This window comes from Agrobacterium sp. 6Ca8 (assembly GCF_055382765.1).
In genome coordinates this window covers 452,066-507,123 of record NZ_AP026433.1, presented here as the reverse complement: position 1 = coordinate 507,123, position 55,058 = coordinate 452,066, and the positions used below count along the sequence as shown (strand labels likewise).

Annotated in this window: 57 protein-coding genes and 1 pseudogene (2 of these 58 running past the window's edge); 31 read left to right on the top strand and 27 right to left on the bottom strand. The window is 59.7% G+C overall.

Features of this window, described 5'->3' with window-relative positions:
• Positions 1-885 carry the start of a pyruvate, phosphate dikinase gene (gene ppdK, locus ACZ5A6_RS02510; RefSeq protein WP_003511838.1) on the bottom strand. The gene continues 1,842 nt to the left of window position 1, outside the view, so only the first 885 of its 2,727 coding nucleotides appear in the window; it begins with the start codon at positions 883-885; its stop codon lies off the left edge, out of view.
• Positions 886-1,113: 228 nt separating this feature from the next.
• Between ppdK and ACZ5A6_RS02505 the strand changes: the two genes are divergently transcribed.
• Positions 1,114-2,091: a VOC family protein gene (locus ACZ5A6_RS02505; protein ID WP_038490112.1), complete on the top strand. Its 978-nt coding sequence runs from the start codon at positions 1,114-1,116 to the stop codon at positions 2,089-2,091.
• A gap of 271 nt (positions 2,092-2,362) precedes the next feature.
• On the opposite strand, the gene ACZ5A6_RS02500 is transcribed toward ACZ5A6_RS02505, so the two are convergent.
• From ACZ5A6_RS02500 to ACZ5A6_RS02490, 3 genes are all read right to left on the bottom strand, one after another.
• The gene (locus ACZ5A6_RS02500; protein ID WP_003511835.1) at positions 2,363-5,830 is read right to left on the bottom strand and encodes a chromosome segregation SMC family protein; all 3,468 of its coding nucleotides are present in this window, start codon (positions 5,828-5,830) and stop codon (positions 2,363-2,365) included.
• A gap of 84 nt (positions 5,831-5,914) precedes the next feature.
• Complete coding sequence (locus tag ACZ5A6_RS02495; protein ID WP_003511833.1) at positions 5,915-6,595, bottom strand: DsbA family protein; 681 nt, start codon at positions 6,593-6,595, stop codon at positions 5,915-5,917.
• Positions 6,596-6,723: 128 nt separating this feature from the next.
• A complete protein-coding gene (locus ACZ5A6_RS02490) occupies positions 6,724-7,236 on the bottom strand; it encodes a DUF721 domain-containing protein (RefSeq protein ID WP_003511832.1) in 513 nt (170 codons plus the stop codon).
• A gap of 97 nt (positions 7,237-7,333) precedes the next feature.
• Between ACZ5A6_RS02490 and mutY the strand changes: the two genes are divergently transcribed.
• The gene (gene mutY, locus ACZ5A6_RS02485; protein ID WP_065658247.1) at positions 7,334-8,437 is read left to right on the top strand and encodes an A/G-specific adenine glycosylase; all 1,104 of its coding nucleotides are present in this window, start codon (positions 7,334-7,336) and stop codon (positions 8,435-8,437) included.
• Positions 8,434-9,045, top strand: coding sequence for an HAD family hydrolase (locus ACZ5A6_RS02480; protein WP_003511829.1), 612 nt, complete (start codon positions 8,434-8,436; stop codon positions 9,043-9,045). Before mutY ends, ACZ5A6_RS02480 begins: the two co-directional genes overlap by 4 nt.
• A 336-nt stretch (positions 9,046-9,381) precedes the next feature.
• Here the strand turns inward: ACZ5A6_RS02480 and ACZ5A6_RS02475 are convergent, their stop codons facing one another.
• Positions 9,382-10,524: a site-specific DNA-methyltransferase gene (locus ACZ5A6_RS02475; protein WP_003511827.1), complete on the bottom strand. Its 1,143-nt coding sequence runs from the start codon at positions 10,522-10,524 to the stop codon at positions 9,382-9,384.
• A 232-nt stretch (positions 10,525-10,756) separates the two neighbouring features.
• Here ACZ5A6_RS02475 and ACZ5A6_RS02470 point away from each other — a divergent pair, with 232 nt between their 5' ends.
• Positions 10,757-11,857, top strand: coding sequence for a hypothetical protein (locus ACZ5A6_RS02470; protein WP_065661290.1), 1,101 nt, complete (start codon positions 10,757-10,759; stop codon positions 11,855-11,857).
• On the opposite strand, the gene ACZ5A6_RS02465 is transcribed toward ACZ5A6_RS02470, so the two are convergent.
• Together ACZ5A6_RS02465 and ACZ5A6_RS02460 are read right to left on the bottom strand one after the other, a co-directional pair.
• Positions 11,817-12,278, bottom strand: coding sequence for a DUF1284 domain-containing protein (locus ACZ5A6_RS02465; protein WP_041694521.1), 462 nt, complete (start codon positions 12,276-12,278; stop codon positions 11,817-11,819). The two genes, ACZ5A6_RS02470 and ACZ5A6_RS02465, sit on opposite strands and share 41 nt — an antisense overlap.
• A gap of 215 nt (positions 12,279-12,493) precedes the next feature.
• Entirely contained in the window at positions 12,494-13,174 is a 681-nt protein-coding gene (locus tag ACZ5A6_RS02460) for a GntR family transcriptional regulator (protein ID WP_013635630.1), read from the bottom strand.
• 191 nt (positions 13,175-13,365) lie between these two features.
• On the opposite strand from ACZ5A6_RS02460, the gene ACZ5A6_RS02455 reads away from it, so the two are divergent.
• Positions 13,366-14,055: an HAD family hydrolase gene (locus ACZ5A6_RS02455; protein ID WP_013635629.1), complete on the top strand. Its 690-nt coding sequence runs from the start codon at positions 13,366-13,368 to the stop codon at positions 14,053-14,055.
• 196 nt (positions 14,056-14,251) lie between these two features.
• Here ACZ5A6_RS02455 and ACZ5A6_RS02450 read toward each other — a convergent pair whose 3' ends face one another.
• Positions 14,252-14,791 carry a hypothetical protein gene (locus tag ACZ5A6_RS02450; RefSeq protein WP_003511819.1) on the bottom strand — a complete coding sequence of 180 codons (540 nt, stop codon included), beginning with the start codon at positions 14,789-14,791 and terminating at the stop codon, positions 14,252-14,254.
• A 276-nt stretch (positions 14,792-15,067) separates the two neighbouring features.
• On the opposite strand from ACZ5A6_RS02450, the gene thrC reads away from it, so the two are divergent.
• From thrC to ACZ5A6_RS02430, 4 genes are read left to right on the top strand one after another with little or no spacing between them, the layout of a single operon-like run.
• Entirely contained in the window at positions 15,068-16,465 is a 1,398-nt protein-coding gene (gene thrC, locus ACZ5A6_RS02445) for a threonine synthase (protein WP_003511817.1), read from the top strand.
• A 19-nt stretch (positions 16,466-16,484) separates the two neighbouring features.
• Positions 16,485-17,792, top strand: a complete 1,308-nt coding sequence (locus ACZ5A6_RS02440) for a M16 family metallopeptidase (RefSeq protein WP_174061570.1) — start codon at positions 16,485-16,487, stop codon at positions 17,790-17,792.
• Between the two features lie 33 nt (positions 17,793-17,825).
• The gene (locus tag ACZ5A6_RS02435) at positions 17,826-18,425 is read left to right on the top strand and encodes a GNAT family N-acetyltransferase (protein WP_003511814.1); all 600 of its coding nucleotides are present in this window, start codon (positions 17,826-17,828) and stop codon (positions 18,423-18,425) included.
• On the top strand, positions 18,422-21,337 hold the full coding sequence (locus ACZ5A6_RS02430; protein ID WP_003511812.1) for an EAL domain-containing protein: 2,916 nt from the start codon (positions 18,422-18,424) through the stop codon (positions 21,335-21,337). Before ACZ5A6_RS02435 ends, ACZ5A6_RS02430 begins: the two co-directional genes overlap by 4 nt.
• Positions 21,338-21,460: 123 nt before the next feature.
• Here ACZ5A6_RS02430 and ACZ5A6_RS02425 read toward each other — a convergent pair whose 3' ends face one another.
• From ACZ5A6_RS02425 to ACZ5A6_RS02415, 3 genes are all read right to left on the bottom strand, one after another.
• A complete protein-coding gene (locus ACZ5A6_RS02425) occupies positions 21,461-22,567 on the bottom strand; it encodes a zinc-binding metallopeptidase family protein (protein WP_003511810.1) in 1,107 nt (368 codons plus the stop codon).
• A gap of 167 nt (positions 22,568-22,734) precedes the next feature.
• Positions 22,735-22,926, bottom strand: coding sequence for a CsbD family protein (locus tag ACZ5A6_RS02420; RefSeq protein ID WP_003511808.1), 192 nt, complete (start codon positions 22,924-22,926; stop codon positions 22,735-22,737).
• A 107-nt stretch (positions 22,927-23,033) separates the two neighbouring features.
• Complete coding sequence (locus ACZ5A6_RS02415) at positions 23,034-23,639, bottom strand: YqgE/AlgH family protein (protein WP_003511807.1); 606 nt, start codon at positions 23,637-23,639, stop codon at positions 23,034-23,036.
• Positions 23,640-23,801: 162 nt separating this feature from the next.
• Here ACZ5A6_RS02415 and ACZ5A6_RS02410 point away from each other — a divergent pair, with 162 nt between their 5' ends.
• Both ACZ5A6_RS02410 and ACZ5A6_RS02405 read left to right on the top strand, forming a co-directional pair.
• The gene (locus ACZ5A6_RS02410) at positions 23,802-24,650 is read left to right on the top strand and encodes a protein-disulfide reductase DsbD domain-containing protein (protein ID WP_464111038.1); all 849 of its coding nucleotides are present in this window, start codon (positions 23,802-23,804) and stop codon (positions 24,648-24,650) included.
• A 122-nt stretch (positions 24,651-24,772) separates the two neighbouring features.
• Complete coding sequence (locus ACZ5A6_RS02405; RefSeq protein WP_003511803.1) at positions 24,773-25,258, top strand: peroxiredoxin; 486 nt, start codon at positions 24,773-24,775, stop codon at positions 25,256-25,258.
• A gap of 67 nt (positions 25,259-25,325) precedes the next feature.
• On the opposite strand, the gene ACZ5A6_RS02400 is transcribed toward ACZ5A6_RS02405, so the two are convergent.
• From ACZ5A6_RS02400 to coxB, 12 genes are all read right to left on the bottom strand, one after another.
• Positions 25,326-25,634 carry a Dabb family protein gene (locus tag ACZ5A6_RS02400; RefSeq protein ID WP_013635620.1) on the bottom strand — a complete coding sequence of 103 codons (309 nt, stop codon included), beginning with the start codon at positions 25,632-25,634 and terminating at the stop codon, positions 25,326-25,328.
• A gap of 128 nt (positions 25,635-25,762) precedes the next feature.
• A complete protein-coding gene (gene rnhA, locus ACZ5A6_RS02395; RefSeq protein WP_003511799.1) occupies positions 25,763-26,203 on the bottom strand; it encodes a ribonuclease HI in 441 nt (146 codons plus the stop codon).
• A complete protein-coding gene (locus ACZ5A6_RS02390) occupies positions 26,200-27,168 on the bottom strand; it encodes a homoserine kinase (protein WP_003511797.1) in 969 nt (322 codons plus the stop codon). The genes rnhA and ACZ5A6_RS02390 overlap by 4 nt, the downstream gene beginning before the upstream one ends.
• 92 nt (positions 27,169-27,260) lie before the next feature.
• A complete protein-coding gene (gene ispH, locus ACZ5A6_RS02385) occupies positions 27,261-28,307 on the bottom strand; it encodes a 4-hydroxy-3-methylbut-2-enyl diphosphate reductase (RefSeq protein WP_019564182.1) in 1,047 nt (348 codons plus the stop codon).
• Between the two features lie 63 nt (positions 28,308-28,370).
• Positions 28,371-29,105, bottom strand: coding sequence for an SURF1 family protein (locus ACZ5A6_RS02380; RefSeq protein WP_013635617.1), 735 nt, complete (start codon positions 29,103-29,105; stop codon positions 28,371-28,373).
• A 10-nt stretch (positions 29,106-29,115) separates the two neighbouring features.
• Positions 29,116-29,502, bottom strand: a complete 387-nt coding sequence (locus tag ACZ5A6_RS02375; protein ID WP_019564184.1) for a DUF983 domain-containing protein — start codon at positions 29,500-29,502, stop codon at positions 29,116-29,118.
• A gap of 100 nt (positions 29,503-29,602) precedes the next feature.
• A complete protein-coding gene (locus ACZ5A6_RS02370) occupies positions 29,603-30,478 on the bottom strand; it encodes a cytochrome c oxidase subunit 3 (protein WP_003511788.1) in 876 nt (291 codons plus the stop codon).
• Between the two features lie 63 nt (positions 30,479-30,541).
• Positions 30,542-31,171, bottom strand: a complete 630-nt coding sequence (locus tag ACZ5A6_RS02365; protein ID WP_003511786.1) for a cytochrome c oxidase assembly protein — start codon at positions 31,169-31,171, stop codon at positions 30,542-30,544.
• 42 nt (positions 31,172-31,213) lie between these two features.
• Positions 31,214-31,345, bottom strand: a complete 132-nt coding sequence (locus ACZ5A6_RS02360; RefSeq protein ID WP_013635615.1) for a hypothetical protein — start codon at positions 31,343-31,345, stop codon at positions 31,214-31,216.
• Positions 31,345-32,298, bottom strand: coding sequence for a heme o synthase (gene cyoE / locus ACZ5A6_RS02355; RefSeq protein ID WP_065688067.1), 954 nt, complete (start codon positions 32,296-32,298; stop codon positions 31,345-31,347). Before cyoE ends, ACZ5A6_RS02360 begins: the two co-directional genes overlap by 1 nt.
• Before the next feature lie 381 nt (positions 32,299-32,679).
• Positions 32,680-34,389, bottom strand: a complete 1,710-nt coding sequence (ctaD, locus tag ACZ5A6_RS02350) for a cytochrome c oxidase subunit I (RefSeq protein ID WP_003511781.1) — start codon at positions 34,387-34,389, stop codon at positions 32,680-32,682.
• Positions 34,390-34,406: 17 nt separating this feature from the next.
• Positions 34,407-35,270: a cytochrome c oxidase subunit II gene (coxB, locus tag ACZ5A6_RS02345; protein WP_019564187.1), complete on the bottom strand. Its 864-nt coding sequence runs from the start codon at positions 35,268-35,270 to the stop codon at positions 34,407-34,409.
• Positions 35,271-35,711: 441 nt separating this feature from the next.
• On the opposite strand from coxB, the gene ACZ5A6_RS02340 reads away from it, so the two are divergent.
• The 5 genes from ACZ5A6_RS02340 to ACZ5A6_RS02320 all read left to right on the top strand — a co-directional run bounded on the left by ACZ5A6_RS02340 (position 35,712) and on the right by ACZ5A6_RS02320 (position 39,503).
• Positions 35,712-36,236, top strand: a complete 525-nt coding sequence (locus ACZ5A6_RS02340) for an invasion associated locus B family protein (protein ID WP_003511775.1) — start codon at positions 35,712-35,714, stop codon at positions 36,234-36,236.
• Between the two features lie 69 nt (positions 36,237-36,305).
• Entirely contained in the window at positions 36,306-36,614 is a 309-nt protein-coding gene (locus ACZ5A6_RS02335) for a hypothetical protein (RefSeq protein ID WP_038490085.1), read from the top strand.
• A 79-nt stretch (positions 36,615-36,693) separates the two neighbouring features.
• Positions 36,694-38,109: a metalloprotease TldD gene (tldD, locus tag ACZ5A6_RS02330; protein ID WP_113292252.1), complete on the top strand. Its 1,416-nt coding sequence runs from the start codon at positions 36,694-36,696 to the stop codon at positions 38,107-38,109.
• Between the two features lie 275 nt (positions 38,110-38,384).
• Positions 38,385-38,822 (top strand): bleomycin resistance protein, encoded by a 438-nt coding sequence (locus tag ACZ5A6_RS02325; RefSeq protein ID WP_174061571.1) that lies wholly within the window; start codon positions 38,385-38,387, stop codon positions 38,820-38,822.
• Positions 38,823-38,828: 6 nt separating this feature from the next.
• Positions 38,829-39,503 carry an HAD family hydrolase gene (locus ACZ5A6_RS02320; RefSeq protein WP_003511772.1) on the top strand — a complete coding sequence of 225 codons (675 nt, stop codon included), beginning with the start codon at positions 38,829-38,831 and terminating at the stop codon, positions 39,501-39,503.
• 269 nt (positions 39,504-39,772) lie between these two features.
• Here ACZ5A6_RS02320 and ACZ5A6_RS02315 read toward each other — a convergent pair.
• Positions 39,773-40,072, bottom strand: a pseudogene (locus ACZ5A6_RS02315) (MazG nucleotide pyrophosphohydrolase domain-containing protein); the annotation flags it as partial.
• 150 nt (positions 40,073-40,222) lie between these two features.
• Between ACZ5A6_RS02315 and ACZ5A6_RS02310 the strand changes: the two are divergent.
• Positions 40,223-41,002, top strand: coding sequence for a TSUP family transporter (locus ACZ5A6_RS02310; RefSeq protein WP_162736256.1), 780 nt, complete (start codon positions 40,223-40,225; stop codon positions 41,000-41,002).
• A 31-nt stretch (positions 41,003-41,033) separates the two neighbouring features.
• Here ACZ5A6_RS02310 and pdxH read toward each other — a convergent pair whose 3' ends face one another.
• Entirely contained in the window at positions 41,034-41,654 is a 621-nt protein-coding gene (gene pdxH / locus ACZ5A6_RS02305) for a pyridoxamine 5'-phosphate oxidase (protein WP_003511768.1), read from the bottom strand.
• A 56-nt stretch (positions 41,655-41,710) separates the two neighbouring features.
• Here pdxH and ACZ5A6_RS02300 point away from each other — a divergent pair, with 56 nt between their 5' ends.
• From ACZ5A6_RS02300 to ACZ5A6_RS02285, 4 genes are all read left to right on the top strand, one after another.
• Positions 41,711-42,160, top strand: coding sequence for an RT0821/Lpp0805 family surface protein (locus tag ACZ5A6_RS02300; RefSeq protein ID WP_003511767.1), 450 nt, complete (start codon positions 41,711-41,713; stop codon positions 42,158-42,160).
• Positions 42,161-42,372: 212 nt separating this feature from the next.
• Positions 42,373-43,482, top strand: coding sequence for a DnaJ C-terminal domain-containing protein (locus ACZ5A6_RS02295; RefSeq protein ID WP_174061572.1), 1,110 nt, complete (start codon positions 42,373-42,375; stop codon positions 43,480-43,482).
• Positions 43,483-43,613: 131 nt separating this feature from the next.
• On the top strand, positions 43,614-44,432 hold the full coding sequence (gene fabI / locus ACZ5A6_RS02290) for an enoyl-ACP reductase FabI (protein WP_003511762.1): 819 nt from the start codon (positions 43,614-43,616) through the stop codon (positions 44,430-44,432).
• Positions 44,433-44,463: 31 nt separating this feature from the next.
• Positions 44,464-45,057, top strand: a complete 594-nt coding sequence (locus tag ACZ5A6_RS02285) for a histidine phosphatase family protein (protein WP_003511761.1) — start codon at positions 44,464-44,466, stop codon at positions 45,055-45,057.
• Positions 45,058-45,256: 199 nt separating this feature from the next.
• On the opposite strand, the gene ACZ5A6_RS02280 is transcribed toward ACZ5A6_RS02285, so the two are convergent.
• Entirely contained in the window at positions 45,257-45,517 is a 261-nt protein-coding gene (locus tag ACZ5A6_RS02280) for a DUF1344 domain-containing protein (protein ID WP_003511760.1), read from the bottom strand.
• Between the two features lie 40 nt (positions 45,518-45,557).
• On the opposite strand from ACZ5A6_RS02280, the gene ACZ5A6_RS02275 reads away from it, so the two are divergent.
• From ACZ5A6_RS02275 to ribB, 3 genes are all read left to right on the top strand, one after another.
• Positions 45,558-45,833, top strand: coding sequence for a hypothetical protein (locus ACZ5A6_RS02275; protein ID WP_162540190.1), 276 nt, complete (start codon positions 45,558-45,560; stop codon positions 45,831-45,833).
• A 137-nt stretch (positions 45,834-45,970) separates the two neighbouring features.
• Positions 45,971-47,068, top strand: coding sequence for a chorismate synthase (aroC, locus tag ACZ5A6_RS02270; protein WP_003511758.1), 1,098 nt, complete (start codon positions 45,971-45,973; stop codon positions 47,066-47,068).
• A gap of 12 nt (positions 47,069-47,080) precedes the next feature.
• The gene (gene ribB, locus ACZ5A6_RS02265) at positions 47,081-48,181 is read left to right on the top strand and encodes a 3,4-dihydroxy-2-butanone-4-phosphate synthase (RefSeq protein ID WP_003511757.1); all 1,101 of its coding nucleotides are present in this window, start codon (positions 47,081-47,083) and stop codon (positions 48,179-48,181) included.
• Between the two features lie 164 nt (positions 48,182-48,345).
• On the opposite strand, the gene ACZ5A6_RS02260 is transcribed toward ribB, so the two are convergent.
• The gene (locus ACZ5A6_RS02260; protein ID WP_035197937.1) at positions 48,346-49,539 is read right to left on the bottom strand and encodes a winged helix-turn-helix domain-containing protein; all 1,194 of its coding nucleotides are present in this window, start codon (positions 49,537-49,539) and stop codon (positions 48,346-48,348) included.
• Between the two features lie 115 nt (positions 49,540-49,654).
• Between ACZ5A6_RS02260 and ACZ5A6_RS02255 the strand changes: the two genes are divergently transcribed.
• The 7 genes from ACZ5A6_RS02255 to dxs all read left to right on the top strand — a co-directional run.
• On the top strand, positions 49,655-50,335 hold the full coding sequence (locus tag ACZ5A6_RS02255) for an energy-coupling factor ABC transporter ATP-binding protein (protein ID WP_013635602.1): 681 nt from the start codon (positions 49,655-49,657) through the stop codon (positions 50,333-50,335).
• Positions 50,332-50,937, top strand: a complete 606-nt coding sequence (locus tag ACZ5A6_RS02250; protein ID WP_013635601.1) for a CbiQ family ECF transporter T component — start codon at positions 50,332-50,334, stop codon at positions 50,935-50,937. Before ACZ5A6_RS02255 ends, ACZ5A6_RS02250 begins: the two co-directional genes overlap by 4 nt.
• Before the next feature lie 31 nt (positions 50,938-50,968).
• Complete coding sequence (locus ACZ5A6_RS02245) at positions 50,969-51,532, top strand: biotin transporter BioY (protein WP_003511752.1); 564 nt, start codon at positions 50,969-50,971, stop codon at positions 51,530-51,532.
• A 26-nt stretch (positions 51,533-51,558) separates the two neighbouring features.
• Positions 51,559-52,494, top strand: a complete 936-nt coding sequence (locus tag ACZ5A6_RS02240) for a histone deacetylase family protein (protein WP_003511750.1) — start codon at positions 51,559-51,561, stop codon at positions 52,492-52,494.
• A 2-nt stretch (positions 52,495-52,496) separates the two neighbouring features.
• On the top strand, positions 52,497-52,751 hold the full coding sequence (locus ACZ5A6_RS02235) for an exodeoxyribonuclease VII small subunit (protein WP_003503059.1): 255 nt from the start codon (positions 52,497-52,499) through the stop codon (positions 52,749-52,751).
• 102 nt (positions 52,752-52,853) lie between these two features.
• The gene (locus ACZ5A6_RS02230; protein WP_003511747.1) at positions 52,854-53,777 is read left to right on the top strand and encodes a pirin family protein; all 924 of its coding nucleotides are present in this window, start codon (positions 52,854-52,856) and stop codon (positions 53,775-53,777) included.
• Positions 53,778-53,875: 98 nt separating this feature from the next.
• Positions 53,876-55,058, top strand: the 5' portion of a protein-coding gene (gene dxs, locus ACZ5A6_RS02225; RefSeq protein ID WP_003511745.1) for a 1-deoxy-D-xylulose-5-phosphate synthase. It continues 737 nt past the right edge of the window; 1,183 of the gene's 1,920 nt are visible here — the first part of the coding sequence; it begins with the start codon at positions 53,876-53,878; the stop codon falls past the right edge of the window.

Sequence of the window (55,058 nt, the reverse complement as noted above, 5' to 3'; positions counted from 1 at the left end):
GGTGATGGATTGCGGCGTGCGGATGCCCGCCACCACATCTTCACCCTGGGCATTGACGAGGAACTCGCCGTAAAGCTCCGCCTCTCCGGTGGAGGGATTGCGGGTGAAGGCAACGCCGGTTGCCGATGACGAGCCGAGATTGCCAAAGACCATGGCCTGGACGTTGACCGCCGTGCCCCAATCGCCGGGAATATTGTGCAGGTGTCGATAGGTCACGGCGCGATGGTTCGTCCAGCTGGCAAAGACTGCACCGATCGCGCCCCAGAGCTGAACATGGCAATCCTGCGGGAAAGCCTCTCCCAACTCGTCCTCGATCAGTTGCTTGTAAAGCGCAACGACATGCTGCCACTCGACCGCCGACATATCGGTATCGTATTCATGGCCGAGCCGGCCTTTCTCGTCTTCGAGAATTTCCTCGAACAGCTCATGGTCGAGACCCATGACGACATCGGCATACATCTGGATGAAGCGGCGATAGCTGTCCCAGGCGAAACGGGCGTCGCCCGCATCGTGGCCCAGCGCCTGCACCGTGCGGTCGTTGAGGCCGAGATTGAGCACCGTGTCCATCATGCCCGGCATGGAGGCACGCGCGCCTGATCGGACCGACAACAGCAGCGGCGTCTGGCTGCCGCCGAATGTCTTGCCGGTCACGGCTTCCATGCCGTGAAGGCCGGCCATGACCTGCAGCTTCAGCTCTTCGGGGAGATCGCGGCCGTTCTTGTGATAAAGGGCGCAGGCATCGGTTATGATGGTGAGGCCGGGGGGAACGGGAAGGCCGAGACTTGCCATTTCGGCAAGGTTTGCACCCTTGCCGCCCAATATAGCAACGTCACCTGCCCGGCCTTCGGCAGCACCGTTGCCGAAGGTATAAACCCACTTTTTCATTCCACGCTCTCCACCCAGAAGCGTTGTCATTTTTCTATCATCTACAGCATTGGCAGCATGTTGGAAACGCCACAACGTCCAGTTTACATCGCAGTGCAGCATAATTGCGGCGAATTGCGCGCCAGAATTTCCGCAAAAGCAAAATAACAGCGTTACTGACGCATTCGTGTAGTGCGCAGAAACGGAGTGTTCCCTAAGCCATCCACATCGCCCAAAAAGAGATTATTCATGCAATTTACTCGCCGCCACACGTTGAAATTTGCCGGAATTTCTTGCGCCGCCACCGCCCTTGCCGGTGCTCTTAGAGCAGAAGGCGCCCCACCCGCAGCAAGTGCAGGCACCGCCCTTCCCTTTGCGCTGACCACGCCGATGCATGTCAGTCAGGCGGCGCTTCGGGTGCGCGATCTCGATCCGATGATCGATTATTACCGTTCCGTGCTCGGGTTGAATGAGGTTGCGCGCAACGCACGGGGCGTGACGCTCGGCGCCGGCACCGTTCCCCTGCTTGATCTCGTTCACAAGCCAACGGCGGATTATGAAAGCCCCACCTCAGCCGGCCTGTTCCACATCGCCTATCTGATGCCCAGCCGCGAGGATCTGGCGCGGTGGCTGGTACATGCGGCGTTAAGGCAGGTGCCGCTCACGGGCTTTGCCGACCATAATGTCAGTGAAGCGGTCTATCTCAACGATCCCGAAGGCAACGGCATCGAGGTTTACAGCGACCGGCCGAAGGACACATGGGTCTGGAGCGGCAGCGTGGTTAAGATGGGGACCGAACCGCTCGACGTCGATGATCTCGTAACGCTGACCGACACCAAAAAGAGCGATTACGAGGCCGCACCTTCCGGCATGCGCATCGGGCATATTCACCTGCGGGTCGGCGAGATTGCCACCGCACGCGCCTTTTACGAGGAAGCCGTTGGTCTCAAACCGACGCAGGATGCCCGTTCGGATGCCTCCTTCCTGTCATCGGGCGGATATCACCACCATCTGGCCGTCAACATATGGAACAGCCGAGGCGCGAAAGAGCGCAACGCCACCGAAACCGGCCTCGACTGGTTCTCTCTTGCCATCAAAAATCCCACGGACCTTGAAGCGCAGAAAACGCGGATGCGGGCGGCCGGTTATGTGCTGGTGGAGATGGAAAACAAGGTTGTGGAAGCGATTGATCCGTGGGGCACGCGGCTGCGGTTGGTGCCGGTGTAAGAGGGCGGCAAGTCGGCTGGTTTCCTGTGACTGTTACAGGAACGAGGGACGCGAGGCACAACACCAAAAAAAAGCCTTGCGAGGCCACGGCAGCGACCTCGCAAGGCTTTCCATCCGGTACAGGAAACCGGATGGGGGGTTTGGAAAGAGCCCAAATTCCTTTCAAAAAGACATAGCAAAATGCCGCGCATTGTCGCCCACCCGAATGGGTGATGCGGCCAGATAAATTCGCGATGGACAAGGCTTAAGGGGCAAGCCCGGAACGGGAAACTCAGACGGCTTCGCGCAGTTGCTCGGCAGTCTGCAAATCCACGGAAACCAGTTGCGACACGCCCTGTTCGGCCATGGTGACGCCGAAGAGGCGGTTCATGCGCGCCATGGTGATGGGATTGTGGGTGATGATGACGAAACGCGTTTCGGTGGAGGCAACCATTTCGTCCATCAGGTTGCAGTAACGCTCGACATTATGGTCGTCGAGCGGCGCGTCCACCTCGTCCAGCACGCAGATCGGTGCGGGATTGGTGAGGAAGACCGCAAAGATCAGCGCCATGGCCGTCAGCGCCTGTTCACCGCCGGAAAGCAGCGTCATGGTCTGTGGCTTCTTGCCAGGAGGACGGGCGAGAATTTCCAGGCCGGCTTCCAGCGGATCGTCGGATTCGATCAGCTGCAATTCCGCCGTGCCGCCACCAAACAGATGGGTGAAAAGCCGCTGGAACTGCGAATTGACCACATCGAAGGCCGCAATCAACCGTTCACGGCCTTCGCGGTTGAGGTTCTGGATACCGGCGCGCAGCTTGCGCACCGCGTCGATGATATCATCGCGTTCCTTGATGAGGGCCGCGAGCTTGGCGGAAAGCTCCGCCTGCTCTTCCTCGGCACGCAAGTTGACGGCGCCCAGCCTCTCACGCTCGATCTTCAGCCGGTCGAGATCGCGCTCGACATCGCGAATATCTGGCTTCGGCTGGTCGGGACCAAGGCCGGTCAGGCGCAACGCCATATGCGGCTCGGTATTCAGCGTTTCGCGGATGCGATGTTCGGTTTCCTGCCGCTTCTCGCGGGCGGAAACAAGCCGTTCTTCGGCGCGGCCGCGCTTTTCACGGGCTTCTGCCAGTTCGGAAAGGGCGGTGGTGGCAACGCGGTCGGCGGCGCGTTGCAGGTTTTCCGCCTCCGCCAGCCGGTCCGCGGCCAAGCGGCGGGCGTCTTCGGTTTTCTGAAGCTCGGTCAGGAGGTTGCGGCGTTTCTCGTCGAACTCTTCCGGCGCAATGTCCAGTTCGGCGATTTCCTCGCGCGCCTCTTCCTCACGCTCGCGCAGGGTGGCGATGTGATCGGCGGCACTGGCGGCCCGCGATGCCCAGGTGGAGCGCTCCTGCGCGATTGCCTGAAGCCGGCGCTGGCGGCTTTCCGCCTCGCGGCTCACGCCCTCGTGGCGGGCGCGCGCTTCCGCCAGCAGGCCACGGTCTGTGGCGACTTCCAGCTGGCTTTCACGCAGGCGCAGATCAAGGGCGGAAAGATCCGGCGCGTCTTCCATTTCGATGCGGGCGTTTTCTTCCTGAACGACGATCTCGTCGATCTGCGCGCCGATCTGGTTCAGCGCTTCCGAGACGATATCCCGGCGGCGCAGAAGATCGCCCGAGGCGCGTTCGGCTGATGTCAGCGCCTCTCGTGCCTCGGCAAGATGACGCGTCACCAGCCGGCTTCTGTCGCGCACTTCCGAAAGCCGCAACTCGGCGCTTTTGATGTCGTCGGTCCTGATGGAGAGCTGTTCTTCGGCCTCCTCCAGACTGAAACGGGCCTCTTCCAGTTCCGTCTCGATTTCGGCAAGCCGGTTCTTTTGTGCCAGACGAAGGGCGGCGGCTCCCGGCGCATCAGCGCTGGCGATGTGGCCATCCCAGCGAAACAGCGCGCCCTCGCGCGTCACCAGCCGCTGACCGGCCTTCAGCGACGGCATCAGGCGCAAGGCTTCCGCAGTGTCGGCTGCAACGCCGATCTGGGCGAGACCGCGCCTTAACGCGTCCGGCGCCTGCGCATAGTTCAGAAGCGGCTTGACGCCCTGCGGCAAAGCAGGATCGCCCGCACCATCGCCATTGCCGGCCCAATAGGCGGGAGCAGCGGGATCAAGGGCACTTTCGAGGTCGTCGCCAAGGGCTGCACCAAGCGCTGCCTCAAAACCACGTTCCACCGTCATTTCTTCCGCCACCGGCGTGAAGCTGCCATTGGCGGCAGCACTGGCCGCCAGGATTTTGGTGATGGTGCGCGCTTCCGTATCCAGAGCGTTCAGCCGGTTTCTCGCCGTTTCCAGTGGGCCGCGCGCCAGCGCTTCGGCGGACCGCGCCTCGGCAACGGCGGCTTCGGCTTCCTCCGCCACGATCAGAGCGTCTTCCACCGCGATCTCGGCTGCCTCGACCGCCTCGCGGCGCTCCGAAGGATCGGGAAGGCCGGAGAGTTTTTCATCGACGGCATCGATCTCGGAGGATGCCTCCTGCGACTGGCGTTCCAGCCGGAGTTTACGATCGGAAAGCTCGCGGATCGCCCGTTCCAGCTGCTGGCGCCCGGCGGCGGCCTCGGCGCGCTCGGCGGTGATGGCAGTGAAAACGGTTTCGCTTTCAGTCAGTTTAGCGGCGGCTGCCTCAAAGGCTTCGCGCATCTCTTCGGCATGACGACCGGAATCGGCGAGAATTTCGAGAAGGTCTGCCTCTTCCTCATCGAGCCGCGCAAGGATCTGGGCGTTATCAGAGACAAGCCGTTCTTCGCGAACGATGTCTTCGCCAAGCTGCGACAGACGGCGCGCCAGCTCATCACGGCGGCGCAGCAGGCGGTTCGCCTCGTCATCCAGCTGGGTGCGGGCAATCTGCAGACGTTGCAGGGCGGCAGCGACACGCGCTTCATCCTCGCGCAGTTCCGGCAGCTTCAGGCTGGCAATGCCCTGCTGTTTGGCCGCCTCCATCTGCGCCTGCGCCTTTTCGGCAACGATGTTCGTGGCCTGATTAAGCGCGCTTTCCGCTTCGCCTTCGGCTTCCTTGGCTTCTACCCAGCGGATATGCAGCAGGGTCGCCTCGCGGGCGCGGATATCCGCCGACAGCATCTTGAAACGGTTGGCCTGCCGCGCCTGGCGTTTCAGGCTTTCGATCTGGCTTTCAAGCTGGGCGGTCACATCCTCCAGCCGCTCCAGATTTGTTTCGGCAGCGCGCAGGCGAAGCTCCGCTTCATGGCGGCGGGAATGCAGGCCGGAAATGCCAGCCGCCTCTTCCAGAAGCTGGCGGCGGGCCTGCGGCTTGGCATTGATGAGTTCACCGATACGCCCCTGCCCCACCATCGAGGGCGAACGCGCGCCGGTGGAGGCATCGGCAAACAGAAGCTGCACATCCTTGGCGCGCGCTTCCTTGCCGTTGATGCGATAGACCGAGCCGTTTTCGCGCTCGATGCGGCGCGTCACCTGAATTTCATCGGCATCGTTGAAGGCGGCGGGCGCGGTGCGATCGGAATTGTCGAGATAAAGGCCGACCTCGGCGGTGTTGCGGGCCGGGCGATTGCCGGAACCGGAGAAGATGACGTCATCCATGCCGGATGCGCGCATGTTCTTGTAGGAGTTTTCGCCCATCACCCAGCGAAGCGCTTCGACCAGATTGGACTTGCCGCAACCATTGGGACCGACGACACCGGTCAGACCCGGCTCGATGATGAATTCCGAGGGTTCAACGAAGGATTTGAAACCGACGACGCGGAGCTTGTTGAACTTCATGCCGCTCCGCTCCGCCTGAAATAACGGCAATAAAAAACGGGCGAATGGAAATATCCGCCGCCCGTTCCTTTAAGGGTTCGGCGATCAGAGCAGCTTGTCGATGACAGCCGACATGGTTTCAACCGACATGTCTCCCGCGTATTTCTTGCCGTTGATGATGAAAGTCGGCGTGGAGTTGACGCCGAATTCCGTCGCACCGCGTTGCATCGTTGCGTTCACATCATCCAGAAGCTTCTGGTTCGTCAAGCAGGCCTCGAAAGACTCCTGTGAGAAACCGGCCATTTTCGACAATTGCAGCAGGGCCGCACGGGCATCCTGGGCTGTTGCCCAGCTCTGCTGCTGCTTGAACAGCATGGAAACGAACGGGAAATACTGTCCTTCCGGTGCGCAGCGCGCCAGCATGAAGGCAGCGGCGGCACGCGGATCGAACGGGAATTCGCGGATGACGAAATAGGCCTTGCCGGTATCGATGTATTTCTTCTTGATCTCGTCAAAGGTCTTGTTGTGGAAATTGGCGCAATGCGGGCAGGTCATCGACATATATTCGACGATCTTGACGGGAGCGTTCGCATCGCCGAGCGCCGCTTCCGGCAGCGGACCAGGCTTCAACACCGCAGCCATATCCACGTCACCGGTGGATTCAGGCAATTCCTGCGCCTGGGCAACGCCCGGCGTGAAGGCAAACGGCAGGGCCGTGGCAAGGGCAGCAAGTGCAACACCGCCGAGAAGGCTGCGACGGGAAATGGTCAGTTCGGAAAAATGCATGAAAGCACCTGTTGGTAATAGACTCTATTGTCTGTTGATTCCGATATAGCGACGGCCTGTTCATCACAAGCGGGGTTTTGAACTCTTCTTGTCAAAGAATTGTGACCAGTCAAGGACCGTGCGCGACATCAAATCGTCCCGCCCCGCGGCTTCTTCTTCTGCATCACCGCCGTGCCGAGCCTTTCCACTGCCTTGCGCAGCGCTTCGCTCTCGATGCCGTCCATCATGTCGTCGAGACGTTTTGCCGCATCACCGCGCAGCGGCGGCGGCTTTCGCCGGCGGGGAACGGGCTGCGATACCGGCTTCTGCACGATCCTGATCTGGCGTACCGCCGGAAAGCCAAAAAAACCGTTGATGCGGGCGATGAGCTCGCCCTGTGCATGGGTGAGGAACAGAGCGCGTGCGCCTTCGCAGGCAATCGTCAGCACGCCCGGCTGGTAACCGCCGCGATCCGGCCCCTCGTCGCGCCGCGGCCAGGTAATCTTTTCCGGCCGCGTGCAATCGGCGAAGTCATCGCCGGCGATCTCGTCCCACGAGCCGAGCAGCGCCGTGTTGATGCCCGCCCGTTTCGACAGGAGGGGATCCATGATGCCATTGGCTATTTCGGCAATCTGGATGACGCCTTTGCGTGGATATCGCATTTTTCACTCGGGTTTCAGGACCGGACAGTCCGGAGCTTCTTGATAGGTCGGTATGAATGGCCCAACTATAGGCCGAATCGAAGAGAAACGGCAAACCATGCTTCAAAAAACCGCCCCGTCATCGCACGCGCAGATGCTGCTCGCATGGTACGACCGCCACCATCGCGAGTTGCCTTGGCGCACCTCGCCGGCCATGGCGGCACAAGGAAAACGTGCCGATCCCTATCATGTCTGGCTTTCCGAAGTGATGTTGCAGCAGACGACGGTGCAGGCGGTGAAACCCTATTTCCTGAAGTTCCTCGCGACGTGGCCTCATGTCAGCGATCTGGCGGCGGCACCGGTTGAGGATGTGATGGCTGCATGGGCGGGACTTGGTTATTACGCCCGCGCCCGCAACCTGAAAAAATGTGCGGAAGCTGTGGCGAAAGAGCATGGCGGCGTCTTTCCCGATACCGAAGAGGGCCTGAAGAAGCTGCCCGGCATCGGCGACTATACATCTGCTGCCGTGGCGGCCATTGCGTTCAACCGGCAGGCGGCGGTGATGGACGGTAATGTGGAGCGCGTCATCTCCCGCCTTTTCGCGATAGATGCACCCCTGCCCGGTTCGAAACCCGCCATGAAGGCGAAGGTGGCGGAGCTTACGCCTTCCGACCGGCCGGGCGATTTTGCGCAGGCGATGATGGATCTCGGTGCGACGATCTGCACGCCGAAGCGCCCTGCCTGCGCGCTCTGTCCGTTCAATGGCGGCTGTCTGGCGCTTGCCCATGACGAGCCGGAGCGGTTTCCGGTCAAGGCCGCGAAAAAGGCAAAACCGGTGCGGCTGGGAGCCGCCTTCGTGGCGGTGAATGCAAGCGGCAAAATTCTGCTGCGACGGCGCATAGAAAGCGGCCTTCTCGGTGGCATGACGGAGGTGCCGACAACAGCATGGACCGCCCGCGTGGATGGCGGCACCGACACGAGCCACGCGCCTTTTGCCGCGTCTTGGCAAGCGGCGGGCGTCATTGTGCATGTCTTCACCCATTTCGAGCTGCGGCTCACCGTCTATCGGGCACAGGTACCGGATGGGCTTGAAACCGGCGCGGATGACGGATGGTGGGAGCCGGTTACAAATCTTGACGCGCAAGCCTTGCCGACGGTGATGAAAAAAGTCATCGCACAGGCTATTCCATCCGCATTCGATGAAAGCAGGAAGTTTCGATGACCAAGATTGAGCATATCGTATTCGACATCGGCAAGGTGCTGATCCACTACGATCCGCATATTCCCTATAGCCGCCTCATTCCCGATGCCGACGAGCGCAAATGGTTCTTCGAGAATGTCTGCACCCATGACTGGAACCTCGAACAGGATCGCGGACGCGGCTGGGAAGACGCCGAGGCGCTGCTGATGGAGCAGTTTCCCGAGCGGGAAGAGCATATCCGCGCCTTCCGCAAGTTCTGGCATGAGATGGTCTCGCATTCCTATGACGACAGCGTCGCGATCATGACCGGCCTGATCGATAACGGTCACGACGTGACGATGCTGACCAACTTCGCCTCCGATACCTTCCGCGAAGCGCAGAAGATGTTCCCCTTCCTCACCCTGCCGCGCGGCGTGACGGTTTCTGGCGACGTGAAGCTGCTGAAACCGGATGTGGCGATCTACGAACTGCACGCGAAGGAATTTGGCCTCGACCCTGCCGCAAGCATCTTCATTGACGATACGCTTGTGAATGTCGAAGGCGCCAAGGCCGCCGGCTGGCAGGCGGTGCATTTTACCGGAGCGGAAAAGCTGAAGCAGGATCTGCAATCCTACGGCGTGGATGTCTGACACACCATCAGATCCAAAAAGAAAATTGGCGCAGGCGGAAATGGCGGTCTCCTGCCTGCGCCAGTCCTGCCGCAAGCGGCATGGGACAGCAATGTTTTCGTGAACTTTCCGAACCGGATTTTCACAACCATTGCTTTGCGTAGGACACTATGACCGTTCTCTTGCGCGAAACTTGTCTGGCTAAATTTAGATATTCAAAAATACCAACGCCCGACACCGAAGTGCCGGGCGTTGGTCGTTCTCCATCCGGGACTGAAGGTACTAAACCGGACGGAGACGTATGCTGACAATGGCGGGCGGTGGATCGTTGCCTTCAGCCTTTTGGGCTTTAGACTGTCAGGCCTTTGCCAGTTCACTGCGGATGATTGTTCTCAGATCATCGATAGGCTTCAGCTGGTCGCCATCCTCGAAGTGCCAGAACGTCCATCCGTTGCATGCGTCGAGACCCTGCACCTTTGCACCAAGACGGTGAATGGAGCCGGCAGTCCCGCCGGATGCAATCGTACCATCGGCACGAATAATGGCGCTATAACGGCGCTTTGCATCGGTCAGCACCTGGCCGGGACGGACGAGACCGCTTTCCACCAGGGTGTTGAAGGCAACACGCGGTTCGGCCCTCTTGCCGGTCATAACGGTCAGCTCCGCCTTGCCGAGCGGCTCGACGGCGGCGATGCGGGCAGACGCCGCGTCGATGTAATCCTGTTCGCGTTCGATACCAACGAAGTGGCGGCCGAGACGTTTTGCAACCGCACCCGTGGTGCCGGAGCCGAAGAACGGGTCGAGCACGATGTCGCCAGGCTTGGTGGAGGCCATGATGATGCGTGCCAGCAATGCTTCCGGCTTCTGGGTCGGATGCACCTTCTTGCCGTCGTCACCTTTCAGCCGCTCATGGCCGCTGCAAATCGGGAACAGCCAGTCGGAGCGCATCTGAACGTCGTCGTTGGAGGCCTTCAGCGCTTCGTAGTTGAAGGTATAGCCCTTGGCTTTCGGATCGCGGCTCGCCCAGATCATGGTCTCATGGGCGTTCTGGAAACGGCGGCCCTTGAAGTTGGGCATGGGATTGGTCTTGCGCCAGACGATATCGTTCAGGATCCAGAAATCGAGGTTCTGGAGCATGGAGCCGACACGGAAGATGTTGTGGTAGGAGCCGATGACCCAGATGGTACCATTCGGCTTCAGCACGCGGCGGCAGGCCAGCAGCCAGGCGCGGGTGAAGGCATCATAGGCCTCGAAGGAGGAGAACTGGTCCCACTCGTCATCGACTGCATCAACCAGCGACTGATCTGGCCGGTGAAGCGTACCGCCAAGCTGGAGGTTGTAGGGCGGATCGGCGAAAATCGCATCCACCGACTGGCTCGGGAGGGCATCCAAGGCAGCGACACAATCACCTTTGATTATGCTGTCTTTCCAGGCGTCACTCTCGCCCGCACGATCAAAACCGGCACGCCGAAAATCGGCCAGCGGAAAAACTGCTGCCATTGGTACTCGCTCCATACGCTTACTCTCTACTGATGCTTATGGTTACCGAAGATGGTTATCAAAGCCTGAACAAGTCACGGAAAATGCGAAATAAATGGCTGTTGCGGCCGACACGCGCAATTTGCTGGCGCGGGCGGGGAACCCGAAGTGGCGCAAAAACGTTGTGCACAACGGGTTGTCCTGTTCCGCATGTCGGTGCTGGCAATACCGGCAACTCAGGGGGTAATCCGCAATGACGTCCGTAACGCGAGTGGCTTCTTTTTCAGTGCATGCCTTTTCCGCGGCTCTTCTTCTGGCGGCGCTGCCGTCAAGCTTGGGGGCGCAGGAGCCGGCACCGCTATACAACGTCGTCACCGACGCTGTGCTGTTCGATGGCGGCCCCTCGCTCGGCAACAGCGACAGGGTGCGGTGGGATTTCTACAAGGCCGACCGGGCCGGCGTGCGCAGCGACGTCAATGCCGGCGGCTCCTACGACGCCACCTTCGAAGCGAAGCTGCCGGCGGGCAAATATGTCGGCGTGGCAGCGCTGGGCAACATCCGTCGCGAAATACCCTTCGAGGTGAAGGAGGGAAGCCTAACGAGGCCAAAGGCGAATTTCGACGCGGCGGAACTGACGGTGGTGCCAAAACGCAGCCCCGGCGGCGATGTGGAAAGCCAGGCGAAAACCGAAATCACCAAGGACGATTTCAAAGACAGCGTCTACGGGCAGAACACGACCTTCGTGCCGGCGGGCGAACTCCTCCTCACCGGCAGCATCGGCCCTGCGCGTGCGCAGGAAACGCTTGCCATCAAGGCGGGCGAGACGATCAGCCACGATCTAGTCATCCCGAGCGGCGTGGTCGTTGCCAAGGCGGCCTATACGGACGGTGGCAAGGCTGTGGAAACGGACGATATCCGTTTCGAAGCGCTTTCAGCCAAGGAGACGCTTGATGGCACGCGCCAGACCATCAACGGCGTTTACGGCACCGGCAAAACCATGGAAATGCCTGCAGGCGATTTCGTGATGCGGGCGCGTCTGGGCAAGGTCACGGTGGAACAGCCCTTCACCGTAACTGCAGGAAAACGCACCGAGATCAACCTCAACCTCGATGCTGGTGTTCTGGCAATCACGGCACCGGGTGCGGAGCGGATCGACATCGTCGAAACGACCAAGGACCTTCAGGGTACGCAAAAGGAAATTTCCGGCCGTTACGGCAACCGGCATCAGGAGACCCTGCATCCCGGCGATTATTCGGTGAAGGTGAGCTACGACAAGAAATCCGGGCGCGAGCCGAAGGAGATCAAGGCGACGGTCAAGGCCGCCGAGAGAACCGAGACGAATGTGCCGGAGTAGCAGTAAGCCGCTGCCCGGCCGGGTGCGGCGGCGGCTCGCCAATCTTCACGCCGGTAAATCCTGATGCCGCGATGCGATCGCACAGCCTAATCCACTGGCAGCCGCGACAGGCCTGCCGGATATCTCCGGCGGCGAAGGCCAGACGCATTTTCTCCAGTAGCTCCGGCGTTGCCCGCAGCCGCTTTCCGGCGGTGATTGTCTCGTTCAAAAGCGTTGAAACCGAAAGCCGGGCCGCCTCGTCCCTCTGCACCACGCCCTCGTTGAAACAGTGGGCATGGCTTTCGCACAACAGGCCAACGCAGATATCGTCCGGCCCATCGACCAGCTCGATATCCTCTTCGCCGGCGTTCAGCCGAGCGGCGACACGGTCGTAGTTTTCGACAAAGCCGGAGGTATATCCCTTCCCCACATAGGTCAGCATACAGAGAAGGTGATGGGGGCGAAGGCGGACCGTCACAGGGCGCGTTTCCGATGAAGGAAACAGATCGGCGGACAGAGGAAAAATCCGCTCCGTGATTTCGCCGTATCAGCAGCCATCCATGCTCCCTTCACGCACCGCGGATCGTCATCGCGGGCGGATATCGATAACCGACTTTTCCGGCGGAGTCCAAACGAGCCCAGCCAATCGTTCCCGGCCTATCCGACGATGGCGAAGGCGTCGTGCACCGAGCCTGAAGGGGTGCGGATTGCCTTGCGGCCGATCCATTGCACGTGCCCGTCGAGAATTCGCACCGCCTCCTCGGCACGGCCGCCGCGCAATGCGTCGAGGATCGCGCGGTGATCGGTATCGGTGCGGCGCTCCCATCCTGCCCGCCAGGCGGAAAACAGGAACCGGGCGCTCGCGGCATGCAGGCCGTCGATCGCCTCCATCAGGCGCGGCATGTTGCAAGGCGCCGTGATGAGGCGGTGGAAGCGGCGATTGGCCTCTTCCCAATGCTGCACATCGACCGCGCTATCGCCTTCGAGCGTGGCGGCCTCCGCCTGGTCGAGAATGGCTGAAGTCATATTTGGAATGGCGTGGCGCAGTGCCAGAACCTCAAGCGCGGCGCGCATTTCCGCGACTTCGCGCACATCGGCGAGGCCGAAATCCGCGACCCGCACGCCGCGGCGCGGAATGCTGGCGGCCAAGCCCTGCGCCTCCAGCCTGCGGAACGCTTCGCGCACCGGCACATGCGATGCGCCGAATTCGGCGGCGATGTGATCCTGCCTCAGACGTTCACCCGGCGACAGCTCACCGCGCACGATGCGGTCAGCCAGTGTGCGGCTGATGCGTGCGGCAATGGTATCTTCGGGTCTGGTTTTCGCTGTCTTGGGCATAACATCCCATAACGCATCCGGCGCTGATCTGTGTAGCGGTTTTTGCACGCAGGAAACGCGCAAAGCCAAATCCCAGCTATGAGCCGGGCGCGACCGACCCTTGCGGGCCAGCCGGTTGAGCTTGACGCGGACTTGGTCTAAAAGCCCGGGCATCACTTTTTTCCAAGGCAAATCCGATACAGGGAGCGCCCATGAGCGGCTTCGACCTCATTATTTTCGACTGTGACGGCGTTCTGGTCGATTCCGAAATCATCGCCGCACAGGTGGAGTCCCGACTTCTGACCGAGGCCGGGTATCCGATCTCCGTCGAGGAAATGGGCGAGCGTTTCGCCGGCATGACCTGGAAGAACATCCTCCTGCAGGTGGAAAGCGAAGCCAGCATCCCGTTTTCCGCATCGCTGCTCGACAAGTCGGAAAAGCTGCTGGACGCGCGGCTGGAACGCGACGTGAAGATCATCGAGGGCGTCAAGTTCGCTCTGTCGCGCCTGACGACACCTCGTTGCATCTGCTCGAATTCCTCCAGCCACCGCCTCGACATGATGCTGACGAAGGTGGGCCTGAAGCCCTATTTCGCACCGCATATCTACTCCGCCAAGGATCTCGGAGCCGACCGCGTCAAGCCGAAGCCGGATATCTTCCTGCATGGCGCAGCCCAGTTCGGCGTTTCACCGGATCGCGCCGTGGTAATCGAGGATTCCGTGCACGGCGTGCATGGTGCAAAGGCAGCCGGCATGCGCGTCATCGGCTTCACCGGCGCATCCCACACCTATTCGAGCCATGCCGACCGGTTGACGGATGCGGGCGCGGAAACGGTGATTTCACGCATGCAGGACCTGCCCGCCGTTATTGCAGCGATGGCGGAATGGGAAGGCGCTTTTTAATCTCTGGCTTTGTCACAAACGCCACTTCGTCATGCTCGGGCCTGTCCCGAGCATCTGCAACGACTTGATTCCACGATACGTGTTCGGATCCTCGGGACAGGCCCGAGGATGACGTTGCGTATGAACCATGGTTTGTTTGCGATCTGCCCGAAAGCCCGCAGAAGCAGCCTCCGGTTTTTACATTTCGCCCGTCAAATCACCGGCGCTTGGTCTTGGCCTTTGCGCCCTGCTCGGCAAAACCGATATAGACACTGACCGACCTCGGTGCGCCGCCCGGTCCGTTGGGAATGGCGACATGATCGTTGTTGAAGATGAACTGCGTGCCGGCACCGCCTGCAGCAACGTCGATGGCAAAATTGGTCGTTTCGCCGTAAATCTCGCCGTCGCCGTCCTTAACGGTGACGCGGATCGGTACGGTCACGCGGCCGGGCTTCGACATCGGGCCGGGAACGAGACGGCCCTGGGCCAGCACGTTTACCGTCAGCGTGGTTTCGTTCGCGGTGCAAGAGCGCGTCGTGTCTGACAGCGAAACCTGATAGGCGAGTTTCTGCGGATCGTCCTTTGCGCCACCGGCATAGACGCGGTGGACGGCATTGGCATCGAGAACCGTGACCGTCGGGCAGTTGGCCTGCACCACCGGAGCAACGGCATTTGCCTGCGCCGCCGGAGGGTTGACGGCAAGCGAATCTGACGGATTGGAGGAATTGCATCCTGCAACAACGGCCAGAAGCGACATCGCGGCGGACAAACGCAAGAAATTCCCTGACACTCTTCTAATTCCCTCTCCATTGTCCCGGAACCGAACCGGAGACGCTGTTTATTGACCTTTCACGCAGGTTGGCGATGGTCTATAGCAGCGACGCCGGAAAAAATCGATTGGCATGTTTGGTTTTGCTTGAATTTTCAAAAAAGCCCTTCATTACCTCGCCAATCGCCTCATTCCGGCGGGATGCTGCTGATAAAGAGCCGGTAACGGCAACGGACAGACCGGTAAACGACAAGGGACTATCTCGTGAAATATGTATCGACCAGGGGTGCGGCCCCTTCGCTTGGTTTCTGCGACGCGCTTCTGGCGGGCCTTGGCCGTGATGGCGGGCTTTACGTGCCGCGCGAATGGCCCTCCATGTCGAAAAAGGAAATCCGCAACCTGCGCGGCAAGTCCTATCAGGACATCGCGTTTGAGGTTCTCTACCGTTTCACCGGCGGTGAAATTCCGGCCGACAAGTTCAGGGCGATGATCGACGACGCCTATGCGACGTTCCGCCATCCGGCCGTAGCACCCCTGACGCAGACCGGGCCGAACACCTTCGTGCTGGAGCTTTTCCACGGCACCACGCTTGCCTTCAAGGACGTGGCGATGCAGCTTCTCGCCCGCCTGATGGATTATACGCTGGCTGAGCGCGGCGAGCGCGCCACCATCGTCGGCGCCACCTCCGGCGACACGGGCGGCGCAGCCATCGACGCCTTTGCCGGGCGCGAGCGCACCGACATCTTCATCCTTTTCCCCAATGGCAAGGTCTCTCCGGTGCAGCAGCGCCAGATGACGACCTCCACCGCCTCCAACGTGCATGCGCTGGCGATCAACGGCAATTTCGACGATTGCCAGAACCTCGTCAAAGAAATGTTCAACGACGCGAAATTCCGCGACGGCGTCAAGCTTTCGGGCGTCAACTCCATCAACTGGGCGCGCATCATGGCGCAGGTGGTCTATTATTTCACGGCGTCCCTGTCGCTCGGCGGTCCCGACCGGAAGATTTCCTTCACCGTCCCAACGGGCAATTTCGGTGATATCTTCGCCGGTTACGTCGCCAAGAAGATGGGCCTGCCGATCGACAAGCTTGTCATCGCCACCAACGACAACGACATTCTGGCGCGCACGCTGAAGACCGGCCGTTACGAGATGCGCGGCGTCACGCCCACCACCTCGCCCTCGATGGACATCCAGATATCCTCGAATTTCGAGCGGCTGCTGTTTGAGGCCTATGGCCGCGATTCCGCTGCGGTAAAGGCATCGATGGATGGCCTCAAGCAATCCGGCGCGTTTGAAATCCCGCCGCATGCGCTGAAATTCATCAAGAAGGATTTCCGCGCCGGCCGCGCCACCGAAAAGCAGGTGGCGGCGACGATCCGCGATACGCTTGAGAAAACCGGTTACCTGATCGACCCGCATACGGCGACCGGCGTTTTTGTGGCGGAAAAACACGAAAAGGCATCAAGCCCGATGGTGGTCCTGTCCACTGCCCATCCGGCTAAATTCCCGGCCGCCGTAAAATCCGCTTGCGCAATCGACCCGGCGCTTCCAGTATGGCTAGCTGACATTATGAACCGGGAGGAGCGTTTCGACATTCTGGACGCAGAGCTGAAGACGGTGGAAACCTTCATCGGCAGCCACGCACGCGCCGGCAAATAGAGACGCGGAAAGACTTGATATGAGAGTTAATGTGACCCGGCTTTCGTCCGGGTTGACCGTTGTCACGGAAAGAATGCCGCATCTCGAAAGCGTTGCTCTTGGGGTGTGGATCAAATCCGGGTCCCGCAACGAGACGACTGCCGAGCACGGCATCGCCCATCTTCTCGAGCATATGGCCTTCAAGGGTACGGCGCGCCGTACCGCCCGGCAGATCGCCGAAGAGATCGAAAATGTCGGCGGCGAAGTCAACGCCGCGACATCGACGGAAACAACTTCATACTACGCCCGCGTCCTGAAAGACCACGTTCCGCTCGCCGTCGATATTCTTGCAGACATCCTGACGGAGTCGCTGTTCGACGAAGACGAGTTGGAGCGGGAGAAAAACGTCATCCTCCAGGAAATCGGTGCCGCCACCGATACGCCTGACGATGTGATTTTCGACAATTTTTCCGGCGTCGCCTATCGCGACCAGACCATCGGCCGCCCGATCCTCGGCACTCCGGAAACCGTGCAATCCTTCACCAGCGCCCAGATCAGGCATTATCTCGCCCGCAACTATACAACGGATCGCATCTTCGTCGTTGCAGCAGGTGCTGTCGACCACCAGAGCTTCGTGAAGCAGGTGGAAGAACGTTTTGCCTCGCTGCCGCAGCTGCCGGTCACCACGCCGGTTCTCGAAAAGGCGATCTATACCGGCGGGGAAATCCGCGAGACCCGTGACCTCATGGACGCGCAGGTGCTTCTCGGCTTCGAGGGCAAGGCCTATCACGCCCGCGATTTCTACTGTTCGCAAATTCTCGCCAATATTCTCGGTGGCGGCATGTCATCGCGCCTGTTCCAGGAAGTGCGAGAGTCCCGCGGCCTTTGTTATTCCGTTTATGCCTTCCATTGGGGTTTTTCCGACACCGGCATTTTCGGCGTGCACGCGGCGACCGGCGGCAACGACCTGCCGGAACTGATGCCCGTCATCGTCGACGAGTTGCGCAAGTCTTCCCAGACCATTCATCAGGAAGAAATCGACCGCGCCCGCGCACAAATCCGCGCGCAACTGCTGATGGGTCAGGAAAGCCCGGCAGCCCGTGCCGGCCAGATGGCACGGCAGATGATGCTTTACGGCCGGCCCATCCCCAATGAGGAGATGATGGAGCGCCTGAACGACATCACGCGGGAACGCCTGACCGATCTTGCAGGACGGCTGTTTTTCGATACAGTTCCGACATTGTCTGCAATTGGCCCGCTCGAACAGCTGCCGCCTCTTTCAGACATTACTGCCGCGCTTTCCGCGCAGCAGCCCGCAAGGATCGCAAGGATAAAGGCGAACGGCTGAGGGTTGCGGTTTCTTTCCGTACAGGGATGGTGAATGCTGCGTTTTCTTTCCCGACATAACGACACCCCGGAACTGCGCAGCGCCAACCATCTTCTCAGACTGCCGCGCTATGGCGATTTCAAGCAGTGGCACGTTCTGCGCTCGGAAAGCCGTCAGTTTCTACAGCCATGGGAACCCACCTGGCGCCCGGACGAACTGACGGAAGGCTCCTTCCGCACGCGTGTGGTGCGCAACGGCCAAGAGTTTTCCTCCGGCACCGCCGTGTCGTTTCTGCTGTTCGAGAAGGAGACGTTGCTCGTTGGAGGCATCACCATCGGTTATATCAGGAGGGGTGCTGCACAAAGCTGCATGATAGGATATTGGGTGGGCGAACGCTACGCCGCGCAAGGCCATATGTCTGCCGCATTAAAATTGGTAATACCCTATATCTTCAACGGACTTCAGTTGCACCGTATCGAGGCAGCCTGTATTCCGGAAAACTTCAAAAGCATCCGGCTTCTCGAAAATGCCGGGTTCCAGCGGGAAGGCCTCTTGCGGGAATACCTGAAAATCAATGGCCAATGGCGGGATCATACGATGTTTTCCCTTCTTGCCGACAAGCAAAGCTCCAGTGGAACGAAGTACGATACATGACTTACACTCACTCTGCGCCGTGCCTGTCGAAACGTCTGGCGGCAATTGCACTGGCTGCGCCGTTCTTCCTGTTTTTCCTGCTTTTTTCGTCTCTTTCCTACGCCTTCGAGCCGGTGAAGATTTCCCGTGACGATACGGCGCTCGATCTCACCGCGACAACCGATATCTATGCCAATCAGGGTGAAGCCTTTCAGGTCTCGACCGCGCCCGGTCCGGATGGCATCCGCCGCCGTATCGAGGTGCGTGCCAGCTCCACCGACCATCAGGGCGACTGGGCCGTCTTCGCGCTCGCCAACGTCTCGGAAGAGCAGCTGGAGCGCGTTATCGTCGCACCGCATTTCCGTCTGGTGAATTCCAAGCTGTTCTGGCCCGATCTCGGCTCGCAGCGCATCATCGCGATCACACCGAGCGAAGGCTTTGCGCTTGACCGGCAGCCAAGCCCGGATGCCGACGTCTTCCGCATCACGCTCAATCCCGGCTCCGTCATCACCTTCGTCGCCGAGCTGTCGACACCGCAATTGCCGCAGATCTATCTGTGGGAACCGGAAGCCTACAAGGATACGATCAACGCCTTCACGCTCTATCGCGGCATCGTTCTCGGCATTGCCGGCCTGCTGGCCGTGCTCCTGACCATCCTGTTCGTCGTCAAGGGAACCTCGGTTCTGCCGGCGTCGGCCGCGCTCGCCTGGGCGGTGCTCGCCTATATCTGCGTCGATTTCGGCTTCCTTGAAAAACTCATCACCGTCACATCCAGCGATCAGCGAATATGGAGGGCGGGCGCCGAAGTGGCTCTCGCCTCCAGCTTCGTGGTCTTCCTGTTCACCTATCTCAATCTAAACCGCTGGCACGCGCATCTGGGTTATGCGACCTTTGCCTGGGTGGTGGGTCTGGCGCTGCTGTTCGGCGTCGCGATTTACGATCCTTCGGTCGCCTCCGGTATCGCGCGCGTCTCCTTCGCGCTGACGGCGACGGCCGGCATCGCACTCATCATCTATCTTGGCTTCAACCGTTACGACCGGGCGATTTTGCTCGTTCCATCCTGGGCGCTCATCCTCGTCTGGCTGTTCGGCAGCTGGCTGACGGTGACCGGACAATTGGACAACGACATCGTTCAGCCGGCGCTTGGCGGCGGGCTGGTGCTGATCGTGCTTCTGATCGGCTTCACAGTCATCCAGCACGCCTTTGCCGGCAGCGCCTATCAGCAGGGCCTGTTTTCCGATCTCGAACGGCAATCTCTCGCACTGACGGGCAGCGGCGATACCGTGTGGGACTGGGACGTGACGCGCGACCGCATCGTCACCACACCTGACATTTCCAACCGTCTGGGGCTGGAGCCCGGCACGATGCATGGTGCTGCGCGCAACTGGCTGCCGCGCCTGCATCCTGACGATCGCGACCGGTTCAAGGCAACGCTCGACGTGCTGCTCGACCATCGCAAGGGCCGCCTCAATCACGAATTCCGCATTCGCGCTGAAGACGGACATTTCCATTGGCTGCAAATCCGCGCCCGCCCGGTTCTCGGCTCCAACGGCGAAATCATCCGCTGCGTCGGCACCATCACCGACATCACCGAGCAGAAGAACTCGGTGGAGCGGCTGTTGCAGGATGCGATGAATGACAATCTGACCGGGCTACCAAACCGGCAGGTCTTCCTCGACCGCCTGCAATCGATCCTCAACCTCTCTCCTGAAAGCGACGGCGTGCGCCCGACGGTGATGGCGATCGATATCGACCGTTACAAGCTGGTCAACGATACGCTCGGCATTGCTGCAGGCGACAATATCCTCATCGCGCTGACACGGCGTCTGCGCCGCCTGTTGAAACCGCAGGATACGCTGGCGCGTCTCGGCGGCGATGAATTCGGCCTGATCCTGACCTCGGAGCGCGATCCGCAGCGGGTGGCCGATTTCGCCGATGCGGTGAACAAGGCAATCATGGTGCCGATCAATTTCGCCAATCGCGAAATCATCCTCACCGCCTCCATCGGCCTCGTTTCATGGATCGACCAGCAGGAAAGTGCCGCAGGTCTCTTGAGCGATGCGGAACTGGCGATGTACCGCGCCAAGCGCGCTGGCGGAAACCGCGTCGAGCCGTTCCGTCCCGCTTTCCGCACGTCCGGCACCGACCGCCTGCAAATGGAAAGCGATCTTCGCCGCGCCATCGAGCGCAAGGAGCTGTCGCTCGCCTATCAGCCCATCGTCAAGCTTGACGATGGCGCGCTGGCCGGTTTCGAGGCGCTGATGCGGTGGGAACACCCCAAACGCGGCAACATTCCGCCGAGCGAATTCATCCCCATCGCGGAAGCCTCCGGCCTGATTGAACCGCTCGGCATGTTCGCGCTGGAAAGGGCAGCGACCGACCTGATGGACTGGCAGCATTCCATCGAGAAGATGCCGATCTTCATCTCCGTCAATATTTCCAGCGCGCAATTGCTGAATAACGAACTGTATAACGACGTGCGCGGCATGCTGACGCGAACGCGCTGTAATCCGCAGCAGCTGAAGCTGGAGCTGACGGAATCCGTGGTGATGGAAAACCCGGAACAGGCGCGGCTGGTGCTTTCCAAGCTGAAGGAAACGGGCATCAGCCTCGCCATGGACGATTTCGGCACCGGCTATTCGTCACTTGCCTATCTCACCCGCTTCCCCTTCGACACGATCAAGCTCGACAAGGCACTGGTGGCCAATACCAGCGACAAGCGAAACGTGCTGCTGCGCTCCGTTATCGCCATGGCGCGCGCGCTCGATATGCAGGTGGTTGCGGAAGGCATTGAAACGCCTGAGGATGCGGCGGAACTCTCACGCATGAACTGCCATTTCGGCCAGAGCTTCCTGTTTGGCACACCGGTTTCCGGGGATGCGGCGCTGAAACTTCTGCGTGAGCGGTTCCAGCCGACGAAGCGAGCTTCGTAAGAGGAACTGGAGTATGGGGTGGTAAATGGCTACTCCATCCACCGCCGTCACTCCGGCATTGAGCCGGAATGACGGGAGAAGGAAATGACGCGTTTCCTGACTATGACTTCTCGTGTCTCGTATTCACTGCGCCATCGAGAACTGCTGCATCTGCTGTTGAGGCATCGCGTCGATCCTGCCGTGTAGCAGGTCGTGGATGAATTCCATCTTGCTCACAACAGGCGGGGCCAGCACGAAGGGATAAAGGTCCGCCTCCCCCATGCTGCGCTGGATCGAGTTGATGGCGACGCTGAGCGGAATCCAGGCCTTGACCAGTTGTGCGGCGCTACGGGCATTATAGGGATCGAAAGTGACCTCCGCCGCCATTTCCTCATGTCCGTCGGGGTCTATCGCCACGCCAAAGGCGCGCGCGGTTTCCAGCGTATCGACGATGTGAAGATAATGCGCGAAACACTCGGCAAAATCCTCCCAGGGATGCACGGAGGCATAGGCGCTTATGAAGGTTTCCTGCCAGTTGGGGCGCGGCCCCTGCTCGTAGTTGCGCTGTAGCGCCGCGGCATAGTCTTCGCGCTCATCGCCGAATACCGCGCGGCAGGCCTCCAGTCGGTTCTCATCACGAACCAGCTTGTTCCAGATGAAATGCCCGACCTCATGGCGGAAATGGCCAAGCATGGTGCGATAGGGCTCGTTCATGTTGGCGCGCACCTGCTCGCGCGTCGCATCATCCACCTCTGCCGCGCGAATGGCGATCAGGCCCTCGTCGTGGCCGGTCATGGCGGGAATGACGGAACCGTCAGGCGCGACCTCATCAACCAGAAAGTCGAAGACTAGCCCGCCGACAGGATCGGCATCGCGGTTGGGATGCGGCAGGCCGAGACGCAATATCGAATAGAACAAATGCCGCTGTGCTTGGCTGATGCCGCGCCATTGTTCGATGCCCTTATCCGTCGCGATATTTGGCACGAGACGGTTATGGCTGCAGGCCGGGCAAAAGGCGTTCTGGCTTTCCGCCGGCACGGACCAGTTGCAGATGTCGTTCACCTCATTGGCGCAGAACCGCACCTGTCTTTCCGGCTGGGCAACAAGTTGCCAGTTCGGCTCTCCCGCAGGCGCCAGCGCTTCCATGGAAAGGCGCTCCGGCACGAAGGCCAGACGATGGCCGCAAGAGACGCAGAAACGATTGTCGAAGTGGACAGGCTGGCCACAGGAAGCGCAGGAAAAAAGCTTCATTCATGAAACCCTTGCGGTGGATGAATTGGGTGAAGGCGAATATAAGAGACCAAGGTGAAAGGCGTAACAAACCCGCCCGTCAGGCCTCCAGACGACAAGAGCGCATGTGCGATAACACATGCGCTCCAAAGCACCGCATCAAAGACACGGGAGCCCGTCAGGTGGCATTACATACGATCAACGACACCCTTGACCGCATCCTTGGCCTTGCCGACGTTCTTCTGTACCTTGCCTTCGGTTTCCTGAGCGGCACCCTTGGCGCGCAGCTCGTTGTTGCCGGTTGCTTCGCCGACGTTTTTCTTGACCTTGCCAGCAACTTCCTTGGCTGTACCGGCGATCTTGTCTGATGTGCTACCCATGTTACTGCTCCCTAGTTGAGCCGTACTGTCTGTGCGGCTTTCGGGACTGTTAACGTCAGGGATTGAGATTGGTTCCAGCAGTCGACAAAAGGAGCATCACGAAAAAATCAGGCGTGGCCGGCTTCCGCAGAAAGCATGCGAGCATCCACACCCATAAGCGCAAGCGCCCGCTCGTATTTGTTGTCCAGTCCACGGTCGAAAATCAGCTCTTCCGCCGCCGGGCAATTCAGCCATCCATTATTGGCGATCTCGTTTTCCAGCTGACCCGGACCCCAGCCGGCATAACCGAGCATCATGGTAGCCTTTTGCGGGCCGCGACCGTTGGAAATGGCGCGCACGATATCCAGCGTCGCCGTCAAGGAAATGTCGTCGCTGACCGGAATGCTCGATTCACTCAAATAATCATCGGAATGCAGCACGAAACCCCGCCCGGATTCGACCGGGCCGCCGCATTGGATCGGAAATTCCCGGGTGCGGTTGGGCAGCATGATGGCGTCGTTGCTGTCCACCAGCTTCAGATGCAGCAGAATATCCGTGAAGGTGATCTGCTGCGGCCGGTTGATGATGAAACCCATGGCTCCAGCATCCGAATGGGCGCAGATATAGACCACCGAACGGGCAAAATTGCCATTGTCCAGCCCCGGCATCGCAATGAGGAACTGGCTGTCAAAAAAGCCACGTTCGCGTTTGTCCATCAGGGTTGAAAAGCTCACCGGCGCCTCCAGCTTGCCGAATTCCATCGTTGAACGGGAAAGCGGCGTTCGCACTTCGACAAAGCACAGGATGCGGCATCGCGCCCGATCAATCAACCGAAAATGATGAACCGCACGAATTCGTAACTGGTCCATCGGGCGATGTTGGGTTAGACGGAAAGAATGAGCGTCAGGACATTCTTTCGATTTTCACATCTTCGCCTCGCTGTTGCCTTCGCCGCCCTTCTCGGTGGCGGGCAAGTAGCGCAGGCCCAAATTACCGACTGGGCGAGAAGTGAAGGCGGCCAGATGCGTGTGGCAAGCCTTGCCATGGATGCGGACGGCGTGGTGCGCGGCGTGTTGCAGATCGAGCCGAAAGACGGCTGGATAACCTATTGGCGCGAACCAGGCGAAGCTGGAATACCGCCCAAGATCACGCTTGATCCGGCAAGCGGTGTAAGCCTGACATCGATGGCCTATCCTGTTCCCAAACTCATTGAGAACGGCGATATCACCGATATCGGCTACGATCACGCCGTCAGCATTCCCTTTCAGTTGAAAGCCGTGGACGCCAAAGCGGGAGGCAATATCGACCTCACCGCCTTCATCGGCGTCTGCCAGAATATCTGCATTCCCTTTGAGGCGACGTTTTCGATCAGCCGCGGCAATGCGGGCGATGACGACCACGAAGAGCGGCGATTGCTGGAAGAGGCGCGCGAGACGCTGCCAGAGGCTGCATCCGACGATTTCAAGGTTGTCGATTTCCACATCACGCCCGACAAGACCATGCTTGGCGTGCAATTGCAGCTGCCGGAAAACGCGCCGAAGGAGACCGAGATATTCATCGCCGGCCCCTCCGGTTTTGCCTATTATGAGCCGCAGAACCTGGTGCGAGACAAGCGCAAGCTCTCCTTCTACATGAACATCAAGGGCTTGCCAAAAACCTATCAGGTGCAGGGCAACAGCTGGCCTATTCTTGTCAAATCCGGCGATCGGACCATGGAGACCATGCTCAATTTTCCAAAGCCCTGACCGTTCAGGCGGCATATCCCGAACGGCTGTCTCAGCCATGGAATTTCCCGCGAAAACCGTATGACAGTTTTCTTTTCCTTGCTCTATAGTCGCGCGAACCAAACGGCCATAGGAGCATGGACATGACTATCAAGATCGGCGAAAAACTGCCTTCCGCAACCTTCAAGGAAAAGACCGCCGATGGCCCGGTGGAAACCACCACCGATGCGCTTTTTGGCGGCAAGACGGTGGTTCTTTTCGCCGTACCCGGCGCTTTTACTCCCACCTGCTCGCTGAACCACCTGCCGGGCTACCTCGAAAACCGCGACGCCATTCTCGCAAAGGGCGTGGATGACATCGCCGTCGTTTCCGTCAACGACTGGCACGTCATGGGCGCATGGGCACAATCGTCCGGCGGCCAGGGCAAAATTCACTTCCTCGCCGACTGGGACGCCGCCTTCACCAAGGCGCTCGGCCTCGATGCCGACCTCTCCGGCGGTGGCCTTGGCGTGCGCTCCAAGCGCTATTCGATGCTGGTGAAAGACGGCGTGGTTACATCGCTCAACGTGGAAGAAAATCCCGGCCAGGCGACGGTCTCGGCCGCTGCAGCGATGATCGAGCAGCTTTAAGCCACCTCTCTGTCGTGGCGAATGAAGTACAGTATCCATTAAAGGGCGGTAAAACCGCCCTTTTTTTTCACACGTTCATATCAAACACCAGAAGCCCGGCCAGACCGCCATCGGTCAGCGAGACCAGACGTTGACCGACTTCCATGTGCTGTGGGTGCGCCAGATATTCGTCGCGGGCTTCCGGGCTGTCCAACGTCACGATGAAGCCATCGACGAAACCGCCATTCAGGCCTTCCGGCGAAACGTTCTGGCCGTATTTCACGTCGATTATGCCGGGTATCACGTCTTTGAGGGCCGCAATTGCCTCAAACACCGCGTGTTTTTCAGAGGATGCCGTTGCAGCCTTGAACCGTAGAAATACACAATGCAGGATCATCTGAATGCCTCTCCTCCGCTGGAACATCGTCCAACTGTTTGACGACAAGATAGATCGGGTTTCAGTTTTCACAATCCCTTATCACGGTTGGGCCGGATCAGGGCCGCATGGAAGAAATCAGACTTCCGTTACCGGCGTTTGAAAGGCTCCATGCCCTTGCGTGCCAATTCGTCGGCGCGCTCGTTTTCCGGGTGGCCGGCATGGCCCTTGACCCAGTGCAGCGTCACTTTATGGCGCTCCTGCGCCGCCTCCAGCGCCTGCCACAGTTCCACATTCTTGACCGGCTTGTTATCGGCGGTTTTCCAGCCCTTCTTTTTCCAGCCGAAAATCCACTTGGTGATGCCATCCTTGACATAGGCGCTGTCGGTATAGAGATCGACTTCGCAGGGGCTTTTCAGCGCGTTGAGCGCCGAGATGGCCGCCAGCAGTTCCATGCGGTTGTTGGTGGTATCGGCCTCGCCGCCGGACAATTCCTTTTCGGTCTCGCCATATCGCAGCACGGCACCCCAGCCGCCCGGACCGGGATTGCCGGAGCAGGCGCCGTCGGTAAAGATATCGACATGTTTCATTCGCCAACCAGCCCGTATTCGGCGACATGACTGATGGAGCGGTGGAACCGCAGCTTGCGCAGATATTCCAGCGGGTCTTTCTTCACCACCAGCGCGCCCGCCGGCGTCGTCAGCCAGTCATAGAGGCGGGTCAGGAAGAAGCGCAGCGCCGAGCCGCGTGCCAGAAGCGGCAAGGCATCCAGTTCCGCCTCGCTCAACGGGCGCACTGACTGGTAACCTTCCAGCAGCGCCTTGCCCTTGGTGACGTTGTACGCACCATCCTTCTCGAAGCACCAGGCATTTAGGCAGATCGACACGTCATAGGCGAGCAGGTCGTTGCAAGCGAAGTAAAAATCGATGAGGCCGGAAAGCTCGTCACCGAGGAAAAAAACGTTGTCCTGAAACAGGTCCGCATGGATGACGCCCGCGGGCAAATCCTTCGGCCAATGGGCGGCGAGATAATCGATTTCCGGGCGGATCTCTTGCTTCAAGCCCTTCTCCACCTCGTCGGCGCGGTCTTCAGACTTGTCCCATAGCACCTTCCAGCCATCGACGGAGAGTGCATTGGGGCGCTTGATCTCGAACCCCTCACCGGCCAGATGCATGGCGGCCAGCGCCTTGCCGACTTCCCGGCAATGTTTCGCTTCCGGTTTTCGCAGCCACATGCCTTCAAGGAAGGAGATCAGCGCCGCTGGGCGACCGGACAATTCGCCCAGCAGTTCCCCGTCCTTGCGCGGCAGCGGCAAGGGGCAGGACAGACCCTTGGCGGCCAGATGCTGCATGAGACCGAGGAAGAACGGCAGATCGGATTTTTCCACACGCTTTTCGTAAAGCGTCAGGATCAGTGGATCCTTCGTCGTATGCAGCAGGAAATTGGAGTTTTCAACGCCTTCGGCAATGCCCTTATAGGATGTGAGGCTGCCAACGTCGTATTGTATGAGGAAATTCCTCAGATCATCTTCGGTGATGTCCGTATAAACTGCCAATTTCAAATCTCTTGATGAAGGATGGAGTGAAAATCTGAAGAGGGGATGACATATGCGCGGTGGGGACCACTCACATATCTCGCCATCCCGGTCTAGGCGCCAGTGGCGGCTTTCGGTGGCAGGGCATTGCTGGCATTGCCGTTCACGAAAGCCATGTCGTCCGTCGTCAGCTCAATGCTGCGCAGTTCGCGGTTGACGAGGAAATGTTCCGTTTCCTCCACCGTGACGGCAAGATCGAGCGTCGTATCGAAACGCGCCTTGAAGGCTTCGATGATCTCATCAACGATGACCTCCGGCGCGGAAGCGCCCGCCGAAAGACCGACGGTGCGGATATCGCCGATCGCATCCCAGTCGATTTCCGCCGCACGCTGCACCAGAACCGAATGTTTGGCGCCAGCGCGCAGCGCCACTTCCACCAGCCGCTTCGAGTTTGACGAATTGGGCGCGCCGACCACGATGAAGAGATCGCAGCCGGGGGCCGCCTGCTTCACCGCATCCTGACGGTTGGTGGTGGCGTAACAAATGCTGTCGGCGGCGGGCGCCTGAATGGCCGGAAAACGTTCCTGCAACCGGGCAATAACGCCTGCGGTATCATCGACAGACAGCGTTGTCTGGGTAACGAAACCGAGGTTTTCTCGGTCCACCGGTTCATAGGTGCCGGCATCCTCCACCGTCTCGACCAGCGAAACGGTACCTTCGGGCAGCTGGCCCATGGTGCCGATGACCTCAGGGTGACCGGCATGGCCGATCAACACGACATGGCGGCCGAGGCGCTGGTGGCGCATGGCCTGCTTATGGACCTTGGAGACGAGCGGGCATGTGGCATCGAGATAAAACAGGTTGCGCGCCTGCGCATCCTCCGGCACGGATTTGGGCACACCATGGGCGGAAAAGACCACCGGCTGCTCGCGATGCTCGGTGGGGATTTCGTGCAGTTCCTCGACGAAAATAGCGCCCTTGGCTTCCAGCCCCTCGACCACGTATCGGTTATGGACGATTTCGTGGCGGACATAGACCGGCGCGCCATAGGCTTTCAGCGCCAGCACGACGATCTGGATCGCCCGGTCCACGCCCGCGCAAAAGCCGCGCGGTCCGCACAGCCTTATCGTCAAAGGGGGTTTGGAAACGGCGATGTTCATTCGTGCTCCTTGGCGTGCTCCTTGCCCTTGCCCGGTAGCCAGCCTTACCGGACAGGGCGCGCGTTATTCACCTTGCGCCTTACCGTTCCGGAAATAGGCAAAACCGGCGACGATGACAAGGGCCGCCGCCAGACCATACCACGTTATCGCATATTGCAGGTGATTGTTGGGCAAATCTATCAGCGTCACGCCGCCCTGTGGCCAGCCGCCGGGGTTCGGCGCATCGTCGGCATCCACGAACAGGTTGACCAGCCTGTTGGGCGGGATATCGGTGCTCGACGCCATGGCCGCCAGATCCTTCCAGTAGAAGATGTTCTTGGCGATATCGTTATCCGGCAGCAGGGAAGACGGTTTTGCAACGAGCGGCGCGCGCGCCAGCCCCTTGATCTCCACCTCGCCAGCGACCTGCCCTTCAGGCCGCTTCGTCGCCTCCTTCATCTCAAACGGCACGAAGCCGCGATTGACGAAGAGGATGCGGCCATCGGCAAGCGACAGCGGAGTATAGATGTAATAGCCGGTTCTGCCCTGGTGGGTGGCGAAGAAATGCCGCTCGCGGGCATGATCGAAAACGCCGGAAACGTTGACCCTGCGATATTCAATTTCGTCGCCGCTTTTGGCAATGGCTTCGATCTGCGAGAGCGTGGCCGGACTTGCGTTGCGCCGCGCCTCGATATCGGCAATCAGCGCTTCTTTCCAGTAAAGCCGCTTCACCTGCCATGTGCCTAGCCCGAGAAGGATGGCAAGTGCCAAAAGGACGAGCGGCGCGGCAAACCAGATGCGTCTTTCCGCCGCCTTCATGTGGGAAACCTCATTCACGATCAAGCCTGCCTTCGCTTGCATTGTTGCGGTATTGCAGCGCAATCATGATGCCCTTCATCTTGCGCAGCAGCACGAGGGAGACGATCACCGCAAAAGGCAACCAGAGCATGACATGCACCCAGACGGGCGGCGCAAAACGCTGATCGAACCAAAGCGCCAGCCCGACGACAAGGAAACCGACGATCAGCATGACAAAGACGGCCGGGCCTTCACCCGCATCGGCAAAGCCGTAATCCAGCCCGCAAGCACTGCATGCGGGTTTCGGGGTCAGGAAGCCGTCGAACAGCCTGCCATTGCCGCAACGCGGGCAGCAGCCCTTCAGCCCGACTTTTATTGGGTCCACCGGCGCAAAGCCGCCGTTTCCGGGTTCAGACATGATGGCCTCCCGCCTTGGGCCGGTTAAACCTCCGTCCGGCCCGCCTGTTTAAACACAAAGGGCGGCAGATGCCGCCCTCCGAGTCAGAAAACAAACCGCATCACTCCGCCAGCGGCGCGCCCCAGCCGCCCCAGATGTAGATCGCGAAGAACAGGAACAGCCAGACGACGTCAACGAAGTGCCAGTACCAGGCAGCTGCTTCGAAGCCGAAATGCTGTTTCGGCGTGAAGCCGCCGGCAATGGCGCGCAGCAGGCAGACCAGCAGGAAAACCGTGCCGACGAAAACGTGGAAACCGTGGAAGCCGGTCGCCATGAAGAAGGTCGCGCCATAGATCGAGTTCTTGAAGTCGAACGGGGCGTGCATGTATTCGTAAACCTGCACGGTCGAGAACAGGACGCCGAGCGCAACGGTGAGGACGAGACCGGTGATCAGCCCCTTGCGGTCATTGTGCAGCAGGGCATGGTGCGCCCATGTCACGCAGGTGCCCGACAAAAGCAGGATGACGGTGTTGTAGAGCGGCAGGTGCCAGGGATCGATGACCTCGATGCCCTTTGGCGGCCACTGACCGCCGGTATATTCGAGGCGGGACGCCTGAATGGCCTCGTGCGGATAAAGGCTGGCATCGAAATAGGCCCAGAACCACGCGACGAAGAACATCACCTCAGAGGCGATGAACATGATCATGCCGTAACGCAGGTGAAGCGAAACGACGCGGGTGTGGCTACCCTCATTGGCTTCCTTGATCGTGTCTGCCCACCATGCGTACATGGTGTAAAGCACGATGACGAGACCGATGTAAAACAGCCAGGGATTGGCCAGTTCCATGCCGAACAGCTTGAAGGAGCCAGCCGACAGGTAACGCATGTAACAGACGCCGCCGAAGGTCAGAATGAAGGCGCCGATCGAGGCCAGAAGCGGCCAGGGGCTTGGATCTATGATGTGGTAGTCGTGGTTCTTCTGATGCGTATCTGCCATGTGTGACAATCCCCTGGTATCTCTTCCCAGACCCGGCCCTGCTCAGAAGGCCCGAGTCTCCTCTCACAATTTGCTTTCGCCAGATTCAGTCTTTACCGGCAAGGACGCAACCGGTTTTTCGGTTTTGGCCGGATAAAACGTATAGGACAGCGTCAAAGTATGAATGTTCTTCGTTTCGCGCGCCGTGGCGATATCCGGATCGATGAAGAACACCACCGGCATTTCGAGCGTTTCGCCCGGCTGAAGCGTCGTTTCGGTGAAGCAGAAACACTCCACCTTGTTGAAATAAGCGCCTGCTTCCATGGGCGTGACGTTAAAGACCGCCGTGCCCGTGGTTGCCACCGCTGAGCGGTTCGTCGCCTTGAAATTGATCTGCACCGTCTCGCCGATTTTCGGCGTGACCAGCTTGTCGACCGGGCGGAAATCCCAGTTGAGGCCATTCGACGTATTGGCGTCGAAGGTGACGTTGATGGTCTTGTCGAGAATGACGTCGGAATATTGCTCGACGCGCTGGGTCGTGCCGTTATAGCCAGTGACGCGGCAGAACAGGCTGTAGAGCGGAACGGCGGCATAGGCCATGCCGATCATAGCGCAGAAAAACACGAGACAGAGCACGAGGATGGAGCGATTGCTCACCCGCTGCGTGCCGGCGGTTGCCTTGTCTGCCCCGATATTTGCCCCAGTATTCGCCATGTCCCCCTCCTCTCCTCCGATCATGCCCTCAATGTCAGGCCGTCAATGCGAGCCGATCTTGATGATGGTGATGACGTAAAACAGTACCACCAGACCGGCGAGCAAGACGCCGAGCGCGACGTTGCGCCCGCGCCTCGATTTTTTCTGCGCCGCGCTCAGTTCCACGGTTTCCATCAAAAAACTCCCGAAATCACGGCTTTCAGGGCCGGAGCGAAATGATCGGCCAAAAGGCCGGAGAAGATGGCGAAGAGGTAAAGCACCGAATAGGCGAACATCTTCTTGGCGGGCAGCATTTTTTCGTCACCGTCAGGCATGCGCCGGACATCGAGCGAACAGTACACAAAGATCGCGCTCAGCACGGCGGCGAAAATGCCATAACCGAGGCTCGCCAGACCGGTGAAATACGGCGCGACCGCAACTGCAGCCGTCAGCACGGCGTAAACGATCATCTGGTTCTTGGTGGAGCGCTCGCCCGCCACGTTCGGCATCATCGGAATGCCGACGGAGCCGTAGTCGCGCATCTTGAACAGCGCCAGCGCCCAGAAATGGGCTGGTGTCCACAAGAAGATGATGAGGAAGAGGATGACGCTATCAAGCGAAACGCCGCCGGTGACGCAGGCCCAGCCAAGCATGGGCGGGAAAGCGCCGGCAGCACCACCAATGACGATGTTCTGCGGTGTCGAGCGTTTCAGCCACATCGTATAAACGACGGCGTAGAAGAAAATGGTGAAGGCGAGCAGTCCGGCGGAGAACCAGTTGACCGCAAGCCCGAGGATGACCACCGAAAAGGCCGAGAGCGTCAGCCCGAAGGCCAGGGCCTCGCCAGGTGCTACGCGGCCGGACGGGATCGGCCGCTTGGCGGTGCGGCTCATCACGGCGTCGATATCTGCATCGTACCACATGTTGAGCGCGCCGGATGCGCCGGCACCGACTGCAATACAGAGAATGGCGATGAGGCCGAGGACCGGGTTGATGTGGCCCGGCGCCAGCACGAGGCCCGCAAACGCCGTGAAGACGACGAGCGACATGACGCGCGGTTTCAGCAACTCGAAATAATCGCGCGCGCCGGCTTCCGAAAGTTCGGAGCTTTCCAGGCCAAGCATTTCGCGATTGTCGATGACGGTCATTTCGTATCCTGTTTTTCTTCAGATGCCGCTTGCCGCGGCATCCCTTGCACCAGCCCGAAAACAGAGTGTCGTTTTCGGCGTGCACGGTGCGTCAATTCATTGGTCCGAACGTTCCGGCACAAGCAGCACCGGGGTCAAAGACCCGATGCCATGCGCCTGGCATATCGCCACGCCCGTTCCGTCGCCCTGCTGCGTCTGCCCATTCATAGTGGCAGCACTTGGCTTTTATCATGTCGTACGAAAAGCTTCGCTTGGACAAAATGCCTCACGCAGCAGCAGACTCCGTCCGCCTCTAGGGAAACGGCGCGGATAAGCCCACACCATCCCCTCTTTTCAGCTTCCGGAGTTCGCAAGCCCTGCCCGCGAACTCCGGTCCGGCATTCAGCGAATGCGCGGAAGCTGTTCCCACTGGTGGTACGGCGGCGGAGAGGACAGCTGCCATTCGAGCGTCGTCGCACCTTCACCCCAGGGATTGTTGCCAGCGATCCGCTTCTTGGCGAAGGCTTCCCAAACACCGAAGAGGAAGATCAACACGGCAACGGCCGAGATATAGGAACCATAGGAAGACACCAGGTTCCAGCCGGCATAGGCATCGGGATAATCGATGTAACGACGCGGCATGCCGGCAAGGCCGAGGAAGTGCTGCGGGAAGAAGATCAGGTTCACGCCAACGAACATCACCCAGAAGTGGAGCTTGCCGATGAACTCGTTGTACATGTAGCCGGTGATCTTCGGGAACCAGTAATACCAGCCGGCGAAGATCGCGAAGACCGCGCCGAGCGACAGAACGTAATGGAAGTGCGCCACGACGTAGTAGGTGTCGTGCAGCGAACGGTCGAGACCGGCATTGGCGAGCTGGACGCCGGTAACACCGCCGACCGTGAACAGGAAGATGAAGCCGATTGCCCAGACCATTGGGGTCGAGAAGGTCAGCGAACCACCCCACATCGTCGCGATCCACGAGAAGATCTTGATACCTGTCGGCACCGCGATGACCATGGTTGCGAAGACGAAATAACGCTGCGCTTCCAGCGAAAGGCCGACCGTGTACATGTGGTGCGCCCACACGATGAAGCCGACAGCGCCGATGGCGACCATGGCGTATGCCATGCCGAGATAGCCGAAGACCGGCTTCTTGGAGAAGGTGGACACGATGTGGCTGATGATGCCGAAGCCGGGCAGGATCAGGATGTATACTTCCGGGTGGCCGAAGAACCAGAACAGGTGCTGGTAGAGGATCGGATCACCGCCGCCTTCCGGCGAGAAGAATGCCGTGCCGAAGTTACGGTCGGTCAGAAGCATGGTGATGCCACCAGCCAGAACCGGCAGGGAAAGCAGCAGCAGGAATGCGGTGACCAGAACCGACCAGGCAAAAAGCGGCATCTTGTGCAGCGTCATGCCCGGAGCGCGCATGTTGAGGATTGTGGTGATGAAGTTGATGGCGCCAAGGATCGACGACGCGCCGGCAACGTGCAGCGAGAAGATCGCAAGATCCACCGCCGGTCCCGGCATGCCGTTGGTCGAAAGCGGCGGATACATGGTCCAGCCGCCACCCACGCCGTAACCGCCCGCCGGACCTTCGACGAAAAGCGACAGGAGCAGCAGGATGAACGCCGGAACGATCAGCCAGAAGGAAATATTGTTGAGGCGCGGGAAAGCCATGTCAGGAGCGCCGATCATGATCGGGATCATCCAGTTGGCAAAGCCGCCGATCATCGCCGGCATGACCATGAAGAAGATCATGATGAGCGCGTGCGCTGTCGTGAACACGTTGAACATGTGCTTGCCGCCGTCGATGGCAGCATCGCCCTCGAAGCCGTAAACCATGGAGGCCAGACCGTGGAAGATCTGGATGCCCGGCTCCTGCAGCTCCATACGCATGACAACCGAAAGCCCACCACCGATGATGCCCGCCATGATGGCGAAGATCAGGTAGAGCGTGCCGATGTCCTTATGGTTGGTTGACAGGAACCAGCGGGCGAAAAAGCCCGGCTTGTGGGAATGATCATGCGAATGATCATCATGCGCGTGCCCATCATGAGCGGATTGACCATGCGAGTGATGATCGTCGTGTGCGGAAGGTCCAGCCATTGTCGTCACTCCAGGTCTCAGTTGGTTTCGTTGGCGGCAACGTCGACCGTGCGCGGAGCGCCATCGACGGAGGCCATCAGTGCCCGGTTCGCGCCGTTCAGATCTGAAGCGGCGGCGGCGTGCCAGGCATTGTACTGCTGTTCGGAAACCACCCGAATGGCGATCGGCATGAAGGCGTGGTCCTTGCCGCAAAGCTCGGAACACTGGCCGTAATAAAGGCCTTCCTTCTCCGGCTTGAACCAAGTTTCGTTGAGGCGGCCCGGAACGGCGTCGATCTTAACACCGAAAGCGGGCATGGCGAAGGCGTGGATGACATCCGTAGGCGCCGCCGTCACCAGAAGGCGAACGGTCTTGCCGACCGGAACGACCATTTCATTGTCTACCGCGAGAAGACGCGGGTAGCGGGCCTTGTCCTCCTTGCCTGCAGCTGCACGATCCTGCTCTTTCAGCAGATAGCTGTCGAAGGCGAGTGGCTCGGCGCCCTCGGCAGCCTTGTATTCGTAGTTCCAGAGCCATTGCGTCGCAGTCGCCTTCAGCGTCAGATCAGGGTTTTCCGGCTGCGTCAGCTGCGCGTTCAGAAGATTGAACGACGGGAAAGCGAGGAACAGGAGAATGAGAACCGGCGCAAGTGTCCACACCACTTCGATCGCGGTGTTGTGGCTGGTCTTGGACGGCACCGGATTTTTCGCTGCACGGAATTTCAAGGCGACGATAATGAGCAGCGCAAGAACGAAAAGCGTAACCGGAACAATGAACCAGAGCGTATATTGTTCAAACCAGCGTATTTCGTGCATGATCGGCGTGGCGGCCTCCTGCATGCCCATTTGCCAATGCACCGGCTGATCGGCGTGGGCGCCGACAGCCGTGAGCAGACAGGTCATCCCCGCCAATGCTGCGTAAATCCTATTCGTCACGGTACCCTCTCCCTCACGCGTCTGATCTTGATCAATTACAGACGCAGAATCCATGCTTATGGTACTAACTTCAAACCACAGTTTGTCCTCTGCCGCAATATGCGTAAGGACACGGATGTAAGCCAATTTCACCATTGTTCGTCGCAGCCGAGTTTCCCATGTCCCGTATCCCGCAAGATATTTCAGGTGCGCTTGGCAATGGTCAAAATCCGGCGCAGCCCCTGCTGGCAGCGCTTTTGCAGCAGGCTTGAGCCACCAGGCACCGGCTGCCGCACGGTCAAATCAGGCGCCTGCACTTGGCAACAGGTCCTATTTCCGCCCAACTCGGCTGGAATTGAGGTACCAAGGCTTTTTTTTCCGGATTATGGCGTCAAAATAGCCGCACTGATTCGAATCCCAGAGGTATCCATGCGTCTTTCCCCGCTCGCGCGCACTTTTCTTGCCGCCGCCGGTCTTGCCATCATCGCTCCCGCCGCAGCGGCGCTGGCGCAACAGCAGCCGCCCGGAACGCCGAAGTCGACGCATGGAGCATGGTCGGTGATCTGCGACAAGCCGGCAGGCGCATCCGAAGATCAATGCGCCCTGATGCAGAACGTGATTGCCGACGACCGCCCGGAAGTGGGGCTTTCGGTGGTGGTCCTGAAAACCGCGGACCGCAAGTCGCGCATCCTGCGTATCCTCGCACCGCTTGGCGTGCTTCTGAAGGACGGCATGGAGCTTTATATCGACAACAACAATATTGGCCGCGCCTATTTCACCCGCTGCTTCTCCGAAGGCTGCTATGTCGAGGTCGATATTGACGACGAGCTGCTGAAGGTTCTGCGCGCCGGCAAGAACGCGGTTTTCGCGCTGCGTGAATCCGTCGATCAGGATCGTGTCGGTATTCCGATCGAACTCACCGGCTTTGCCGAAGGCTACGACGCGCTTCCTTAAACAATAAGGTTGAATCCGAGAGACTAAAACTCTACCATGAAAGTATTGCTTTAACTATTTTCGGATATCATGAAATATAGAAAACCGGTAACCCTCCGTCAGTTTTGCGGCGTTTTTCTGGTACTTCTACTATTTGCTTTTGCGGTGAGCTTTGCTCATGAAAGTGGCCTCTTGCCCGATTTCATGGTAGGAAACGCGCAGCCGCAAATGCTGATTATGATTGTCACTGGGAATATTCTGTCGCAGTTCCACTGGGAACGCGTCGTGCCGAATCCGCCTGAGCACTGGGGACGTCTGACGTTGCTGGTTCTTCTCCATAGCGTCCCTGTCTATGTGGCCATGGCTTTTTTCGTGCACCTCATATTCAAGCTGACTTGAGCCAAATCACGCTTTGGCTTGCCACCGACGCCCCACAATCCTACATGCTTGCCAGACACTATTCAGTTTGGAGCCTCCCATGACCAACGACCTTGTAAATCTCTTCGATTGCGACGAGACGCAGTTGCGCAAGCTGGTCGCGGAAGCACTCACCGGCGCAGACGATGGCGAGTTGTTCATCGAACATGCGCAGGCCGAATCGCTGACCTTCGATAACGGCCGCCTGAAGGGCGGCTCCTTCAATACCGACCAGGGTTTTGGCCTGCGCGCCGTTGCCGGCGAGACCGTTGGCTACGCCCATGCGGGCGAGCTGTCGCAGGCTGCGCTGAAGCGGGCGTCGGATGCTGTCGGCGCCGTGACCAGAGGTTATTCCGGTTCCTATGCCGCAGCCCCACAACGCACTAACAAAAAGCTCTACGGCGACGAAAACCCGATCGGCAGCCCGAGCTTCGAGGAGAAGGTGAAGCTTCTCACCGATATCGATGCCTATTTGCGCGACAAAGACGCGAATGTCCGACAGGTGACGGCGACGATTTCCGCAAGCTGGCAGGTGGTGGATATTCTGCGCGCCGATGGCCATCGCGTCAGCGATGTCAGGCCCATGACCCGTATCAATATTTCCGTGGTCGCAGGTGACGGCGACAGGCAGGAGAGCGGCTCCTACGGCATTGGCGGCCGCGTCGGCTTTGGCGATTTCATTACCACGGAGAACTGGCAGCGCGGTGCGGACGAAGCGCTGCGCCAGGCGCTCGTCAACCTGACCGCCGTCGATGCGCCGGCCGGCACCATGGATGTGGTTCTCGGCTCCGGCTGGCCCGGCGTCATGCTGCATGAGGCTGTGGGCCATGGCCTCGAAGGCGATTTCAACCGCAAGAAAACCTCGGCCTTTGCCGGCCTGATGGGCGAGATGGTGGCAGCCCCGGGTGTGACTGTGGTGGATGACGGCACCATCGACAGCCGCCGTGGTTCACTCACCGTCGACGACGAGGGAACACCGTCGGCCTATAATGTGCTGATCGAGAACGGCAGGCTGGTGGGATACATGCAGGACCGCCAGAACGCCCGGCTGATGGGTGCAAAGGCGACAGGCAATGGCCGCCGGCAGGGTTATGCCTATGTGCCGATGCCGCGCATGACCAACACCTACATGCTGTCAGGAGACAAGACGCCCGAGGAGATCATCTCCTCCGTCAAGAAGGGCATCTATGCCGTTTCCTTCGGTGGCGGTCAGGTGGATATCACATCAGGCAAGTTCGTGTTCGGCTGCACCGAGGCTTATCTCATCGAGAACGGCAAGATCGGCGCGCCGGTGAAGGGTGCAATGCTGATCGGCAACGGGCCGGACGCAATGAAACGCGTCTCGATGATCGGCAACGATTCGAAACTGGACACCGGCATCGGCAATTGCGGCAAGGCCGGGCAATGGGTTCCGGTTGGCGTCGGCCAGCCGCATCTGCGCATGGACCAGATCACCGTCGGCGGCACGAAGGCGTAGTTCCGGCCTCGAGCCGGAATCCAGCCTACCCGCGTCCGCTTGGCGAGATGAGTCTTTGCAGCCCAAGGACTTGGGCTGACTGGGTGCCAGACCATGTCCGGCATGAGGTGAGAAAAGCTGTGGCAGGACGAAAAGTTGAACCCGCTTCAGCCCACAACTCCGCACATGGCTGCCATGATGAGGATTCCTCTGGCAAGTCACCCGGAAGACGATAATATCGCCCCATTACCGCAGGCCACGCCTCCCATCGCCGGGCCTGCGCGGCAAAGGAGACCATGACCATCATACGAAATGCCCTCGTCCCGGAACTAGCCGTCAGCGACTGGCAGAAAAGCCGCGCTTTTTATTGCGACCTGATCGGTTTTCATGTGGTTTATGAGCGCGCCGAAGAGGGCTTTGCCTATCTGGCGCTGGGTGATGCGCAACTGATGATCGACCAGATCGGTGCGACCCGGACCTTCGTGGCGGAAAATGCAGCGCTTGAATTTCCGATGGGCCGCGGCATGAATCTGCAACTTGCCGTTCCTTCCCTGCTGCCCATCCTCGCGCGGCTTGAGCGGGCCTCGATCGATCTTGTCCTGCCGTCAGAAGAAAAATGGTACAGGCGCGGCACAGTCGAGGTCGGCAACCGGCAATTCATCGTCGCCGATCCGGACGGTTACCTGCTCCGCCCGTTCGAAAGCCTCGGCGAACGCCCCTTCCGGTTCGGTTGAGCCGCCATGTTGCCTTTTCTCCCGCATGCTGTCGTTTTCGACATGGACGGATTGCTGATCGAAAGCGAGACGCTTTATCGCGATTCCTTTCTGGCCGCGTCAGATGAGGGCGGCCACGGAATGCGGGTAGAGACCTATCAGAAGGTCTGCGGCAGCCCGTGGGATGTCATTACCGGCACCATTTTCGCCGATTATGGCGCGGATTTTCCGATCGACAGCTTCCGTGACGCCTGGCTCCGGCATCTTGCCGTGATGATGGCGGAAGGCGTGGCGCTGAAACCCGGCGTCGTCGAAATCCTCGATCTTCTCGACAGGCTTGATATACGCCGCGCCATCGCCACTTCCTCGCGGCACGATTCCGTCACGCGTCATCTCGGCCCCTATGACCTGCTCAAACGTTTCGATACCATCGTCGCCCGCGGCGACTATTCGGAGCCGAAGCCGTCGCCCATGCCATATCTTACTGCCGCAAAACGTCTCGGCATCGATCCGGGCCGTTGCCTGGCGCTGGAGGATTCCTGGCACGGCGTGCGCTCCGCCTCATCGGCGGGCATGATGACGATCATGGTGCCGGATGTCGCGCCGCCGACTGAGGAAATGCGGGAAAAATGCATTGCCGTTTCAACCGATCTTCATGCGGTTGCCGGCCTCCTGCAACAGGCGCCGTTATCAGAGGCATGAAGACGCGTCACATGCCTTTAGCCATTGGTCTTTATGGAGCCTCACATATAGGCTGACAGGCCGATCCTGCGCGAATTCATTTGTCGGCACATCCATAAACGGCGCGGCGCTGATATCGCTCGCTCTTTCCGCATTTCAGATTACCCTGCGGCAGGTCATGACGCCGGTGGCCGCCATTCTCGCAGCTCTGCTCTCTATCGTTTCGCTCTCATAATCGCGGCAGCGACAGAGCCGCAGCGGTAGGGCCGCGTCCCTCCCCGCAAACAAACCGACGGTGTAAAACGCCACTTGCGCTCTATCGATGCTTCGATGTCGAGGCGGTTATAATGGGCGAGCAGCAAAACGTGGCCCAAGAGATCGGCGGTTTCGTCGGCAAGATCGAGTTTCATCTCCTCTTCGCTTCTGTCTTTGCTGCGCCCACGCCCCGTCATCCGGTTCCAGGCCTGCGTGACCTCACCAACCTCCTCCTGAAGCTTCAGCATATACCAGTCGGGATCGCGGATGATCCCATTTTCCTCGGCGTATTTCTGTGAGGCAGCTTCAAACTGGCGCATCAAGACAGCAAGCATTTGTTCATCCTTTGTTCGTGAGATACAACTCTGATCACGATTCTCCGGCGGCGTCGTTTCGAAAGCGTATCGTGCGATAATCAGCTGAAATTTCCGCGACAGGTGCCTGCATGCGGGATAAAGAGGTATTCGAAACCCATGCAGTCACCCATGCCTCTCCTCGATTTTTTCTCGGCTCTCATCATCGCGCATAGTCCGACGCTGCTCGCCATGTTTGCGGGCGCCGCCTTTCTCGCCGGACTTGCCCGCGGCTTTTCCGGCTTTGGTGCGGCCCTCATCTTCATTCCGCTGGCAAGCGCCATTGTCGGCCCGCGCATCGCCTCGGTGGTTCTTCTTGTGGTGGACGGCGTTTTGACGCTCGGCATGATACCGCCGGCCTGGCGCATGGCCGACCGGCGTGAAGTCTTCACCATGGCAGCCGGTGCGCTTGTCGGCGTCCCGCTTGGAACGCTGCTGCTTTCCGGCGGGGATCCGCTCACCCTGCGCTGGATCATTTCCATCGTGGTTGTCGTGCTGCTGTTATTTCTCGTTTCCGGCTGGCGTTACAGCGGCCGGCCGAAAACGCCGCTCACCCTGTTCACCGGGCTTGTTGCCGGGCTGTTTTCAGGTGCGGCGCAACTGGGCGGTCCACCCATCGTCGCCTATTGGCTTGGCGGCGCCCTCAAGGGCGCTTTCGTGCGCGCCAATGTCATTCTCTATTTCGCGATTTCGACCGTGATATCCGCCACCAGCTATTTTTTTGGTGGCCTGTTCACCGCTGACGTCTTTGTTTTTTTCCTGCTGGCCCTGCCGTTTTACGGGGCGGGTCTTTATGCCGGTGCGCGGCTGCACGGGCTTGCCGACGAGGCGGCGTTCAGGCGCATCTGCTACGGCCTGATCGCCATTTCCGCCGTCATCGGCCTGCCGCTATTTGATTCGCTGCTGAAATAGGCAGGCAAGGACGGCCTGCCCCCTGCAGCTTTCAAGGATACATGCGGACCTTGGACCACGGTTCATCCGGCGTCTCGCGGCGGAATTCGACACGGTCGTGCAGGCGGAACTTGCGGTCGTGCCAGAACTCGATGCTGACCGGGCGAATGCGGAAACCGGACCAGTAGGAGGGGCGCGGAATATCGCCGATCGCATATTTCGCGGTGTATTCGGCAACCGCCTTTTCCAGCGCAAACCGGCCTTCCAGCGGCCGCGACTGCTTCGACGCCCAGGCGCCGATGCGGCTTCCGCGCGGACGCGAGGCGTAATAGCTATCCGCTTCCGCGTCGGTAACGATCTCCACCTCGCCGCGCAGACGCACCTGCCGGCGCAGGCTTTTCCAGTGGAAACACATGGCCGCTTTTTTCTGGCCCAGGATCTCGCGCCCCTTCTGGCTTTCGAAATTCGTATAGAAAACGAAGCCGCGATCGTCGACGTCCTTCAGCAGCACCATGCGCACATTCGGCAGGCCGTTTTCATCGACGGTTGCGAGTGCTACCGCGTTCGGATCGTTGATTTCGGAGGCCGTCGCGTCCTTCAGCCATTCGGCAAAAAGCGTGAACGGTTCATTTTCTTCAGTGAAGTCACTGGATGTTAACCCCGTTTCCGACATATTGACTAAAATGCTCCCGAGCTGATTTGGACCCCAGAGATGATCTCTGGCGAAAGATGGTGACCGTCATAGCAAAGTCGAACAGTCGAACAAAGGGCCTCCTTTCATCGATAGCGGAAGTTTCCGCCATCGTGTCAATGCTTGTGGTGCTGAGCGGATGCGTCAGCCTTGACCTGTTCGGCGGCGACAAGGTCGATCGCTCGCTTTCCACCGCCTCCGTTCCCAACCAGCCCAATAATAACCCGCAGACCGACGACGCGACCATCCGCAATGCGGTCACATCGGCGGATCTCACCAAACTCGCGGAACAGCCCCTGCCCTGGGCCAATGCCGCAACCGGCAGCGCTGGTGTCGTCACCACCATTCACGAAGACAAGTCCAGCGGTTTCGTCTGCCGCGATTTCAAGACGACACGCCACTCTTTCGAAGGTGTTGCGAGTTATGCCGGACAGGCCTGCCTGTCGGAAACCGGCGAATGGTTACTCACCCGCTTCGAACAGAAATAAACTGTTTACCCTGGCGCGCGGAATTAATCCGGCCGCATGGCAGCGCGCATTCCCCGTAAACAACTGCTTAGCAACTTATTGCCACAGTCGACGTTGTTTGAACCGAGGGCATGCATGCGAATGATCGCAGGCATCCCTTTTCGGAGGGGTTTGTTTCAGGATTGCGCCATGAGCGGCTGCACGTGCCTGAGCCAACGTAACTGGTGTTTCGCATGCGCGATCCGTATTCTATCCTCGGCTTAAAACGTGACGCCCGTCACGAAGACATCAAGGCTGCCTGGCGCACGAAGGCAAAAACCGTCCATCCGGACGCGAATCGCGATGACCCTGACGCGTCGGCGCGATTCGCCGAGGTCGGGCAGGCCTACGATCTTCTGAAAGACCCCAAAAAGCGCGATCTTTACGACCAGGCCCGCAAGGCGGCCGAGAAAAAGCAGCGCGGCGAAACAATCATGCAGCAGCGGGAGGCGGCGCGCGAGGCAGCCGAGCGCGCCAGGGCCGCTGAGAAGCTGATGGAGGAACTGGCCCGTGCGGATGCCCGCAACAGGGCGCAAACCGGCCAGAAAGCCGATGCAAAACCCGAAACGGCCGAAGATATCGTCGAGCGGATTTTCGGCGCCGACGCGCAGAACGACCCCAAGGTGCAGCAGGCAGCCGAAGCGGCGAAAGCCGCAGCCACGGGCGTTAAGGGCGAAGCGCCCGGTGCTGGCGAAACCGCGCAGACGTCTGCAAGCGAAACCGCAGCTGCCTCGCTCGCTGCCAACCTCTTCAGCGCTCTCGTGCGCCGCTTCCGCCCCCCGCAGACACCGCCGGAAAAGGCACCTGACATCACGGCGGAAGCCACCGTTACGGTCACCGAACTTCTGGAGCGCAAATGGATCACCGTATCCCTTGCCGACGAACGCGAGGTTCGCTTCCAGCTTGAACCTGGCATGACGGACGGTCATGTGGTGCGGCTAAAGGGCCAGGGGCTGAAGCTGCCGAACATTGCGCGTGGCGATCTGGCCGTTACGTTGCTGGCGGCGCGCGACGATGCCTTTTCTCTTCGCGGCTTCGATATTCATACGACGCTGCCAATCTCTCTCAGTGACGCGGTTCTGGGTTGCGAGACGAGTATCCGGACGCCGCTTGGCGAGGAAACCGTCACCATTCCTGCCTGGTCCGGCTCCGATCGCGAGCTGCGGCTTGCCGAAAAGGGGCTTGCGGACGGCAAGGGCGGATATGGCGATCTCGTCATCGAATTGCGCATCATCCTGCTCGAAAAGCCGGACGAGAAGGTGACTGACCTCATGCGCCACATGCGCGAAGGCCTTTATTTGTAAAAGTTTTGCGAATAGGCGGGACAACGCACCCTTTGTTACGTTCCCTAACAGTAGATGATCCTCGGCAATCTTGAACAGGATTGCAGCCTATGCCATAGGCAGGATCAATCGAAAGTATCAGGGAGCATACAATGGCTCAGGCATCCGGCCTTATGGCTGGCAAACGCGGCATCATCTTGGGTGTCGCCAATAATCGTTCAATCGCTTGGGGTATTGCCAAGGCTTGCGCGGACGCGGGCGCGGAAATCGCGCTCACCTGGCAGGGCGACGCGCTGAAGAAGCGTGTTGAACCGCTAGCGCAGGAACTGGGCGCCTTCATGGCCGGCCACTGTGACGTGACCGACCTCGAGACGATCGATGCGGTTTTTGCCGGGCTGGAAAAGCATTGGGGCAAGATCGATTTCGTCGTGCACGCCATCGCCTTTTCGGACAAGGACGAGCTGACCGGCCGTTATCTCGACACCAGCCGCGATAACTTCAACCGCACCATGGACATTTCCGTCTTCTCGCTGGCCGCCGTTGCCAAGCGGGCAGAGCCGATCATGAATGATGGCGGTTCGATCATCACGCTCACCTATTACGGTGCCGAGAAGGTCATGCCGAACTACAACGTCATGGGCGTGGCCAAGGCTGCACTCGAGGCCAGCGTTCGTTATCTCGCGGTAGACCTCGGCAGTCGCGGCATCCGCGTCAACGCGGTTTCCGCTGGCCCGATCAAGACGCTTGCGGCTTCCGGTATTGGCGATTTCCGTTACATTCTGAAATGGAACGAATACAACGCGCCGCTGAAGCGCACCGTTTCCATCGAAGAAGTCGGCAAGTCGGCGCTTTACCTGCTGTCCGACCTTTCGACGGCTGTCACCGGCGAAATCCACCACGTGGATTCCGGTTATCACACCATCGGCATGAAGGCCGTTGACGCGCCGGATATTTCGGTGGTCAAGGACTGAGCCGACCGAACTTTGAAACAGGGGTATCGCCTTGCTAGTCTATGTGATCCGGCACGGACAAACGGACTGGAATGCGATACGCCGGCTTCAGGGCCAGAAAGACATTCCGCTCAATGATTTCGGCCGCGCGCAAGCGGTCGGCAACGGCAAGGTTCTGGCGCAAATTCTCGGCGACTCCGCGCGTGATTTCGATTACGTGGCAAGCCCGCTCGGGCGCACGCGCGAGACCATGGAGCTTATGCGCGGGGCGATGGGGCTCGATCCCCACGCATACCGCACCGATGACCGCCTCGTCGAAGTTTCCTTCGGCGACTGGGAAGGCCAGACCCTGCCGGAACTGAAAAAAGAATTTCCCGACCGGGTGAAAGCGCGCAAGGCCAACAAGTGGGACTTCATTCCCCCAGGTCAGCATGCCGAAAGCTATGAAATCCTGTCCTGGCGTATTGGCGCATGGCTTTCCTCAGTCGAGGTGCCGACGGTATGTGTCTGCCACGGCGGGGTGATCCGCTCGATCTTCCGCCTGGTTTCCGGCATGGACAAGGATGAAGCCTCTACGACGCAGATCCCGCAGGACCGGATTTTGAAGGTCGAGATCGACAGGAACAGTGCTGAGTGGATTTCGTGAGGGTACCGATCCTGCTCCGTCATTCCGGCCTCGAGCCGGAACCCGGCCAACCCAAATCTTTAGGCTGAAAAACCAATCCCGCCACGCAGACGCTCGTCGGCTGGATGTCGGATCAAGTCCGGCATAATGGAAATTCTGGAGCTTCCCGACCGGGTTTAGAGAGGTCCGCCTCGACAACAGGCAGAGCCGAAACCGCAGTTTACTGCACGACCTCGAGATCATCGACCACGCGTTTTCCGTCCACTTCCGTGTAGAAAACAACGACCTTCACGCCTGCCTTCAGGCCTTCGAAATTGAACTCTTCCGGCACACGGTAATTCTTGCCGTCGTTCAAGGTAATGGTCAGCGCATTCACGTCGATCTTGCTGATCGTTCCCTCGACATCGACGCTCTGGGCGTAGCTGTTGATAGGCATAAGCAAGTTGGCGGTGGCCAGAAGGGCGGCAATCATCATACGCATCGATCTAGCTTTCGTGAATTTGCGTGAAAACCTTACATGCATGAAGAATTGCCTTTCGAATGTGGCGGAAATTGCCCGCAACCATGACATTTTCGGCCCAATTGATGAACGGATTTTGGATCACGTTCAAGTCGTTAGTGATTTTTACACCGCATTTCCCGGCAATATTGGAAAACCGCGAAACAGCGTGGAAAACACCAGCACCTTTACACTTTTGTCACCTGGAAAACTCTGCGCCGTTTCCGCCGAATCATTCATCCGGCCAGTCGTCAGCCATCGTCACGCCTGTCGTTTTCCGGGCTGCTCGGCGTCGTGAACGCTGCGTCACCTTCTTATCGGACTTGCGATGAAAGAAAGGCTTTTGCCTTGGTCCGATTTTCTACTATGACAAATCCGCTTGTTTTAAACGGCCCCTGTCCGCAGGCGCGCCCTCGTTTTCCGGTCTAGAGAAATATGTCGCATAACAGCTTCGGTCATCTTTTTCGCGTTACCACCTGGGGCGAAAGCCATGGGCCCGCTTTGGGCTGCGTGGTGGACGGCTGCCCGCCCGGTATCCGCTTCACGCTTGCCGAGGTGCAGCACTGGATGGACAAGCGCAAGCCCGGCCAAAGCCGCTTCGTCACCCAGCGCCGTGAAGATGACATCGTCAAAGTCCTGTCCGGCGTGATGCTGGATGAGGACGGCGAGACGATGATAACCACCGGCACGCCGATCTCCATGCTGATCGAAAATACCGACCAGCGTTCCAAGGATTACGGCGAGATTGCCCGCAGCTTCCGCCCCGGCCATGCCGACTTCACCTATGACCTGAAATACGGCATTCGCGATTATCGCGGCGGCGGACGCTCTTCCGCCCGCGAGACGGCGGCGCGTGTTGCCGCAGGCGCAATCGCCCGCAAGGTGGTACCGAGCCTCAACGTGCGCGGTGCGCTGGTGCAGATCGGCAAACACAAGATCAACCGTGACAATTGGGATTGGGACCAGGTCGATCAGAACCCATTCTTCTGCCCCGATCCGGCCATGGTGCCGGTGTGGGAAGAATATCTTGACGGCATCCGCAAGGCGGGATCGTCGATCGGCGCGGTCGTCGAAGTCGTGGCGGAAGGTGTTCCGGCCGGCATCGGCGCGCCGATCTACGCCAAGCTCGATCAGGATATTGCCTCCAGCCTGATGTCGATCAACGCCGTCAAGGGCGTGGAGATTGGCGAGGGATTTGCCTCGGCCGAGCTTTCCGGCGAGGAGAATGCCGACGAGATGCGCATGGGCAATGACGGCAAACCGATTTTCCTGTCGAACCATGCCGGCGGCATTCTGGGCGGCATCGCGACTGGCGAGCCCGTCATCGCCCGCTTCGCCATCAAGCCCACCTCCTCCATTCTGACGGAGCGCCAGTCCATCGACACCGACGGCCGCAATGTGGATGTGCGCACCAAGGGCCGCCACGACCCCTGCGTCGGCATCCGCGCCGTGCCGATCGGCGAGGCGATGGTGGCCTGCACCGTTGCCGACCATTATTTGAGAGATCGTGGCCAGACCGGCCGGTTGAAGTGAGGTAAATCCGAAATGGCCTATGATCAGAAACGTGTCGTCGACGCTATCCGCGCTTTCGAAGCAGGCGAGATCGTTGTCGTGACCGACGACGACGACCGTGAAAACGAAGGCGATCTGATTATTTCGGCGGTTCATTGCACGCCGGAAAAAATGGCGCTGATTGTGCGCCACACATCCGGCATCGTTTGCGCGCCCATGCCGCGTGACGAGGCAAAGAGGCTGAACCTCAACGCCATGGTGGCGGAAAACGACAGCGCCCACACGACCGCCTTCACCGTCAGCGTCGATTTCAAGCATGGCACGACGACCGGTATTTCCGCGGATGACCGCACCCTGACGGTGCGCAATCTCGCCAACCCGAATGTCGGCGCGTCGGATTTCACCCGGCCAGGCCACATTTTCCCGCTGATTTCGCGCGAAGGCGGCGTGCTGATGCGGTCCGGCCATACCGAAGCGGCGGTCGATCTCTGCCGGCTCGCCGGCCTGCCGCCCATCGGCGTCATCAGCGAGCTGGTCAATGACGATGGCACCGTGATGCGTGGGCCGCAGGTTCTGGATTTCGCCGAAAAACACGGCATGAAGCATGTTTCGGTCGCCGATCTGATCGCCTATCGCCAGCGCAAGGAAACGCTGGTGGAGATGGAATCCTCCTTCACCATCCAAACCCCGTTCGGACCGGCCAAGGCGCATACCTATTCCCTGCCATGGGACCGGATGCAGCATATGGCGGTGATTTTCGGCGATATCCGCGATGGCGTCGATATTCCCGTGCGCCTGCACCCTGAAAACGTTGCTGACGACGTGTTCGGCGACCGCCAGCCGGTGCAGCACTATATGCAGAAGATCGCCGAAGAAGGCCGCGGCGTCATCGTCTATCTACGCGAAGGTTCTGTCGGCGTCGGCCAGGTGGACGGACGGCGCAAGGCGCGTGATCCCGACGAAGCGCACGCACAGGCCCGCTCCCGCGAAAATGAATGGCTGGAAATCGGCCTCGGCGCGCAGATTCTCAAAGACCTCGGCATCAGCTCGATCAAGCTGATGACGACCCGCGAGCGCCACTATGTCGGGCTGGAAGGCTTCGGGATCAAGATTTCGGCAACGGATATCGGGTGATTTAGGGACGTCGCGAGGGCGCTTCGATTTGGCGTCCTCTCCGCCCGTCCGGCGTCATCCTCGGTCTTGTGCCGAGGATCTGCAGACGCATCCTATACATTTTCCGTCATGCTCGGGACGGGCCCGAGCATGACGGAAGAGGCAGTCGCCGGCTCAAGGCGCAATTACACATCCCGCCACCCCTCCAGATAATTCACACTCTCCACCCCCGTAAACTTCGCAAGCCGCGACAATTCCGCGTCTAGTTTCTCGAGCCTTCCCGCTGAGGCGCGCACGCCCGGTTCCAGCCACAGGCGGCGCACATCCAGCGTGCTGCGCTTGCGGTCTGCCTTCATGTCGATACGGCCGATCAGCCGGTCGCCTTCCAGAAGCGGGAAGACGTAATAGCCATATTGCCGTTTCGGCTCGGGTACGAAGACCTCGATACGGTAATAGAAGCCAAACAGCCGCTCCGTGCGGTTGCGGTCGCGCAACAGCGGATCGAAGGGACTCAGCACACGGACGCGGGACGACGGTTCCGGCAGGTTGGCGACATCGGCGCTGAAATCCGCAAAGGCATAGGACGGGCGGGCAGCACCGCCATCGCTTGCGAGAAGCGAGACCTCGCACAGTTCGTCACGGTGGCTCTTGACCCAGTCCCTCGCCTCCTGCGGGGTAACGAGATCGAAAAAGGCGGCGATTTCGCCATGGGTGGCAAAACCCAGCCGGGTGAGCGCCTGCCGGCAGGCCCAGTCGACGAATTGCGTATGCTCCACTTCGCTTTCGTGGTGCTCGCCGGGAATGACCCGCTCCGCCAGATCATAGACCTTCTGGAAATTCACGCGGCCGGATATGGCAAGCTTACCGGTGTGCCACAGATATTCGAGTGCGGTCTTGGAAGGATGCCAGTTCCACCAGCCGCCGGACTGATGCCCCTCCTCCTTCAACTCACGCGCCAGAACCGGACCCGTGGCGGCGATGCGCTCCAGCGTCTCGGCGAAAGCCGCATCGAACCCCTCACCATGCCATTTGCGCCAGCGCTCCTGAATGATCGGCTCGCGGCGGCGGAAGCGGTGCTTCCAATAGGGGTAAAATTCGGTCGGCACGATGGAGGCATCATGCGTCCAGTGCTCGAACAGCGCGCGGTCCTTTTCCAGCAGTGCTGTCAGATGTTCGCGCCTGTAGGTCTGGTTTCGGGAGAATATTATCTGGTGATGGGCGCGCTCCACCGTGCCGATACTGTCCACCTGCACGAAACCGATATCGGTAATGAGCTGCAGCAGGCCATCCTTGGAAAGCGCCTTTCCGGGCGGAGAGCAAAGCCCCTGCCGCGCCAGAAAAATCCGCCTTGCCGCTTCGTTTGAAACCTTGATCGTCATAAAGCAGAAGGTATGACGGCTTTTTCAGGATTGCAATGTTCTTTTTTTGTTCTTTGTTTCACTTCTGTTGATGACACGATATAGAACCGGAAAGCGATAGAGGGATGCATCAATCTTGGAAATCCGTTTCGACACCGCAGGCGTCGCCTTCGAGGGCAGGCAGGCTTTACAGCCCGTGTCCCTGACATTGACTGAACGGCGTATCGGCGTCATCGGCCTCAACGGCTCGGGCAAGACCACCTTTGCGCGGCTGATTAATGGTCTGACAAAGCCGACGCGCGGCAAGGTGTCGGTGAACGGTCTCGACACCGTCAAAGATGCGAGAGCGGTATTGCAGGCAGTCGGTTTCATCTTCCAGAATCCGCAGAACCAGATCATCCTGCCGATCATACGCGACGATGTCGCCTTCGGCCTCAAGCGACTCGGTATCGGCAAGACGGAGACAGAAACGCGGGTCAAGGCCGTGCTTGCCCGGCTCGGTATCGCTCATCTGGAAGAACGGCGCGCGCACGAGCTTTCCGGCGGCGAATTGCAGCTGGCGGCGCTGGCCGCCCTGCTGGTCACTGAACCGCAAATCCTCATTCTCGATGAACCGACCAATCAGCTCGACCTCAAAAACCGCGCGATCGTTGAAAAGACAATGGCTGCGCTGTCGCAGGCGCTTGTCGTCATCACCCACGATCTGCCGCTGCTTTCCGGCTTCGATCGCGTACTGGTTTTTCACGAAGGCGAGCTTGTTGCAGACGCCAACCCCGAAGAGGCGGTGGCACGTTATCTGGAGGTTGCGTCGCGATGAAGTCGCTTCATGTCGAAGGCACGGGCTGGCTCTACCGCGTCTCTCCGCGACTCAAGCTCGTGACGCTGATGGTTTTCAGCATTGCGCTGTTTCTCACCCGCGATCTGCTTTTGCTGGGATGCGCCGTCGTTGTGGCCGCCGCCATTCTGCGCGAGACGCGGCTGCAATTCCGCGAGATCGGCCTGCGGCTACGCCCGGTGATGCTGACCATTCTCCTCGTTGCCGCCTTCAGCTATCTGCTGCTTCCGGTACACGATGCGAGTGTCAATCTTTTGCGGCTGACTGCACTGGCGCTTCTCGCCACCGCCGTCACCATCACCGTCAGCATTTCGCAATTCATGGACGAAATCGCGCTTGCCGCCGCCCCGCTGGAAAGGCTGGGGCTGGTCAAGGCGGCCGATATCGGGCTCGCGGTCGGGCTCGTCGTGCGGTTCGTGCCGGAGATCGTCAATCGTTACCATGCGGTGCGCGATGCGCACCGCGCGCGCGGCCTCCCCGTTCGGCTGGCCACGATCATCGTGCCGCTCGTCATTATGACGTTGAAGGATGCGGATGCCATTGCCGACGCCATTGACGCGCGCGGTTTCAGAGGCCAAAGCTGACGGCAAAACAACCATCCGGAGTTCCCGAGCCATGACGACCCGCGACCTTGTGCTGATCTCGCTGTTTTCCGCCATCATCATCGCACTCGGACTTTTGCCGCCGATCACGCTTGGTTTCATTCCGGTGCCCATCACCGCGCAGTCGCTCGGCGTCATGCTGGCCGGTGTCGTGCTGGGGGCGAAACGCGGCACGCTCGCGGTTCTTCTGACCATCCTCATCGCCGCCATCGGCCTGCCAGTCCTCTCAGGCGGACGCGGCGGCCTTTCCATCTTCACCACGCCGACCACGGGCTTCCTGATCGGCTGGATTGCTGCCGCTTTCGTCACCGGCATGCTCTCGGAAAAACTCGTCAATCGCGGCCAGTCGGCTCTGACGCAGGGTATCGGTTTCTTCATCGCCAGCCTCGCCGGCGGCGTGGTCGTGCTTTATGCCTTCGGCATCTCCTATCTGGCGCTGGTGGTCGGGCTCGGGTTTGAAAAGGCGTTCATGGGTTCGCTCGCCTTCATTCCCGGTGATGCGTTGAAGGCCGTGCTTGCCGCCCTTGCCGGCCGCGCTGTGATGGTCGGCTATCCGCTTTTGCCGCAGCGCGCTTGATCAGCTTATTTCGGGAGGATTAGAGAATGGCGACCCGTCTTTACGAACATCCGATCTTCCTTGAACACATCACGCCGGAAGGCCATCCCGAGCGGCCGGATCGGCTGCGATCTCTGAACATTGCGCTCGAACATCCGAATTTCGAGCGACTGGTCCGCAAGCAAGCGCCGCAGGCCAACGAGGATGCCGTGCTTCTGGCGCATCCGGAGGAGCATCTGCTGTCCGTCATGCGCCAGATTCCCGAGGAAGATGGCGAGATCAACCGCGTCGAGGCCGACACCTATGTCTCGCCGAAAAGCCTGCAGGCGGCGCTGACCGGTATAGGCGCTGCGATGGTGGCGGTAGATGACGTGTTTACGGGTGCCGCCGACAACGTCTTCGTTGCGTCCCGCCCGCCCGGCCACCATGCGGAAACCGCAAAGGCCATGGGGTTCTGTCTCTTCAACAATGCAGCAATCGCCGCCCGTCACGCCCAGAAGGTGCACGGCGCAGAGCGCGTCGCCATCATCGACTGGGACGTGCATCACGGCAACGGTACGCAGGATATCTTCTGGAACGACACGTCAGTGCTGTTCTGTTCCACCCACCAGATGCCGCTTTACCCGTGGAGCGGCGATAAAAACGAAACCGGCGTGAAGAACAATGTCGTCAACGCGCCACTTTCCCCCAATACCGGCAGCGAGTATTTTCGCGAGGCGTTCAAATCCCGCGTCCTGCCGGCGATTGCCGATTTTTCGCCCGATCTCATCATCATCTCCGCCGGTTTCGACGCGCATCATCGCGATCCGCTTGCGCAGATCAATCTGGTGGGCGAGGATTTCGACTGGGCGACAGGGCGGTTGCTGGAAATGGCGGACAAATACGCCTCGAACCGGGTCGTCAGCCTGCTTGAAGGCGGTTATGATCTGGAAGGGCTGGCGGAATCGGCGGCCATGCATATTTTGAGAATGATGAAGGGTTGAAAATGACGGAAAATGCCAACACAGCCGATGTCAGCGGTTATTCCTTCGAAAAGGCCGTCGCCGAGCTGGAAAGCATTGTCGCACGCCTGGAGCGCGGAGACGTGGCGCTGGACGAGTCGATCGCCATCTACGAGCGCGGCGAAGCCCTGAAAAAACATTGCGAGACGCTTCTGAACGCCGCCGAAAAGCGTATCGAGAAAATCCGTCTCGACCGCGCCGGAAAACCGCAGGGCGTGGAGCCGCTGGACGGGGAATAAACACGTCCTGTTGAACGGGGGCGACACAGCGTTCAACATTACGGCGCTCCCACGTCGTATTGTTCGTGGTAAGCTTGCGTGTAACGATACGAGGAGCTTCGGATGTCCTTCTTTCCCGGCAACGATCCTGTCGCGGGCGATGCTTTCGCCTGCGACGCCATCGAAAACCTCATCATTCCGCGCACCAGCGATATTGGCGGCTTCGCCGTGCGGCGTGCGCTGCCGACGCGGCAGCGGCGGCTGGTCGGCCCGTTCATCTTTTTCGACCGCATGGGTCCGGCCATCCTGAAAGCGGGCGAGGCGCTGGATGTCAAGCCGCATCCGCATATCGGGCTTTCCACCGTTACCTATCTGTTTGACGGCGAAATCAAGCATCGCGACAGCCTCGGCACCGAACTGGTCATCCGCCCCGGCGACATCAACCTGATGACGGCGGGGCGCGGAATCGTGCATTCGGAGCGCACGCCGGAAAACCTGCGCGGCCATCCGCTTTCCATGTCCGGCCTGCAGACCTGGCTTGCCCTCCCCGATCATATGGAGGAAATCGCTCCGGCCTTTTCCCATACCGCCCGGGAAGACATGCCTCTGATCGATATCAAGGGCGCATCCGGTCGGGTCGTCATCGGTGATTTCGAAGGCCTCACTTCCCCCGTTTCGGCTTTTACCGACACGCTTTACGTTGACCTGACGCTGGAACCGGGTGTGAAATTCCCGTTCTCTGCCGACCATGAGGAACGGGCGATCTACATTCTTTCCGGATCTCTGGATGTCGCGGGTGACGTTTTTGCCGCCGACCAGTTGCTCGTCTTCCGGCCCGGCGACGACATCACATTGCAGAGCGGCAGTGGCGGCTGTCACATCATGATCTTCGGCGGTGCGGCACTCAACCAGCGCCGTTACATCTGGTGGAACTTCGTTTCGTCATCAAAAGAACGCATAGAGCAGGCCAAACAGGAGTGGAGAACCGGACGCTTCGATATCGTTCCCGGCGACGAAGAAGAGTTTGTCCCTTTGCCGGAGGGTTGAAATTCTATAGAAGTGAACGACATGCAGGGCTCAACTGCCGGCTTTCCATATGAAAGACGCACTGGTGCCCACCGCTGACACGAGAAAAGGCCGAACGATTGACCGGAATGCCACAGACCCCATTGCTTGACCGGGTGAATTTTCCATCCGATCTCAAGGAGATCGACGATCGCGACCTGCCGGAACTGGCAAGGGAGTTGCGCGACGAGATGATCGACGCGGTGTCGAGCACCGGCGGGCATCTGGGTGCCGGTCTGGGCGTGGTGGAGCTGACAATTGCCATCCACAAGGTGTTCAACACGCCTGAAGACCGGTTGATCTTCGATGTCGGCCACCAATGTTATCCGCACAAGATCCTGACCGGCCGTCGCGAGCGCATCCGCACGCTGCGCCAGGAAGGCGGGCTTTCCGGTTTCACGCGTCGGGCAGAGAGCGAATATGACGATTTCGGTGCCGGCCATTCCTCCACCTCCATTTCCGCCGGTCTCGGCATGGCGGTGGCTGCGGGGCTGGATCAGAGCGACCGCAAGGTTATCGCCGTCATTGGTGATGGCTCCATGTCTGCGGGCATGGCGTTTGAGGCGCTCAACAATGCCGGTGCGCTCGACGCGCGGCTGATCGTCATCCTCAACGACAACGACATGTCGATTGCGCCGCCGACGGGCGCGATGAGCGCTTATCTCGCGCGGCTGGCCTCCGGCCGCACCTATATGGGCTTTCGCGATTTCGGCAAGAAACTCACCGCCTATCTCGGCAAGACCATCGACCGCGCCATTACCCGCGCCGTGACCCATGCGCGCGGTTACGTAACGGGCGGCACGCTGTTCGAGGAGCTTGGCTTCTATCACATCGGCCCGATCGACGGTCATTCCTTCGATCACCTGCTGCCTGTACTGCGCAATGTGCGCGACAACCAGAAAGGCCCTGTTCTCATCCATGTGGTGACGCAGAAGGGCAAGGGTTATGCACCGGCGGAAGCGGCAGCGGACAAATATCACGGCGTCAACAAGTTCGATGTCATTACCGGCGCGCAGGCGAAAGCCAAGCCGAATGCGCCGAGCTATACCAGCGTGTTTGCCGAAGCGCTTATCCAGGAAGCGACCCTCGACGACAAGATCATCGGCGTCACCGCCGCCATGCCTAATGGTACCGGGCTGGACAAGATGGCCGAGCTTTTCCCGGCCCGCACCTTCGATGTCGGCATTGCCGAGCAGCACGCCGTCACCTTCGCGGCGGGGCTTGCGGCGGATGGCTACAAGCCGTTCTGCGCGCTTTATTCCA

Excerpts from the sequence above, each read along its gene's own strand:
- ACZ5A6_RS02505 (WP_038490112.1), top strand. The coding sequence starts at position 1,114 with ATGCAATTTACTCGCCGCCACACGTTGAAATTTGCCGGAATTTCTTGC.
- ACZ5A6_RS02500 (WP_003511835.1), bottom strand. The coding sequence starts at position 5,830 with ATGAAGTTCAACAAGCTCCGCGTCGTCGGTTTCAAATCCTTCGTTGAA.
- ACZ5A6_RS02495 (WP_003511833.1), bottom strand. The coding sequence starts at position 6,595 with ATGCATTTTTCCGAACTGACCATTTCCCGTCGCAGCCTTCTCGGCGGT.
- ACZ5A6_RS02490 (WP_003511832.1), bottom strand. The coding sequence starts at position 7,236 with ATGCGATATCCACGCAAAGGCGTCATCCAGATTGCCGAAATAGCCAAT.
- mutY (WP_065658247.1), top strand. The coding sequence starts at position 7,334 with ATGCTTCAAAAAACCGCCCCGTCATCGCACGCGCAGATGCTGCTCGCA.
- ACZ5A6_RS02480 (WP_003511829.1), top strand. The coding sequence starts at position 8,434 with ATGACCAAGATTGAGCATATCGTATTCGACATCGGCAAGGTGCTGATC.
- ACZ5A6_RS02475 (WP_003511827.1), bottom strand. The coding sequence starts at position 10,524 with ATGGCAGCAGTTTTTCCGCTGGCCGATTTTCGGCGTGCCGGTTTTGAT.
- ACZ5A6_RS02470 (WP_065661290.1), top strand. The coding sequence starts at position 10,757 with ATGACGTCCGTAACGCGAGTGGCTTCTTTTTCAGTGCATGCCTTTTCC.
- ACZ5A6_RS02465 (WP_041694521.1), bottom strand. The coding sequence starts at position 12,278 with ATGCTGACCTATGTGGGGAAGGGATATACCTCCGGCTTTGTCGAAAAC.
- ACZ5A6_RS02460 (WP_013635630.1), bottom strand. The coding sequence starts at position 13,174 with ATGCCCAAGACAGCGAAAACCAGACCCGAAGATACCATTGCCGCACGC.
- ACZ5A6_RS02455 (WP_013635629.1), top strand. The coding sequence starts at position 13,366 with ATGAGCGGCTTCGACCTCATTATTTTCGACTGTGACGGCGTTCTGGTC.
- ACZ5A6_RS02450 (WP_003511819.1), bottom strand. The coding sequence starts at position 14,791 with ATGTCGCTTCTGGCCGTTGTTGCAGGATGCAATTCCTCCAATCCGTCA.
- ACZ5A6_RS02440 (WP_174061570.1), top strand. The coding sequence starts at position 16,485 with ATGAGAGTTAATGTGACCCGGCTTTCGTCCGGGTTGACCGTTGTCACG.
- ACZ5A6_RS02435 (WP_003511814.1), top strand. The coding sequence starts at position 17,826 with ATGCTGCGTTTTCTTTCCCGACATAACGACACCCCGGAACTGCGCAGC.
- ACZ5A6_RS02430 (WP_003511812.1), top strand. The coding sequence starts at position 18,422 with ATGACTTACACTCACTCTGCGCCGTGCCTGTCGAAACGTCTGGCGGCA.
- ACZ5A6_RS02425 (WP_003511810.1), bottom strand. The coding sequence starts at position 22,567 with ATGAAGCTTTTTTCCTGCGCTTCCTGTGGCCAGCCTGTCCACTTCGAC.
- ACZ5A6_RS02420 (WP_003511808.1), bottom strand. The coding sequence starts at position 22,926 with ATGGGTAGCACATCAGACAAGATCGCCGGTACAGCCAAGGAAGTTGCT.
- ACZ5A6_RS02410 (WP_464111038.1), top strand. The coding sequence starts at position 23,802 with ATGAGCGTCAGGACATTCTTTCGATTTTCACATCTTCGCCTCGCTGTT.
- ACZ5A6_RS02405 (WP_003511803.1), top strand. The coding sequence starts at position 24,773 with ATGACTATCAAGATCGGCGAAAAACTGCCTTCCGCAACCTTCAAGGAA.
- ACZ5A6_RS02400 (WP_013635620.1), bottom strand. The coding sequence starts at position 25,634 with ATGATCCTGCATTGTGTATTTCTACGGTTCAAGGCTGCAACGGCATCC.
- rnhA (WP_003511799.1), bottom strand. The coding sequence starts at position 26,203 with ATGAAACATGTCGATATCTTTACCGACGGCGCCTGCTCCGGCAATCCC.
- ispH (WP_019564182.1), bottom strand. The coding sequence starts at position 28,307 with ATGAACATCGCCGTTTCCAAACCCCCTTTGACGATAAGGCTGTGCGGA.
- ACZ5A6_RS02380 (WP_013635617.1), bottom strand. The coding sequence starts at position 29,105 with ATGAAGGCGGCGGAAAGACGCATCTGGTTTGCCGCGCCGCTCGTCCTT.
- ACZ5A6_RS02375 (WP_019564184.1), bottom strand. The coding sequence starts at position 29,502 with ATGTCTGAACCCGGAAACGGCGGCTTTGCGCCGGTGGACCCAATAAAA.
- ACZ5A6_RS02370 (WP_003511788.1), bottom strand. The coding sequence starts at position 30,478 with ATGGCAGATACGCATCAGAAGAACCACGACTACCACATCATAGATCCA.
- ACZ5A6_RS02365 (WP_003511786.1), bottom strand. The coding sequence starts at position 31,171 with ATGGCGAATACTGGGGCAAATATCGGGGCAGACAAGGCAACCGCCGGC.
- ACZ5A6_RS02360 (WP_013635615.1), bottom strand. The coding sequence starts at position 31,345 with ATGGAAACCGTGGAACTGAGCGCGGCGCAGAAAAAATCGAGGCGCGGG.
- cyoE (WP_065688067.1), bottom strand. The coding sequence starts at position 32,298 with ATGACCGTCATCGACAATCGCGAAATGCTTGGCCTGGAAAGCTCCGAA.
- ctaD (WP_003511781.1), bottom strand. The coding sequence starts at position 34,389 with ATGGCTGGACCTTCCGCACACGACGATCATCACTCGCATGGTCAATCC.
- coxB (WP_019564187.1), bottom strand. The coding sequence starts at position 35,270 with ATGACCTGTCTGCTCACGGCTGTCGGCGCCCACGCCGATCAGCCGGTG.
- ACZ5A6_RS02340 (WP_003511775.1), top strand. The coding sequence starts at position 35,712 with ATGCGTCTTTCCCCGCTCGCGCGCACTTTTCTTGCCGCCGCCGGTCTT.
- ACZ5A6_RS02335 (WP_038490085.1), top strand. The coding sequence starts at position 36,306 with ATGAAATATAGAAAACCGGTAACCCTCCGTCAGTTTTGCGGCGTTTTT.
- tldD (WP_113292252.1), top strand. The coding sequence starts at position 36,694 with ATGACCAACGACCTTGTAAATCTCTTCGATTGCGACGAGACGCAGTTG.
- ACZ5A6_RS02325 (WP_174061571.1), top strand. The coding sequence starts at position 38,385 with ATGACCATCATACGAAATGCCCTCGTCCCGGAACTAGCCGTCAGCGAC.
- ACZ5A6_RS02320 (WP_003511772.1), top strand. The coding sequence starts at position 38,829 with ATGTTGCCTTTTCTCCCGCATGCTGTCGTTTTCGACATGGACGGATTG.
- ACZ5A6_RS02310 (WP_162736256.1), top strand. The coding sequence starts at position 40,223 with ATGCCTCTCCTCGATTTTTTCTCGGCTCTCATCATCGCGCATAGTCCG.
- pdxH (WP_003511768.1), bottom strand. The coding sequence starts at position 41,654 with ATGTCGGAAACGGGGTTAACATCCAGTGACTTCACTGAAGAAAATGAA.
- ACZ5A6_RS02300 (WP_003511767.1), top strand. The coding sequence starts at position 41,711 with ATGGTGACCGTCATAGCAAAGTCGAACAGTCGAACAAAGGGCCTCCTT.
- ACZ5A6_RS02295 (WP_174061572.1), top strand. The coding sequence starts at position 42,373 with ATGCGCGATCCGTATTCTATCCTCGGCTTAAAACGTGACGCCCGTCAC.
- fabI (WP_003511762.1), top strand. The coding sequence starts at position 43,614 with ATGGCTCAGGCATCCGGCCTTATGGCTGGCAAACGCGGCATCATCTTG.
- ACZ5A6_RS02280 (WP_003511760.1), bottom strand. The coding sequence starts at position 45,517 with ATGCGTATGATGATTGCCGCCCTTCTGGCCACCGCCAACTTGCTTATG.
- ACZ5A6_RS02275 (WP_162540190.1), top strand. The coding sequence starts at position 45,558 with ATGAAGAATTGCCTTTCGAATGTGGCGGAAATTGCCCGCAACCATGAC.
- aroC (WP_003511758.1), top strand. The coding sequence starts at position 45,971 with ATGTCGCATAACAGCTTCGGTCATCTTTTTCGCGTTACCACCTGGGGC.
- ribB (WP_003511757.1), top strand. The coding sequence starts at position 47,081 with ATGGCCTATGATCAGAAACGTGTCGTCGACGCTATCCGCGCTTTCGAA.
- ACZ5A6_RS02260 (WP_035197937.1), bottom strand. The coding sequence starts at position 49,539 with ATGACGATCAAGGTTTCAAACGAAGCGGCAAGGCGGATTTTTCTGGCG.
- ACZ5A6_RS02250 (WP_013635601.1), top strand. The coding sequence starts at position 50,332 with ATGAAGTCGCTTCATGTCGAAGGCACGGGCTGGCTCTACCGCGTCTCT.
- ACZ5A6_RS02245 (WP_003511752.1), top strand. The coding sequence starts at position 50,969 with ATGACGACCCGCGACCTTGTGCTGATCTCGCTGTTTTCCGCCATCATC.
- ACZ5A6_RS02240 (WP_003511750.1), top strand. The coding sequence starts at position 51,559 with ATGGCGACCCGTCTTTACGAACATCCGATCTTCCTTGAACACATCACG.
- ACZ5A6_RS02235 (WP_003503059.1), top strand. The coding sequence starts at position 52,497 with ATGACGGAAAATGCCAACACAGCCGATGTCAGCGGTTATTCCTTCGAA.
- ACZ5A6_RS02230 (WP_003511747.1), top strand. The coding sequence starts at position 52,854 with ATGTCCTTCTTTCCCGGCAACGATCCTGTCGCGGGCGATGCTTTCGCC.